The organism is Pseudarthrobacter sp. MDT3-1 (assembly GCF_054510755.1).
Window position 1 is genome coordinate 114,364 of the sequence record NZ_JBTNDX010000003.1, and the last position, 56,693, is coordinate 171,056.

At 65.6% G+C, this 56,693-nt stretch carries 55 protein-coding genes and 1 pseudogene (1 of these 56 running past the window's edge); 33 read left to right on the forward strand and 23 right to left on the reverse strand.

What is annotated here, in order from left to right; translation table 11 throughout:
• From uvrC to ACX80X_RS03205, 10 genes are all read left to right on the forward strand, one after another.
• Positions 1 to 1,034, forward strand: the 3' portion of a protein-coding gene (gene uvrC, locus ACX80X_RS03160; RefSeq protein WP_459311183.1) for an excinuclease ABC subunit UvrC. Its footprint begins 970 nt before the window's first position; only the last 1,034 of its 2,004 coding nucleotides appear in the window; its start codon lies off the left edge, out of view; its stop codon occupies positions 1,032 to 1,034.
• A gap of 72 nt (positions 1,035 to 1,106) precedes the next feature.
• A complete protein-coding gene (rapZ, locus tag ACX80X_RS03165) occupies positions 1,107 to 2,030 on the forward strand; it encodes an RNase adapter RapZ (protein ID WP_058932525.1) in 924 nt (307 codons plus the stop codon).
• A complete protein-coding gene (locus ACX80X_RS03170; protein WP_252613752.1) occupies positions 2,030 to 3,049 on the forward strand; it encodes a gluconeogenesis factor YvcK family protein in 1,020 nt (339 codons plus the stop codon). The genes rapZ and ACX80X_RS03170 overlap by 1 nt, the downstream gene beginning before the upstream one ends.
• A 9-nt stretch (positions 3,050 to 3,058) precedes the next feature.
• Positions 3,059 to 4,039, forward strand: a complete 981-nt coding sequence (whiA, locus tag ACX80X_RS03175; RefSeq protein ID WP_056339766.1) for a DNA-binding protein WhiA — start codon at positions 3,059 to 3,061, stop codon at positions 4,037 to 4,039.
• Positions 4,040 to 4,150: 111 nt separating this feature from the next.
• On the forward strand, positions 4,151 to 4,777 hold the full coding sequence (locus tag ACX80X_RS03180; protein WP_252598776.1) for a superoxide dismutase: 627 nt from the start codon (positions 4,151 to 4,153) through the stop codon (positions 4,775 to 4,777).
• A gap of 264 nt (positions 4,778 to 5,041) precedes the next feature.
• Positions 5,042 to 6,052: a type I glyceraldehyde-3-phosphate dehydrogenase gene (gene gap / locus ACX80X_RS03185; RefSeq protein WP_058932523.1), complete on the forward strand. Its 1,011-nt coding sequence runs from the start codon at positions 5,042 to 5,044 to the stop codon at positions 6,050 to 6,052.
• Between the two features lie 10 nt (positions 6,053 to 6,062).
• Positions 6,063 to 7,289 carry a phosphoglycerate kinase gene (locus ACX80X_RS03190; RefSeq protein ID WP_459311185.1) on the forward strand — a complete coding sequence of 409 codons (1,227 nt, stop codon included), beginning with the start codon at positions 6,063 to 6,065 and terminating at the stop codon, positions 7,287 to 7,289.
• 87 nt (positions 7,290 to 7,376) lie between these two features.
• Positions 7,377 to 8,192, forward strand: a complete 816-nt coding sequence (gene tpiA, locus ACX80X_RS03195) for a triose-phosphate isomerase (RefSeq protein WP_141140574.1) — start codon at positions 7,377 to 7,379, stop codon at positions 8,190 to 8,192.
• A 51-nt stretch (positions 8,193 to 8,243) separates the two neighbouring features.
• Positions 8,244 to 8,501 (forward strand): preprotein translocase subunit SecG, encoded by a 258-nt coding sequence (secG, locus tag ACX80X_RS03200; protein ID WP_252598778.1) that lies wholly within the window; start codon positions 8,244 to 8,246, stop codon positions 8,499 to 8,501.
• A gap of 111 nt (positions 8,502 to 8,612) precedes the next feature.
• Positions 8,613 to 9,008, forward strand: a complete 396-nt coding sequence (locus tag ACX80X_RS03205; RefSeq protein ID WP_252598779.1) for an RNA polymerase-binding protein RbpA — start codon at positions 8,613 to 8,615, stop codon at positions 9,006 to 9,008.
• Here the strand turns inward: ACX80X_RS03205 and pgl are convergent.
• Genes pgl through tkt form a run of 6 tightly spaced genes read right to left on the reverse strand, consistent with a single transcriptional unit; the run spans position 8,961 to position 17,191 of the window.
• Positions 8,961 to 9,779: a 6-phosphogluconolactonase gene (gene pgl, locus ACX80X_RS03210; protein ID WP_308216156.1), complete on the reverse strand. Its 819-nt coding sequence runs from the start codon at positions 9,777 to 9,779 to the stop codon at positions 8,961 to 8,963. The two genes, ACX80X_RS03205 and pgl, sit on opposite strands and share 48 nt — an antisense overlap.
• Positions 9,769 to 10,710 (reverse strand): glucose-6-phosphate dehydrogenase assembly protein OpcA, encoded by a 942-nt coding sequence (locus tag ACX80X_RS03215; protein WP_252598780.1) that lies wholly within the window; start codon positions 10,708 to 10,710, stop codon positions 9,769 to 9,771. The genes pgl and ACX80X_RS03215 overlap by 11 nt, the downstream gene beginning before the upstream one ends.
• Positions 10,707 to 12,278 (reverse strand): glucose-6-phosphate dehydrogenase, encoded by a 1,572-nt coding sequence (gene zwf / locus ACX80X_RS03220; RefSeq protein ID WP_459311188.1) that lies wholly within the window; start codon positions 12,276 to 12,278, stop codon positions 10,707 to 10,709. Before zwf ends, ACX80X_RS03215 begins: the two co-directional genes overlap by 4 nt.
• Positions 12,279 to 12,293: 15 nt before the next feature.
• Positions 12,294 to 13,928, reverse strand: coding sequence for a glucose-6-phosphate isomerase (locus tag ACX80X_RS03225; RefSeq protein WP_252598782.1), 1,635 nt, complete (start codon positions 13,926 to 13,928; stop codon positions 12,294 to 12,296).
• 6 nt (positions 13,929 to 13,934) lie between these two features.
• Positions 13,935 to 15,050, reverse strand: coding sequence for a transaldolase (gene tal / locus ACX80X_RS03230; RefSeq protein ID WP_252598783.1), 1,116 nt, complete (start codon positions 15,048 to 15,050; stop codon positions 13,935 to 13,937).
• A gap of 23 nt (positions 15,051 to 15,073) precedes the next feature.
• A complete protein-coding gene (tkt, locus tag ACX80X_RS03235) occupies positions 15,074 to 17,191 on the reverse strand; it encodes a transketolase (protein ID WP_459311255.1) in 2,118 nt (705 codons plus the stop codon).
• A 510-nt stretch (positions 17,192 to 17,701) separates the two neighbouring features.
• Here tkt and ACX80X_RS03240 point away from each other — a divergent pair.
• Positions 17,702 to 18,661 (forward strand): heme o synthase, encoded by a 960-nt coding sequence (locus tag ACX80X_RS03240; RefSeq protein ID WP_252598784.1) that lies wholly within the window; start codon positions 17,702 to 17,704, stop codon positions 18,659 to 18,661.
• 272 nt (positions 18,662 to 18,933) lie between these two features.
• Here ACX80X_RS03240 and ACX80X_RS03245 read toward each other — a convergent pair whose 3' ends face one another.
• The 3 genes from ACX80X_RS03245 to ACX80X_RS03255 are packed head-to-tail and all read right to left on the reverse strand — an operon-like array spanning position 18,934 to position 21,621.
• Positions 18,934 to 19,878 (reverse strand): COX15/CtaA family protein, encoded by a 945-nt coding sequence (locus ACX80X_RS03245; RefSeq protein WP_252598785.1) that lies wholly within the window; start codon positions 19,876 to 19,878, stop codon positions 18,934 to 18,936.
• A 7-nt stretch (positions 19,879 to 19,885) separates the two neighbouring features.
• The gene (locus ACX80X_RS03250) at positions 19,886 to 20,656 is read right to left on the reverse strand and encodes an ABC transporter permease (protein WP_252598786.1); all 771 of its coding nucleotides are present in this window, start codon (positions 20,654 to 20,656) and stop codon (positions 19,886 to 19,888) included.
• On the reverse strand, positions 20,653 to 21,621 hold the full coding sequence (locus ACX80X_RS03255) for an ABC transporter ATP-binding protein (protein WP_252598787.1): 969 nt from the start codon (positions 21,619 to 21,621) through the stop codon (positions 20,653 to 20,655). The genes ACX80X_RS03250 and ACX80X_RS03255 overlap by 4 nt, the downstream gene beginning before the upstream one ends.
• A 106-nt stretch (positions 21,622 to 21,727) precedes the next feature.
• On the opposite strand from ACX80X_RS03255, the gene ACX80X_RS03260 reads away from it, so the two are divergent.
• The 6 genes from ACX80X_RS03260 to ACX80X_RS03285 all read left to right on the forward strand — a co-directional run bounded on the left by ACX80X_RS03260 (position 21,728) and on the right by ACX80X_RS03285 (position 26,945).
• Entirely contained in the window at positions 21,728 to 22,570 is an 843-nt protein-coding gene (locus ACX80X_RS03260) for a helix-turn-helix transcriptional regulator (RefSeq protein ID WP_252598788.1), read from the forward strand.
• On the forward strand, positions 22,570 to 24,033 hold the full coding sequence (gene sufB, locus ACX80X_RS03265; protein WP_459311192.1) for a Fe-S cluster assembly protein SufB: 1,464 nt from the start codon (positions 22,570 to 22,572) through the stop codon (positions 24,031 to 24,033). The genes ACX80X_RS03260 and sufB overlap by 1 nt, the downstream gene beginning before the upstream one ends.
• Positions 24,034 to 24,035: 2 nt before the next feature.
• Complete coding sequence (gene sufD, locus ACX80X_RS03270) at positions 24,036 to 25,322, forward strand: Fe-S cluster assembly protein SufD (protein WP_252598790.1); 1,287 nt, start codon at positions 24,036 to 24,038, stop codon at positions 25,320 to 25,322.
• A gap of 16 nt (positions 25,323 to 25,338) precedes the next feature.
• Positions 25,339 to 25,698, forward strand: coding sequence for a non-heme iron oxygenase ferredoxin subunit (locus tag ACX80X_RS03275; protein WP_056339825.1), 360 nt, complete (start codon positions 25,339 to 25,341; stop codon positions 25,696 to 25,698).
• Positions 25,699 to 25,811: 113 nt separating this feature from the next.
• On the forward strand, positions 25,812 to 26,600 hold the full coding sequence (gene sufC, locus ACX80X_RS03280; RefSeq protein WP_056339828.1) for a Fe-S cluster assembly ATPase SufC: 789 nt from the start codon (positions 25,812 to 25,814) through the stop codon (positions 26,598 to 26,600).
• Between the two features lie 12 nt (positions 26,601 to 26,612).
• Positions 26,613 to 26,945 (forward strand): metal-sulfur cluster assembly factor, encoded by a 333-nt coding sequence (locus ACX80X_RS03285; RefSeq protein WP_160670844.1) that lies wholly within the window; start codon positions 26,613 to 26,615, stop codon positions 26,943 to 26,945.
• Positions 26,946 to 27,104: 159 nt separating this feature from the next.
• Here the strand turns inward: ACX80X_RS03285 and ypfJ are convergent, their stop codons facing one another.
• Positions 27,105 to 27,986 (reverse strand): KPN_02809 family neutral zinc metallopeptidase, encoded by an 882-nt coding sequence (gene ypfJ, locus ACX80X_RS03290; protein WP_252598791.1) that lies wholly within the window; start codon positions 27,984 to 27,986, stop codon positions 27,105 to 27,107.
• Positions 27,987 to 28,047: 61 nt separating this feature from the next.
• Between ypfJ and ACX80X_RS03295 the strand changes: the two genes are divergently transcribed.
• Positions 28,048 to 29,454 carry a class I adenylate-forming enzyme family protein gene (locus ACX80X_RS03295; RefSeq protein ID WP_252598792.1) on the forward strand — a complete coding sequence of 469 codons (1,407 nt, stop codon included), beginning with the start codon at positions 28,048 to 28,050 and terminating at the stop codon, positions 29,452 to 29,454.
• Between the two features lie 16 nt (positions 29,455 to 29,470).
• Complete coding sequence (locus ACX80X_RS03300) at positions 29,471 to 30,673, forward strand: thiolase family protein (RefSeq protein ID WP_252598922.1); 1,203 nt, start codon at positions 29,471 to 29,473, stop codon at positions 30,671 to 30,673.
• Positions 30,674 to 30,699: 26 nt separating this feature from the next.
• Here ACX80X_RS03300 and ACX80X_RS03305 read toward each other — a convergent pair whose 3' ends face one another.
• Genes ACX80X_RS03305 through ACX80X_RS03315 form a run of 3 tightly spaced genes read right to left on the reverse strand, consistent with a single transcriptional unit; the run spans position 30,700 to position 32,673 of the window.
• A complete protein-coding gene (locus ACX80X_RS03305) occupies positions 30,700 to 31,323 on the reverse strand; it encodes an energy-coupling factor transporter transmembrane component T family protein (RefSeq protein ID WP_252598793.1) in 624 nt (207 codons plus the stop codon).
• Positions 31,320 to 32,036, reverse strand: a complete 717-nt coding sequence (locus tag ACX80X_RS03310; RefSeq protein ID WP_252598794.1) for an energy-coupling factor ABC transporter ATP-binding protein — start codon at positions 32,034 to 32,036, stop codon at positions 31,320 to 31,322. Before ACX80X_RS03310 ends, ACX80X_RS03305 begins: the two co-directional genes overlap by 4 nt.
• A gap of 7 nt (positions 32,037 to 32,043) precedes the next feature.
• Positions 32,044 to 32,673, reverse strand: coding sequence for a biotin transporter BioY (locus ACX80X_RS03315; protein ID WP_252598795.1), 630 nt, complete (start codon positions 32,671 to 32,673; stop codon positions 32,044 to 32,046).
• Between the two features lie 281 nt (positions 32,674 to 32,954).
• Between ACX80X_RS03315 and ACX80X_RS03320 the strand changes: the two genes are divergently transcribed.
• On the forward strand, positions 32,955 to 34,553 hold the full coding sequence (locus ACX80X_RS03320) for an ABC-F family ATP-binding cassette domain-containing protein (RefSeq protein ID WP_459311195.1): 1,599 nt from the start codon (positions 32,955 to 32,957) through the stop codon (positions 34,551 to 34,553).
• A gap of 133 nt (positions 34,554 to 34,686) precedes the next feature.
• On the opposite strand, the pseudogene ACX80X_RS03325 reads toward ACX80X_RS03320, so the two are convergent.
• From ACX80X_RS03325 to ACX80X_RS03340, 4 genes and pseudogenes are all read right to left on the reverse strand, one after another.
• Positions 34,687 to 34,863 (reverse strand): annotated as a pseudogene (locus ACX80X_RS03325) (YbaK/EbsC family protein); the annotation flags it as partial.
• 103 nt (positions 34,864 to 34,966) lie between these two features.
• Positions 34,967 to 35,860 (reverse strand): SURF1 family cytochrome oxidase biogenesis protein, encoded by an 894-nt coding sequence (locus tag ACX80X_RS03330; RefSeq protein ID WP_459311197.1) that lies wholly within the window; start codon positions 35,858 to 35,860, stop codon positions 34,967 to 34,969.
• Positions 35,861 to 36,136 (reverse strand): hypothetical protein, encoded by a 276-nt coding sequence (locus ACX80X_RS03335; RefSeq protein WP_058932504.1) that lies wholly within the window; start codon positions 36,134 to 36,136, stop codon positions 35,861 to 35,863.
• Complete coding sequence (locus tag ACX80X_RS03340; RefSeq protein ID WP_252607953.1) at positions 36,133 to 36,567, reverse strand: DUF3099 domain-containing protein; 435 nt, start codon at positions 36,565 to 36,567, stop codon at positions 36,133 to 36,135. The genes ACX80X_RS03335 and ACX80X_RS03340 overlap by 4 nt, the downstream gene beginning before the upstream one ends.
• Before the next feature lie 144 nt (positions 36,568 to 36,711).
• Between ACX80X_RS03340 and fabG the strand changes: the two genes are divergently transcribed.
• From fabG to ACX80X_RS03360, 4 genes are all read left to right on the forward strand, one after another.
• Positions 36,712 to 37,437, forward strand: a complete 726-nt coding sequence (fabG, locus tag ACX80X_RS03345) for a 3-oxoacyl-ACP reductase FabG (RefSeq protein ID WP_104061453.1) — start codon at positions 36,712 to 36,714, stop codon at positions 37,435 to 37,437.
• 114 nt (positions 37,438 to 37,551) lie between these two features.
• A complete protein-coding gene (locus ACX80X_RS03350) occupies positions 37,552 to 38,304 on the forward strand; it encodes an SDR family oxidoreductase (RefSeq protein WP_252598799.1) in 753 nt (250 codons plus the stop codon).
• A gap of 182 nt (positions 38,305 to 38,486) precedes the next feature.
• Positions 38,487 to 39,032 (forward strand): VOC family protein, encoded by a 546-nt coding sequence (locus ACX80X_RS03355; RefSeq protein WP_459311199.1) that lies wholly within the window; start codon positions 38,487 to 38,489, stop codon positions 39,030 to 39,032.
• A gap of 24 nt (positions 39,033 to 39,056) precedes the next feature.
• On the forward strand, positions 39,057 to 39,332 hold the full coding sequence (locus tag ACX80X_RS03360; protein WP_252607955.1) for a VOC family protein: 276 nt from the start codon (positions 39,057 to 39,059) through the stop codon (positions 39,330 to 39,332).
• A gap of 59 nt (positions 39,333 to 39,391) precedes the next feature.
• Here the strand turns inward: ACX80X_RS03360 and serB are convergent, their stop codons facing one another.
• Entirely contained in the window at positions 39,392 to 40,285 is an 894-nt protein-coding gene (gene serB / locus ACX80X_RS03365) for a phosphoserine phosphatase SerB (RefSeq protein ID WP_104061456.1), read from the reverse strand.
• 167 nt (positions 40,286 to 40,452) lie between these two features.
• Between serB and ACX80X_RS03370 the strand changes: the two genes are divergently transcribed.
• The 5 genes from ACX80X_RS03370 to ACX80X_RS03390 all read left to right on the forward strand — a co-directional run bounded on the left by ACX80X_RS03370 (position 40,453) and on the right by ACX80X_RS03390 (position 44,461).
• Entirely contained in the window at positions 40,453 to 41,238 is a 786-nt protein-coding gene (locus ACX80X_RS03370) for an ABC transporter ATP-binding protein (protein ID WP_058932497.1), read from the forward strand.
• An 18-nt stretch (positions 41,239 to 41,256) separates the two neighbouring features.
• The gene (locus ACX80X_RS03375; RefSeq protein ID WP_459311202.1) at positions 41,257 to 42,042 is read left to right on the forward strand and encodes a sulfite exporter TauE/SafE family protein; all 786 of its coding nucleotides are present in this window, start codon (positions 41,257 to 41,259) and stop codon (positions 42,040 to 42,042) included.
• Between the two features lie 7 nt (positions 42,043 to 42,049).
• On the forward strand, positions 42,050 to 42,874 hold the full coding sequence (locus ACX80X_RS03380; protein WP_252598803.1) for a TrmH family RNA methyltransferase: 825 nt from the start codon (positions 42,050 to 42,052) through the stop codon (positions 42,872 to 42,874).
• Between the two features lie 122 nt (positions 42,875 to 42,996).
• Entirely contained in the window at positions 42,997 to 43,254 is a 258-nt protein-coding gene (locus ACX80X_RS03385) for a type B 50S ribosomal protein L31 (protein WP_056339888.1), read from the forward strand.
• Between the two features lie 115 nt (positions 43,255 to 43,369).
• Positions 43,370 to 44,461 (forward strand): lipoate--protein ligase family protein, encoded by a 1,092-nt coding sequence (locus ACX80X_RS03390; protein WP_459311204.1) that lies wholly within the window; start codon positions 43,370 to 43,372, stop codon positions 44,459 to 44,461.
• A 17-nt stretch (positions 44,462 to 44,478) separates the two neighbouring features.
• On the opposite strand, the gene pepN is transcribed toward ACX80X_RS03390, so the two are convergent.
• Positions 44,479 to 47,094, reverse strand: coding sequence for an aminopeptidase N (pepN, locus tag ACX80X_RS03395; RefSeq protein ID WP_459311206.1), 2,616 nt, complete (start codon positions 47,092 to 47,094; stop codon positions 44,479 to 44,481).
• Between the two features lie 53 nt (positions 47,095 to 47,147).
• Positions 47,148 to 48,215: a YeiH family protein gene (locus ACX80X_RS03400; protein WP_252598806.1), complete on the reverse strand. Its 1,068-nt coding sequence runs from the start codon at positions 48,213 to 48,215 to the stop codon at positions 47,148 to 47,150.
• A 115-nt stretch (positions 48,216 to 48,330) separates the two neighbouring features.
• On the opposite strand from ACX80X_RS03400, the gene ACX80X_RS03405 reads away from it, so the two are divergent.
• The 3 genes from ACX80X_RS03405 to ACX80X_RS03415 all read left to right on the forward strand — a co-directional run bounded on the left by ACX80X_RS03405 (position 48,331) and on the right by ACX80X_RS03415 (position 51,737).
• Entirely contained in the window at positions 48,331 to 49,887 is a 1,557-nt protein-coding gene (locus ACX80X_RS03405) for a circularly permuted type 2 ATP-grasp protein (RefSeq protein WP_252598807.1), read from the forward strand.
• Between the two features lie 75 nt (positions 49,888 to 49,962).
• Positions 49,963 to 50,889 (forward strand): alpha-E domain-containing protein, encoded by a 927-nt coding sequence (locus ACX80X_RS03410; protein WP_056339904.1) that lies wholly within the window; start codon positions 49,963 to 49,965, stop codon positions 50,887 to 50,889.
• Positions 50,886 to 51,737 (forward strand): transglutaminase family protein, encoded by an 852-nt coding sequence (locus ACX80X_RS03415; RefSeq protein ID WP_104061463.1) that lies wholly within the window; start codon positions 50,886 to 50,888, stop codon positions 51,735 to 51,737. Before ACX80X_RS03410 ends, ACX80X_RS03415 begins: the two co-directional genes overlap by 4 nt.
• 33 nt (positions 51,738 to 51,770) lie before the next feature.
• Here ACX80X_RS03415 and ACX80X_RS03420 read toward each other — a convergent pair whose 3' ends face one another.
• The 3 genes from ACX80X_RS03420 to glgC form a co-directional block, all read right to left on the reverse strand.
• Complete coding sequence (locus ACX80X_RS03420; protein WP_252613760.1) at positions 51,771 to 52,268, reverse strand: pyridoxamine 5'-phosphate oxidase family protein; 498 nt, start codon at positions 52,266 to 52,268, stop codon at positions 51,771 to 51,773.
• Between the two features lie 45 nt (positions 52,269 to 52,313).
• A complete protein-coding gene (locus tag ACX80X_RS03425; RefSeq protein ID WP_252607957.1) occupies positions 52,314 to 53,765 on the reverse strand; it encodes an SDR family oxidoreductase in 1,452 nt (483 codons plus the stop codon).
• A gap of 83 nt (positions 53,766 to 53,848) precedes the next feature.
• Entirely contained in the window at positions 53,849 to 55,258 is a 1,410-nt protein-coding gene (gene glgC, locus ACX80X_RS03430; RefSeq protein WP_252598810.1) for a glucose-1-phosphate adenylyltransferase, read from the reverse strand.
• A 99-nt stretch (positions 55,259 to 55,357) separates the two neighbouring features.
• On the opposite strand from glgC, the gene glgA reads away from it, so the two are divergent.
• Positions 55,358 to 56,554: a glycogen synthase gene (glgA, locus tag ACX80X_RS03435; protein ID WP_058932487.1), complete on the forward strand. Its 1,197-nt coding sequence runs from the start codon at positions 55,358 to 55,360 to the stop codon at positions 56,552 to 56,554.
• Positions 56,555 to 56,693: the final 139 nt, after the last annotated feature.

Below are 56,693 nucleotides of genomic sequence, written 5' to 3' on the forward strand. Positions count from 1 at the left end.
TGCCCGTCGAACCCAGCAACGCTGCGGAACTTACGGAATGGCTCGGCGGCCTGCGCGGAGCCAAGGTGGATGTCAGGGTGCCGCAGCGCGGCGACAAGGCCGCGCTCATGTCCACCGTCCGTGAAAATGCCGAGCACGCGCTCAAACTGCATAAGACCCGCCGTGCCGGGGACCTCACCGTGCGCTCCCAGGCACTGCAGGAGCTGCAGGAAGCCCTGGACCTGCCCGTGGCGCTCCTGCGGATCGAATGCTTCGATGTCTCCCACGTCCAGGGCACCAACGTCGTGGCGTCCATGGTGGTGGTCGAGGACGGGCTGCCCAAGAAGTCCGAATACCGGAAATTCTCCGTCACCGGGGCCGCAGCGGCAGACGACACCGCCGCCATGCACGACGTCCTGACCCGGCGCTTCCGGCATTACCTGCAGGACAAGTCGGCGCAGTCCGAGGCGTCCGCCCTGCCCGGGCACCAGGCCGCCTTGGAAGCAGCCGCTGCTGCGGTCCTGGACACCACCACGGCCGCCCCGCGGGCAAAATTCGCGTACCCGCCCAACCTGGTGGTGGTCGACGGCGGCAAGCCCCAGGTGAACGCCGCAGCCCGGGCCCTGGCGGACCTTGGCATTGAGGACGTCTACGTGGTGGGCCTGGCCAAACGCCTTGAGGAAGTCTGGCTGCCGGACAGCGACTTCCCCGTGATCCTGCCCAGGACGTCCCAGGGACTCTATCTGCTGCAGAGGATCCGTGACGAAGCCCACCGCTTCGCCATCACCTTCCACCGGCAGAAGCGCGGCAAGGCCATGACCGTCTCGGCGCTGGACGGAGTGCCGGGCCTTGGCGAGTCCAAACGCAAGGCCCTGGTCACCCACTTCGGATCCGTCAAAGGCGTGAAAGCCGCCACCGCGGCCGAGCTCACGGCGGCCAAGGGCATTGGACCATCCCTTGCCAACGCCATCGTCGCCCACTTCAGCGGCGATGACACGGCCGGCGATGCGCTTCCGGCCGTGAATATGGCCACCGGCGAAATCATTGAAACCTAGGTAGGGTAAGGAACGCAGGTTTCCGCCATTGCGGGTGCCTGCCTTCATCTGAACAGGAACGGGGCGGAACGAATGGCAGACTCTACGGCGGAATCCGGGACGGAGCAGGACGGGCTGACGCCGGTCAAGCCCCTCGAAGCGGAACTGCTGGTGGTCACCGGTATGTCAGGGGCGGGACGCAGCACCGCCGCGGACGCACTTGAGGACCATGGCTGGTATGTCGTGGAAAACCTGCCGCCGCAGATGCTCGGCACCCTGGCCGAGATTGTCTCCCACGCTCCGCAGTCCATTCCGCGGCTGGCCGTGGTGATGGATGTCCGCAGCAAAGGCCTCTTTGTCGACGTCCGTGCGGCCCTGGGGGCCCTCGCCGCCAGTGGTGTCAAGTTCCGCGTCCTTTTCCTCGACGCCAAAGACGACGTCCTGGTCCGCCGGTTCGAGCAGGGCCGCAGGCCCCATCCGCTCCAGGAAGGCGGCCGCATCCTCGACGGCATTGCAGCCGAACGGGAGGTGCTCAAGGAACTGCGCGACAGCTCCGACGTCGTACTGGATACCTCGACCTACAACGTCCACGCCCTGGCTACCGCCATCACGGAACTCTTTAGCGAGACCGGCCCGGTGGCACTGCGGCTCAACGTCATGAGCTTTGGCTTCAAGTACGGACTGCCGGTGGATTCCAACTACGTTGCTGACGTCCGGTTCATCCCGAATCCGCACTGGGTCCCGCAGTTGCGCCCGCATACGGGCCTGGACAAGGACGTCAGCGATTATGTCCTCGAGGCGGAAGGTGTAAAGAACTTCGTGGACCGCTATGTCCTGGCGCTCGAGCCCGTCCTGGACGGTTACCGGCGCGAAAACAAGCACTACGCCACCATCGCCGTCGGCTGTACCGGCGGCAAGCACCGGTCCGTGGCCGTCGCCGTCGAGCTTTCCAAGAAACTGGCACAGTATCCGCGCGTGACCGTGACCACCACGCATCGGGATCTGGGCCGCGAGTAATGGGGATGTTCACCGGGCCCCTCCCGCTCGTACCGGTTTCCAGCGGAACGGCAGCCGGCCAGCAGGACAAGGGCCCCAACGTCGTGGCGCTCGGCGGCGGGCACGGACTGTCCGCTTCGCTCTCGGCGCTGCGGCTGCTCACCTCCGAGCTGACCGCCATTGTCACTGTGGCGGACGACGGCGGGTCTTCAGGGCGTCTGCGCGACGAGTACGGCGTCCTGCCGCCCGGAGACCTGCGCATGGCGCTCTCCGCCTTGTGCGATGACACGGACTGGGGACGCACCTGGCGCGACGTGATGCAGCACCGTTTCAGGCCAGGCCAGGGCAGCGGCGGATCGCTGGACGAGCATGCAATGGGCAACCTGCTCATCGTCACCCTTTGGGAGCTGCTGGACGACACCGTGGCCGGCCTGAAGTGGGCCGGCGCCCTGCTCGGTGCCCGTGGACAGGTCCTGCCCATGTCCACCGTTCCGCTGACCATTGAAGGTGACATCCGCGTCACTGCACCTGACGGCACGTTCGCGCTCCAGACAGTCCGCGGGCAGGCGCGGTGCGCCGTTGCCGGCTCGCTGGAGCACGTCCGCCTCCTGCCCGAACAGGCGCCGGCCTGCGTTGAAGCCCTGACAGCCATCGAACTGGCTGACTGGGTAATCCTGGGGCCGGGGTCCTGGTACACGTCCGTGCTGCCGCACCTGCTGCTCCCGGAAATGCGTGACGCCCTGAGTGCCACAGCCGCAAAACGCTGCCTCACCATGAACCTGGCCACGGACACCAAGGAGACCACGGGCATGTCGGCGGCGGACCACCTGTACGCACTGCGCCGGTATGCGCCGGACTTCAGCGTCGACGTTGTCTTGGCGGATCCCGCGTCGGTGCCGGACCGGCAGGAGTTCGAGAAAGCCGCCGGGATGATCGGCGCCGAGGTTGTCTTGGGTAAAGTGGGGGCGTCGGGCCGCCGACCCGTCCATGACCCCCTGCGTCTGGCAGCGGCGTACCACGACATTTTCGGGAACAGTTAGGAAGGTGCCATGGCACTGACATCATCGGTCAAGGAAGAACTGTCCCGTCTGGACATCAAGAAATCTTCAGTCCGCAAGGCAGAGGTCTCGGCAATGCTGCGCTTCGCCGGCGGCCTGCACATCATCTCGGGCAGGATCGTGATCGAAGCCGAGGTTGACCTCGCATCGACGGCGCGCAGGCTCCGGGCGGCCATTGCTGAGGTTTACGGGCACCAGAGCGAGATCATCGTCGTCTCCGGCGGCGGACTGCGCCGCGGCAGCCGGTACGTGGTGCGGGTAGTCCGCGACGGCGAGTCCCTGGCCCGGCAGACAGGCCTCCTGGACGGCCGCGGCCGGCCGGTGCGGGGGCTTCCCTCGGCCGTCGTTAACGGCTCGGCCGCCGACGCCGAGGCCGTGTGGCGTGGAGCTTTCCTGGCCCACGGGTCCCTCACGGAACCGGGCCGTTCGTCATCGCTTGAGGTCACCTGCCCGGGTCCCGAGTCGGCGCTTGCCCTCGTTGGTGCCGCCCGCCGTCTTGGCATCCAGGCCAAAGCCCGCGAAGTCAGGGGAGTGGACCGTGTGGTGATCCGCGACGGCGACACCATCGCCGCCCTGCTCATCCGCATGGGCGCCCACGACGCCCTGATGGTCTGGGAAGAACGCAGGATGCGCAAGGAAGTCAGGGCCACGGCCAACCGGCTGGCCAACTTTGACGACGCCAACCTGCGGCGCTCCGCCCAGGCGGCCGTGGCCGCCGGAGCCAGGGTTGACCGGGCACTGGAGATCCTGGGTGACGACGTCCCGGACCACCTCAAATACGCCGGCGAACTCCGGGTGGCCCACAAACAGGCGAGCCTGGACGAGCTGGGGCGCCTGGCAGATCCGGTAATGACCAAGGACGCCATCGCCGGCCGCATCCGCCGGCTCCTGGCCATGGCGGATAAGCGGGCCATCGATTTGGGGATCCCTGGCACTGATGCCAATGTGACGCCTGAGATGCTGGACGAGTAGCGGCGCCCCTAGAATCAGAGCGTTCACCCTGATCTTCCGGATGCCAGTCATCCGGATGCACAATCCGAGAGTTACAACCCGGACAGACCGTCCACGACATTGGAGGATTTTGTGACCGAGTACGTACTGCCAGAACTCAGCTACGACTACGCGGCGCTTGAGCCGCACATTTCGGCGCGCATCATGGAGCTGCACCACAGCAAGCACCACGCTGCCTACGTTGCAGGTGCCAACAACGCCCTTGCCCAGCTGGCAGAGGCGCGCGACAAGGGCGATTTCGCCAACATCAACCGCCTTTCGAAGGACCTCGCGTTCCACACCGGCGGCCACATCAACCACTCGGTGTTCTGGAACAACCTGTCACCGGACGGCGGCGACAAGCCTGAGGGCGAGCTGGCGGCTGCCATCGATGACGCCTTCGGTTCCTTCGACGCCTTCCGCGCACAGTTCTCCGCGGCTGCCCTTGGCCTGCAGGGATCGGGCTGGGGTTTCCTGGCCTACGAGCCGATCGGTGGCAACCTGGTCATCGAGCAGCTCTACGACCAGCAGGGCAACGTGGCTCTCGGCACCACGCCGCTGCTGATGCTGGACATGTGGGAGCACGCCTTCTACCTGGACTACGTCAACGTCAAGGCTGACTATGTCAAGGCCTTCTGGAACATTGTCAACTGGGCCGATGTCGCCAAGCGCTTCGCTGCTGCACGCACCAACGCCACGGGCCTCATCACCCTGCCGTAGTGACCCGCAGTACATGAGCGTGTAACAAACTTCACATTTCGGCGTGATTCCGGCCGGAATGTGGAAGGTCCGCCCCCGCACTTGCGGGGGCGGACCTACTTAAACGTAAGATGGATCACGGAAGGCGGTCTGCCTTCAGCAATGTGGCTGGTCGCCCTCCGATCTGTTAATCATCTCTGCCCAATGGCGTGCGGGATCTGTTAGTTGGCTTCAATGCCCGCTCAACTAGTTTGTGCTTAATCAAGCACCAAGGAGACTGAACAAGTGACGACCCGTATTGGTATCAACGGCTTCGGCCGCATCGGCCGCAACTACTTCCGCGCAGCCCTCGCACAGGGCGCGGACCTGGAGATCGTTGCCGTCAACGACCTCACCAGCCCTGAGGCACTGGCCCACCTGCTTAAGTACGACTCCGTCGGCGGCCGCCTGAAGGAAACCGTTGAGGTCAAGGACGGCAACATCGTTGTCGACGGCAACGTCATCAAGGTTCTCGCCGAACGCGATCCCGCCAACTTGCCCTGGGGCGAGCTGGGCGTCGACATCGTCATCGAGTCCACCGGCTTCTTCACCAAGGCCGCTGCCGCGCAGAAGCACATCGACGCAGGCGCCAAGAAGGTCCTGATCTCCGCACCTGCCTCCGACGAGGACATCACCATCGTGATGGGCGTCAACGAGGGCCTGTACGACAACGCGGCGCACAACATCATTTCCAACGCGTCCTGCACCACCAACTGCCTGGGCCCGCTGGCCAAGGTCCTCAACGACACCTTCGGCATCGAGCGTGGCCTGATGACCACCATCCACGCCTACACGGCTGACCAGAACCTGCAGGACGGCCCGCACAACGACCTCCGCCGTGCCCGTGCCGCCGCCATCAACATGGTTCCCACCTCCACGGGTGCGGCCAAGGCGATCGGTCTGGTCCTGCCCGAGCTCAAGGGCAAGCTGGACGGCTTCGCCATCCGCGTGCCCGTCCCCACCGGCTCGGCCACCGACCTCACCGTCACGGTCTCCCGCGAGACTACCGTCGAGGAAGTCAACGCGGCGCTGAAGAAGGCTTCGGAGTCCGACGAGTTCCAGGGCATCCTGACCTACACGGACGCACCGATCGTGTCCTCGGACATCGTCGGGGACCCGGCGTCGTCGATCTTCGACTCCGGCCTGACCAAGGTCATCGGCAACCAGGTCAAGGTTGTTTCCTGGTATGACAACGAATGGGGCTACTCCAACCGCCTCGTGGACCTCACGGAGCTCGTCGCAGCCAAGCTGGGCTAGGGTTAGACACATGACATTCCACACCCTCAACGAACTGATCGCTGAAGGTGTCCGCGGGCGGTACATTCTTGTCAGAAGTGACCTGAATGTGCCGCTCGACGGCTCTACAGTGACTGACGACGGCCGCATCAAGGCCTCTCTGCCAGTACTGGGAAAGCTCACGGACGCCGGTGCCCGCGTGCTGGTAACAGCCCACCTCGGACGCCCCAAGGGCGCTCCGGAGGAAAAGTACTCCCTCCGGCCTGCCGTAGCGCGGCTCGCCGAACTTGCCGCCTTCAAGGTCTCGCTCGCGAAGGACACCGTGGGCAGCTCCGCTAAGGAACTCGCCTCCTTTCTTCAGGACGGCGAGGTCCTCGTCCTGGAGAACGTGCGCTTCGACGCCCGGGAGACCAGCAAGGACGACGCCGAACGCGGCGCCTTCGCGGACGAACTGGTGGCCCTGACCGGGGCCAACGGCGCCTACGTTGACGACGCCTTTGGTGCCGTGCACCGCAAGCACGCCAGTGTCTACGACGTCGCCACCCGGCTCCCGTCCTACCAGGGCGATCTTGTGCACACCGAGGTGGAGGTCCTGCGGAAGCTGACAGCTGACACGCAGCGGCCCTACGTGGTGGTGCTCGGCGGCTCCAAGGTCTCCGACAAGCTGGCGGTCATCGACAACCTCATCGGCAAGGCCGACACCATCCTGGTGGGCGGCGGCATGCTCTTCACGTTCCTGGCAGCAGAGGGCCACAGCGTGGCCGGCAGCCTCCTGGAAGAAGACCAGATCCCGGTTGTCCAGGACTACCTGAAGCGGGCTGCCGGTGCCGGCACCGAATTTATTGTGCCCACCGACGTTGTGGTGGCCGGTAAGTTCGCGTCCGACGCTGACTACGAGACTGTCCCCGCGGACGGCATCGAGGGCAGCAGCTTCGGTGCCCGGGGCATCGGCCTGGACATCGGACCGGACTCTGCAGCCGCTTTTGCGGACCGCATCAAGGGCGCCAAAACGGTGTTCTGGAACGGGCCCATGGGCGTCTTTGAATTCGAAGCATTCTCCGGCGGAACCCGCGCCGTGGCCCAGGCCCTCACCGAGGTCGACGCGTTCACCGTGGTCGGCGGCGGCGACTCCGCTGCCGCCGTGCGGACGCTCGGCTTCGCTGACGACCAGTTCGGTCACATTTCCACCGGCGGCGGCGCCAGCCTGGAATATCTCGAAGGCAAGGAACTCCCGGGACTCAGCGTCCTGGACCGTTAGGCACCTGGACTGCCAAGTCCTCCGGCCGGCAGGGTGCCCGCGGGCACCCTGCCGGCCGCACACATATCAAGTACTTTTGGAGAACACGTGACTACGTCAACGAACGGCGCTTTTGACCGCACGCCTCTCATTGCAGGCAACTGGAAGATGAACATGGACCATGTCCAGGGCATCACCCTCCTGCAAAAACTGGCCTGGACCCTGTCCGACGCCAAGCACGACTACAACCGGGTCGAGGTGGCCGTCTTCCCGCCATTCACCGACCTCCGCGGCGTGCAGACCCTCGTCCAGGGAGATGAACTGGACATAGCCTACGGCGGCCAGGACCTCTCCCAGTTCGACTCGGGCGCCTACACGGGCGACACCTCCGGCCAGTTCCTGAACAAGCTGGGCTGCCGCTACGTCCTGGTGGGGCACAGTGAACGCCGCACCATCCACCAGGAATCCGACGAAGTGCTCAACGCCAAGGTCAAGGCAGCGTTCAAGCACAGTGTCACTCCGGTCCTTTGCGTGGGGGAAGGCCTGGAAATCCGCCAGGCCGGCACGCATGTCGAGCACACGCTGACACAGCTCCGGGCGAACGTCGCCGGTTTGACGGCCGAGCAGGCGGCAGAGCTTGTGGTGGCCTACGAGCCCGTCTGGGCCATCGGCACCGGTGAAGTGGCCGGGCCGGAGGACGCCCAGGAAATGTGCGCCGCCATCCGCGCGGAACTGGCCACGCTCTTCGGCGATGACGTTGCGGCGAAGATCCGTCTGCTCTACGGCGGCTCGGTCAAGGCCAATAATGTCGCCGCGATCCTGAAGGAACGCGACGTTGACGGCGTGTTGGTCGGCGGGGCAAGTCTCGATCCCGCGGAGTTTGCTAATATTGTCAGGTTCGAGAGTCACCTGGTGACGGACTAGTCCGTCACTCAGCTCCAGGCTCCCGCAATTCCAATCTTCTGAAAGGCCGTCGTGGACGTTCTTCATGTCATTCTGCAGATTCTCCTGGGCATCACCAGCCTTCTGCTGACCCTGCTTATCCTCCTCCACAAGGGCCGGGGTGGCGGGCTGTCGGACATGTTCGGCGGCGGTATGAGTTCCGGCCTCAGCTCCTCCGGCGTGGCCGAGCGGAACCTGAACAGGTTCACGGTGATTCTGGGCGTTACCTGGGGCGTCGTGATCATCGCCCTTGGCCTGTTCATGCGCTTCAGCGGCGCAGGGGACTCATAGCTCCTGCAACTGATCGTCGCCCGGCACTGCCGCGATGGGGATCTCCGAACTAAACTGTGGCTGTTGGCTTCCAACAGCCACAGTTTTGTGTTTAAGCAGCCAGGAGTCCCGATGGTACATAGTGCGTCAGCGTTCCGCGGCACCCGGGTGGGTGTCACAGAAGGAGCCGGTCCCAAGAACCAGTCAGAAGCGGCCTCGGGCGAGAGGGTGCCCCGTATCAGGGTTTCCTTTTGGTGCGCCAAGGGGCATGAGACCCAGCTTGTTTTCCTGCGGTTGCCGGAGGAGCAGCTTCCCACGGTCTGGGACTGCCGGCGCTGCGGGGCTCCGGCATCACGGTACGGCAAGGAAGCCGACCTGCCGGACCCGCTGGACGAAGGCTTCAAGAGCCACCTTGAATACGTTAAAGAACGGCGCTCCGACCAGGACGCCCAAGCTGTCCTGGCCGGAGCGCTGGAAAGGCTACGCGCCGGCGGCGTCCTTCCGGACGAGCTGCTGCGGGACGCGTGACGCTGCGTTTTCGTCGATAAGCCACAGCGTGCGGGATGTTCCCCGCGGGCCTGCCGCCGGTACCTGTACCGGGTTGGCGCCCGCCAGGGCCAGGCCCACCGCGCCGGCCTTGTCCTCGCCCGCCACCACCATCCAGACCTCGGCAGCAGTGTTTATGGCGGGAAGCGTGAGCGAGATCCGCTGGGGCGGCGGCTTGGGGGAATTGCGGACGCCAACGACTGTCCGCTCCTTCTCCCGGATTCCGCCCTGCTCCGGGAAGAGCGAGGCAATGTGGGCGTCCGGGCCAACGCCCAGCAGCACAACGTCCAGCCGCGGCAGTACTCCCGGTTCGTCCGGACGGTCGTCGGACATGTCGGCAGCGTGTTCGGCCTGGGCTGCTTCCCGGAGCCTGCGCGCGTAGTCCTCGGCGGCTTCTTCGGGCGTGTCGAAGTCATCCGAGGAGGCAGGCTGGTTGATCCTTGCAGGATCAACCGGAATGCTCGACAGGAGTGCAGCAAACGCCTGCCTGGTGTTCCGGTCGGGATGGTCCGCGGCAACAAAGCGCTCGTCACCCCACCAAAAGTTCACCCTGGACCAGTCGACGGCCGGCGCTGCCGGAGAATCCGCAACAGCCTTCAGCGTTCCGATGCCTACTGTGCCGCCGGTCAGCACCACCGTGGCCTCACCGTGCTTGTCCTGCACATCCACCAGCTTGGTGATCAGGCGGGCCGCAATGGCGGCCATCAGGACGGACGAATCAGGATGGATGCTAACTCTTGGCTCAACGCTCACTGGGTCGGACACTCCTTAGATTGGTACGTGGCAGTCCAATAGTAATCACTTCGCCGAACACTTCGTCGGGGTCGAGGCGGCGGAGCTCTTCGGCGAGGCAGTCTTTGAGGCTGCGGCGTGGGAGGGAGATGCGTTGGGCGGGCTGTCCGGGCTGGGTGAGTTCGGCGACGGAGAGTCCGGGGCGGAAGAGCTGGACGTCGCCGGTGTGGCGCGTGAGCCGGACCCGGCGGATACCGGTGCCGGCGGGGTCCGCGACGATGGTCACAGGCGCGTCCAGGGCCAGGGTAAGCCATGCCGCCAGCAGGATGGTGGACGGGGAGTCGGAGGCGCCTTCGACGGCCACGGCGGTCACGGGGGAGGAGTCCACCTGGTCCAGGACTGCCGCGAGCTGGATCCGCCAGTTGGTCAGCCGGGTCCAGGCGAGGTCGGTGTCCCCGGCCTTGTACGTGGCCCGGATGTTCTCCAGCGCGGCCTGGGGATCGGTTTCGTTCGCGGAGTCGGTGATCCGGCGGTGCGCGATCCGGCCCACGGAGGTTTCGCAGGCGTTCTTCGGTGCCCCGTGCGGCCACCAGGCCACGATCGGCGCGTCCGGCAGGAGCAGGGCCGCGACCAGGGATTCGCTTTCGTGGGCGAGCTCGCCGTAGCCGCGGAGCACGATGACCTCGGACGCGCCGGCGTCACCGCCGACCCGGATCTGCGCGTCGAGCCGGTTCGGGGCGGTCGCCCCGGCGTCGGCGAGGACGATGATCCGGCAGGGGTGTTCGCGGCTGGCCTCGTTCGCGGCCTCGATCGCTTCTTCCTCGAGCCCGGACCGGGTGACGACCACCAGGGTCAGGACCCGGCCCAGGGCGATCACGCCGCCCTGCTCACGCAGGGACATAATCTTCTTGGAGATCTTCGAGGTGGTGGTGTCAGGCAAATCTACAATCATGGCCTTCTCCAGGTTCGTCCGTCACGGGCCAGCAGTTCATCGGCCGAGGCAGGGCCCCAGGACCCCGGGGCGTAGGGCTCCGGCTGCTCTTTGAGTCCGGCCCAGTAGTCTTCAAAGGGGTCCAGGATCTTCCAGGACAGCTCCACCTCCGCGTGCCGCGGGAACAGCGGCGGCTCGCCCAGGAGCACATCGAGGATGAGGCGCTCATAGGCTTCGGGGCTGGACTCGGTAAAGGAATGCCCGTAGCCGAAGTCCATGGTCACGTCCCGGACTTCCATCTGCGTGCCCGGGACCTTGGACCCGAACCGGATCGTCGCACCCTCATCGGGCTGGACCCGGATCACCACGGCATTCTGGCCGAAGTCATCCTCACCATGGTCACGGAACAACAGGTTCGGGGCGCGCTTGAACACCACCGCGATCTCCGTCACCCGCCGGCCCAGGCGCTTGCCCGCACGCAGGTAGAACGGCACGCCGGACCAGCGGCGGGTATGGATGTCCACCCGGATAGCCGCGAACGTCTCCGTCTTTGAATCCGCCGGGATGCCCTCTTCCTCCAGATAGCCCTGGACCTGTTCCCCGCCCTGCCAGCCACCGGCGAACTGCCCGCGCGCCGAATGCGTCGACAAATCGTCCGGGAGCTTGACCGCGGCAAGGACCTTTTCCTTCTCCGCCCGCAGATCATCGGCGTTGAAGGAAATGGGCTCCTCCATCGCCGTCAAAGCCAGCAGCTGGAGCAGGTGGTTCTGGATCACGTCGCGGGCAGCGCCCACACCGTCGTAATACCCGGCGCGGCCGCCCGTGCCGATGTCCTCGGCCATCGTGATCTGGACGTGGTCCACATAATTGGCGTTCCACAACGGCTCGAACAACTGGTTCGCGAAACGCAGCGCCAGGATGTTCTGGACCGTTTCCTTACCCAGGTAATGATCGATCCGGAACACCGCATCCGGCGGGAAGACCGACTCCACAATGTCGTTCAGCTGCCGGGCCGAGTCCAGGTCATGCCCGAACGGCTTCTCGATCACCACCCGCCGCCACTTCTCACTCTCAGCCTGCGCGAGGCCGTGCTTGGACAGCTGGCGGCAGACCTGTTCAAACGCCTTCGGCGGGATCGAGAGGTAAAACGCGTGATTGCCCCGCGTTCCGCGCTGCTCATCCAGCTCAGCGATCGTGTCACCCAACCGCTCAAAGGCGTCATCGTCGTCGAACTCGCCCTGGACAAAACGGATACCCTCAGCGAGCTGGTTCCACACCGCCTCATCAAACGGCGTCCGCGAGTACGACTTCACCGACGCCTTCACCTCAGCAGCGAACTCCGCATCACTCCACGGACGGCGGCCGAAACCCACCAACGCGAAACTCGGCGGCAACAGCCCCCGGTTCGCCAGGTCATACACGGCCGGCATGAGCTTCTTACGGGCAAGATCCCCGGTCACCCCGAAGAGCACCAACGACGACGGACCGGCAATCCGATTCAGACGACGGTCACGGGGATCCCGGAGCGGATTCCGCCCTGATCGCCCGGAACGCGTCGCGGAATTCCTGCCGTTTTCAGTTTCTGGCATGTTTGCTGTTGAGCCTTAGTTTTCGGTGACGGAAGCTGACCGGGCTGCGAGTGCTGCAATGATCTCCTGCAGCTGTGCAACTCCGGCGGCGCGGTCGGTCAGGTGCAGTCGCAGGACAGGGCGGCCATGGCCGGCCAGGACCTGGGCGTCGCCCGCGGCCTGGGCGGAAATCAGTTCCCCGAACGTGAACGGACGGTCCGGGATGGCCAGGTCTTCCGCAGGAGCGGCCGTGACCTGGAGAAAGACTCCAATGGCGGGTCCGCCCTTGTGGAACTGCCCGGTGGAGTGCAGGAACCGCGGGCCCCAGCCAAACGTGACGGGACGGCCGCTTACGCCGGCAAGCGGGTCGCGGATGCCTTCCAGCTCTGCGAAGGCCAGCCGGTCAAAGTAGGCATGGACGCTGAGGTAGCTGTCGTCGTCGAGCGTTCCAAGGAGGGCGCCGACGGCTTCCTCCGCGGTGGCTGCCCCACGGAGCCAGTCACCGCCGCGGACCTCAACGGCGCCGTCCACGAAGGCGGCAGGGGTCGGTTCGGGCTGGGCATCCAGCAGGCCGCGGGCGGCAACCTTGGCTGCCTCCACGTCCGGCTGGTCATACGGGTTGATGCCCAGGAGGCGCCCGGCCACGGCAGTGGCGAACTCCCACACCATCATCTGGGTGGCCAGGCCGCCCGCGATGGCTACCTCGTTGTCACCGAGTTCGACGTCGGCATCCGCGGCTACCAGCCGCACCACCAGGACGTCCGCGGCGCCGGAGGTGACCTCCGGCGACGTCAGTCCGGCAACCACCGGCAGGACGCCGGTACCGAGCTTGCCGGTGGATTCGGCGATGAGCTGTTCGGCCCAGTCCGCGAAGCCCACAATGCCTGAGCCGTCCTCGGCGATGACAATCTTGTTGCGCAGCGGGTTGGTTCCGCCCAGGGCTGTTCCGAGGGCCAGACCGATGTTCTCGGCGGCGTCCTCGTTCAGGATCTCGGCGGCTTCCTCGGCCTCATCCAGGAAGGCCTGGATATCCACACCGGCCAGGCCCGAGGGGACCAGCCCGAATGCGGTGAGGGCCGAGTAGCGGCCGCCCACGTTCGGATCGGCGTTGAAGACGGCGCGGTAGCCGGCCTCACGCGATGCCTTATCCAGCGGGGAACCGGGATCGGTGACGATGATGATCCGGCTCTTCGCTTCGATGCCGGCCTCGGTGAAGGCGTGCTCGAAGATCCGGCGCTGGGAGTCGGTCTCCAGGGTTGAACCGGACTTGGACGAAACCACAATCGCGGTTTCGGCCAGCCGGTCTGCGAGGGCAGCACGGACCTGGTCGGGGTCGGTGCTGTCCAGCACTGTCAGCTCGACGCCAGCGGTGCCGGCGATGACCTCGGGAGCCAGCGAAGATCCGCCCATGCCGCAAAGCACGATGCGGGTCACGCCGTCAGCCTTGAGGGCATCACGGAGCTCGAGGATGCCGGCCACGAGGGCCTGTGAGACGGTGGCCGCCTCCACCCAGCCGAGGCGGACAGCGGACTCGGCCTCGGCGTCGGGACCCCACAGGGTGTGGTCCTTGGCGAAGATCCGGGTGGCGATGCGGTCCGCCACGAGGGCGGGCAGGTGCTGCTCGAGTGCCTGCTGCGCGGCACCGGTGGCGTCGTAGCTGAGAGTGCTCATAGTGGGTTAGGAGGCCTTCCGTGCGGCGGCAAGGGCACCTTCGACGTCGCCCAGGAGTTCCTTCCAGCTGGCCACGAACTTGTCCAGGCCTTCGGATTCGAGGAGGGCGACAACCTCGTTGTAGGAGATGCCCAGTGCGTCCAGCGCGTCCAGCGTGGCGTTGGCCTCGGTGTACGTGCCGGAGACGGTGTCGCCGGTGACGACGCCGTGGTCGAACGTGGCATCGAGGGTCTTCTCCGGCATGGTGTTCACGACGCCGGGGGCGGCCAGTTCGGTCACGTACAGGGTGTCCGGGTAAGCCGGGTCCTTGACGCCGGTGGAGGCCCACAGCGGACGCTGGGGGAGGGCGCCGGCTTCAGCCAGCAGTGCCCAGCGTTCGGTGGCGAAGAGCTCCTCGTAGACCTGGTAGGCCAAGCGTGCGTTGGCCACGCCTGCCCTGCCCTTGAGGGCCTTGGCCTCGTCGGTGCCGATGACGTCAAGGCGCTTGTCGATTTCGGAGTCCACGCGGGACACGAAGAACGACGCGACCGAGTGGATCTTGGACAGGTCGTGGCCGTTGTCCTTGGCCTGCTCCAGGCCTGACTGGAAGGCGTTGATGACTGCGCGGTAGCGCTCGAGCGAGAAGATCAGGGTCACGTTGACGCTGATGCCCTCGGCCAGCGTCGCGGTGATCGCTTCGAGGCCTTCGAGCGTGGCCGGGATCTTGATGTGGACGTTGTCCTTGTTGACCTTCTTGTACAGGTGCTTGGCTTCGGCAATGGTGCCGGCAGTGTCCCAGGCAAGGCGCGGGTCAACTTCGATGGACACGCGGCCGTCAACACCGTTGGTGGCTGCTGCCACCGGTGCGAAGAGGTCGCAGGCGTCGGCGACGTCGGTGGTGGTGATTTCGAAGATGGTCTCCTCGACGCTGGCGCCGGCTGCTGCCTGCGCCGCGATGATGGCGTCGTAGTCCGTGCCGGCCGTGATGGCGGCGTGGAAGATGGACGGGTTGGTGGTCACACCAACAACGTTCTTCTCTTCGATCAGCTTCTGCAGCGTGCCGGTCTCAAGGCGGCTGCGGGAAAGGTCATCGAGCCAGATGGATACTCCGGCGTCGGAGAGCTGCTGTGTAGGGGTAGTCATGGTGATATCTCCTAAAATCTGGTTCAGGCCTGCAGGCCAGCGAGGGAGTCTTTGGCAGCGGCGGCGACAGCCACCGCGGTGATGCCGAACTCCTGGAAAAGGCGCTTGTAGTCGGCGGAAGCGCCATAGTGCTCGAGCGAGATGGAACGTCCGGCGTCGCCGACGAATTCCCTCCAGCCCAGGGCCAGCCCGGCCTCGACGGAGACCCGGGCCTTGACGGCAGCGGGGAGCACGGACTCGCGGTAAGCGGCGTCCTGCTTGTTGAACCACTCCACGCACGGCATGGAGACGACTCGGGCAGCGATGCCTTCAGCCTGGAGGGCTTCGCGGGCCTGGACGGCCAGCTGGACCTCGGAGCCGGTGCCGATCAGGATCACGTCGGCGGGCACGGTGGCGCCGTCCTTGGAAGCTTCAGCCAGGACGTAGCCACCCTTGGCCACACCGGAAACGGAACCGAACGTGTCGCCGTCGGCTTCGCCTTCACCGCGGGCATAGGTGGGGATGTTCTGGCGGGTCAGGACAATGCCGGCAGGGTTCTCGTGGTTCTCCAGCATGGTCTTCCATGCCACCGCGACCTCGTTGGCATCGCCGGGGCGGACCACGTCCAGGCCCACGATGGCGCGCAGGGAAGCGAGCTGTTCCACCGGCTGGTGGGTGGGGCCGTCTTCGCCCAGGCCGATGGAGTCGTGCGTCCAGACATACAGGGACGGAACACCCATCAGGGCGCCGAGCCGGATGGCGGGCCGCTGGTAGTCGCTGAAGATCAGGAACGTGCCGGAGAACGCGCGGGTCCGGCCGTGCAGGGCAATGCCGTTCACGATCGATGCCGCGGCGTGCTCACGGATACCGAAGTGCAGGACCCGGCCGTAGGGGTTGCCGGACCAGGTATCGGTCTGCTTGGAGGCGGGCACGAACGACGGCGAGCCTTCGATGGTGGTGTTGTTGGACTCGGCGAGGTCGGCGGAGCCGCCCCAGAGTTCCGGCATGACCGGTCCGAGTGCGTTCAGGACCTTGCCGGAAGCGGCGCGGGTGGAGACGTCCTTGCCGGCCGGGAAGACCGGAAGCGCGGCGTCCAGGCCGTCGGGCAGTTCGCGGGCCTCGATGCGCTGCAGGAGTGCAGAGCCTTCGGGGTTGGCGGCCTGCCAGGCGTTGAAGGACTCTTCCCATTCCTTCTTGGCAGCGGCGCCGCGGTCCACGACGGAGCGGGCGTGGGCCAGGACTTCCTGGTCAACGTCGAAGGACTTGGCGGGGTCGAAGCCCAGGACGGACTTCAGGCCTGCGACTTCCTCTGCGCCCAGGGCTGAACCGTGGATCTTGCCCGTGTTCTGCTTCTTGGGCGCCGGGTAGCCGATGATGGTGCGCAGCGAGATGATGGACGGCTTGGACGTCTCGGCCTTCGCGGCGAGCAGCGCGGAGTAGAGCTCCTGGACGTCTTCGACGTATTCGCCTGTCTCGGACCAGTCGACGCGCTGGGTGTGCCAGCCGTAGGCCTCGTAGCGCTTGAGCACATCCTCGGTGAAGGAGATGTCGGTGTCATCCTCGATGGAGATGTGGTTCTCATCGTAGACAACTACAAGGTTGCCCAGTTCCTGGTGGCCGGCCAGCGAGGACGCCTCGGACGTCACGCCTTCCTGCAGGTCCCCGTCGGAGGCGATAACCCAGATGGTGTGGTCGAAGGGGCTTTCGCCGGCCGCAGCATCGGCGTCGAACAGGCCGCGCATCCGGCGCTGGGAGTACGCGAACCCGACCGACGAGGCCAGGCCCTGGCCCAGCGGCCCGGTGGTGATCTCCACACCGGCAGTGTGCTTGTACTCCGGGTGGCCCGGCGTCAGGGAATCCCAAGTGCGAAGCGCCTCAAGGTCCTTCAGTTCCAGGCCGTAGCCCGACAGGAACAGTTGGATGTAAAGGGTCAGCGACGTGTGGCCGGGAGACAGGATGAAACGGTCGCGTCCCAGCCAGTCCGGGTTGCGCGGGTCGTGGCGCATCAGCTTCTGGAAGAGAAGGTAGGCGGCGGGCGCCAGGCTCATGGCCGTGCCCGGGTGGCCGTTACCGACCTTCTCGACGGCATCCGCAGCCAGAACGCGGATGGTGTCCACCGCGCGCTGGTCCAAGCTGGTCCATGACAGTTCTTGCTCTTCCAAATGTGGCACGAAAACCGGGCCCCTCTCTGTGCTGATGGTGGGCGGTACGCGGGATCCGTTTCGGGGCACGCTATGGTGCCCGCTGCGGTGTGTACCAGCCGTTCACCATCGAAACGTTGATCTATCATTCAGCAGGGCTATGGGAACGCGTTATCCAACGCTTTTCTGCCGCTTGCTGATCTGGTGACAGCTTAGCTCGATTCCACTCTGCGGTCAGTGCAAATCTCACCTTTTGGACGCAATTTCCCCTTATGTGAATCGCCATTTCGTGAGGTTGAGTTAATCTGCTCGAATCACCCTGCGCGCAATCATCAGGGCCTAATCAGGGGGCATCTGTTACAAATGCGCACGGTATGATATTTGGAGGCCGACGCCGGTAGCCGAGCCCTTTAGGGGCGGCTGGGGAGCCGGGGCGTTGCCGGGACCTCTTCTGATGACCATTGGCGGGCTGCCCGGCGAACGGCCGCAAGACACAGCTGCACCGCCAGACAGAACTGCCAACCAGAACGGGTGACTGCCACCGTGAGCACAACAGATACGCCGCTTAATGCTTCCCGCACCAGAGGGGGAGCCGGGTTCGCCCGTAAGGCCAAGGCGTATTTCGCCCTCACCAAGCCGCGTGTCATTGAGTTGCTGCTGGTCAGCACCCTGCCCACCATGATCTACGCCGAGCGCGGCTTCCCGCCGATCGGTCTGATCCTGGCCACGCTGGTCGGCGGCGCGTTTGCTGCCGGCAGTGCCGGTGCCTTCAACTGCTACCTTGACCGCGACATCGACAAACTGATGCACCGGACCGAGAACCGTCCGCTCGTCACTGGCGAGGTGACGCCGCGCGAGGCGCTGGTGTTCTCCTGGCTGCTCGGGGCAGCCGCCATTGTTATTCTCTGGTTCGGCGCCAACCCATTGGCCGCGTGGCTCGGGTTGGCCGCAATTTTCTTCTATGTAGTCATCTACACCATCATCCTCAAGCGCCGCACCGCACAGAACATTGTGTGGGGTGGAGCTGCGGGCTGCTTCCCGGTGCTGATTGCATGGGCCGCCGTGACCAATACCGTCGAATGGCCGGCCGTCATCCTGTTTATGGTCATCTTCCTCTGGACGCCGCCGCACTACTGGCCGCTTTCCATGCGTTACGGCGAGGACTACCGCAACGCGAACGTGCCCATGCTTGGGGCAATTGCAGGCGCCAAGGTGGTTTCCGTCCAGGTGGTCCTCTACGCCTGGGCCATGGTGGCCTGCTCGCTGCTGATGGTCCCCGCCGGTGGCGCGGGCTGGGTCTACACGGCCACGGCAGTGTTGGCGGGTGCCTGGTTCCTGTCCGAGTCGCACTCCCTGTACAACCGGGCGCAGCGCGAGGACATCTCGGACAAGCGCGCCATGAAGGTCTTCCACGGCTCCATCAGTTACCTGACGCTGTTGTTCATCGCATTGGCCGTGGATCCGTTCGTTGGATCAGCGATCATCGGTTAACAGCACCCCCACCCAACGCTCTCTCACTTAACGTGGGTTTTTTACCGATCCTCTATCAGTACCTGCAGCTTTCTTAGCGACCCTCTCTCACCAACGGTGAAGGAGGGTCGCTTTTGTGTCTCCAGGAGGTAAGGGAAGATCCTGCGAACCACCGCAGGGAATGAGAGAGGGTCTGCCGATTCCATGCATTAAATGAGAGAGCGTCCTTACATGCGGGGCGCCACGGTTCGTCGCGAACCGTGGCACTCCGTCGGGGCAAAAAGCGGTGGAGGTTACGTGACCGGGCTCGAACGGGCGAGGTCGGCGGAGTTTGTTGCCGCGCTCATCAGCAGCGCCGCCCCCAGCATGTGGGCGCCCACCAGCAACGCGGGGATGCCGTTGTAGTACTGGGTGAAGCCGATGACGGCCTGCAGCAGGGTCACGGAAAGCAGCAACAGGACGGACGTACGGAACGGGCCCTGGAGCCGGCGGACAATGACCAGCACCAGTACGAACAGTGTGCCGGCAGTGATTACGTACGCCGGAACCGCATGGATGTGGGAGAACAGGTCCCAGTCCAGGCCGTTGCGGGGCGCGTCGGCGTCACCGGCGTGGGGACCGGAGCCGGTCACCACTACGCCGAGCATTACGGCGAGGGCGGAGAAAAGCCCGACGGCGGCAGTCACCGGACGCATGACGCCCGGCAAGGCGGGGAGCTGGACGCCGGCATGGCGGCCCGTCCTGCCGTAGGCCCGGTTGACTAGCAGCGTGGCAATCACCACAAGGGCCATGGAAACGAGGAAGTGCAGGCCCACCACCCACGGATTGAGGTTGGTCAGCACGGTGATGCCACCGATCACCGCCTGTGCCGGGATGCTGGCCAGCAGGCCCAGCGCCAGCAGGAAGAGGTCCCGGCGCTCCTTGCGAAGGTTCCACAAGTACACAAGCATGGCCAGCGCAACCGCCGCCAGGGCAAACGTCAGGAGCCGGTTGCCGAACTCGATGAAGCCGTGGATCCCCATTTCGGCAGTGTTGACCAAAGAGGTCTCGGTGCAGCGCGGCCAGGTGGGGCAGCCGAGGCCGGATGCAGTCAGCCGTACCGCGCCGCCGGTCACCACCAGCAGCGTCTGGCCAACCAGGGACGCCACCGCGAGGCGGCGGACGCTGTCGTCCACGGTTCGGGGCAGCCTCGCGATAAGGCGGCCGGCGATCTGGGGGAGGCGTGAAGCCGTGCTCACGGATATCTCAATTCCACTTGAACCAACGGATGGCTGCTGCTCCGGCAAGAACCGTCCAGAGCAGCAGGATAAGCGCGGCGCCGCCGTTCAACGAGCCGTGCAGGAAAGCTTCGCGCATGGCCTCGCCGAGTGCGCCGGAGGGCAGGTAGTGGACCGCTCCCTGCGCCAATGCGGGCAGCCGTTCCGCGGGAATGACTATCCCTCCTAGGGCGCCCAGCAGGATCCACAGCAGGTTGGTGATGGCGAGTGTTGCCTCGGGCCGGACCGTGCCTGCCACCAGGAGCCCCAGCGCGGTGAACGCCACGGCGCCCAGGGCCAGCAGTGTCAGCCCAGAGAGCCAGCCGGAGGCAGGCGGCTGCCAGCCCAACGGAAGCGCCACCAGCGTCACCACTGCCACCTGCAGGCAGAGCACCGCCAGGACCGCCAGCACCTTACCCGCGATGAGGCCTTCGCGGCCCAGGGGTGTGGTGGACAGGAACCGGAGAACCCCGTACCGCCGGTCGAAGCCGGTGGCGATGCCCTGCCCGGTGAAGGCCGTGGACATGGCGCACAATGCCAGGATGCCGGGGACGGCCACATTGATGCGGCTGGCTCCGAAACCGTCCAGGAAAGGAGTGACGGTGAGCCCCACCAGCGCCAGAAGCGGCAGGACGACTGCAAGGATCAGCTGCTCGCCGTTCCGGAGCATCGTCAGTGATTCGTACTTACCCTGCAGCAGGATACGGCGCAGCAGCGTGGCTGGTGCTCCCTGGGCGGCGGTGGCTGCGGGAGCCGTCATCGGATGTCCTTTCCCGAGATGTCCAGGAAGACATCTTCCAGGCTTCGTGCCGCCAGGCTCATGGAACCGGGCATCACGCCGTGGGCTGCCCACCAGGCGGTCAACGACGCGAGATCGCGGGGTGTCAGTACACCCGAGGCCACGTAGCTTCCGGCCCGTGTTTCAGAGACGGCGATGGCATCGGGCAGCACGCCGGTAAAATCCAGCCCCGGGGGAGCCTCGAACACCAGGGTGCGGACGTGGTCGGTGCCGGCCTCCACAGCCGGGTCCCGCTGCAGCAGCTGGGAAACTGTTCCCTCGGCGACGTTCCTGCCGGCGTCGATGATGTACACGTAGTCCGCCAGCCGCTGGGCGTCGTCCATCAGGTGTGTTGTCAGGATGATGCCCATCCCGGCCGCCCGCAGTTCCGAGATCAGCTCGAAGACCAGTTGCCGGGACTGGGGATCCAGGCCGGCGCTGGGCTCGTCCAGGAAAAGGACTTCCGGATTGCCGATCAGTGCTGCGGCGAGGGCCAGACGCTGCTTCTGCCCACCGGAGAGTCTGCGCACGCTGGTCCTGGCGAAAGTATCAATGCCGAGCCGTTCCACCAGTTCGTCAACTGAGCGGGGCCGCGCGTACATTCCGGCGATGTGCCGCAGGAGCGGGATGGGACGGGCCGACGGCGGGAGGCCGCCGTCCTGAAGCATCACGCCTACGCGGGACCGCAGGTCAGCGCCCGAACGGCCCGGATCCTGGCCGAGCAGCGAGATGCTGCCGCCGCTGCGCCTCTGCAGGCCCTGGGCGCATTCGATTGTGGTGGTCTTTCCGGCTCCATTGGCGCCCAGGAGGGCCGTGACCTGGCCGCGTTCGGCCATAAGGGATACGCCGTTGACCACCCGGAGCATTTTTCCGTCCAGGCTAGCCAGCGGACCAACATCCTTAATTAACCCGCTGATGGACAGAACCGGGGATTTGGGGGATCGCACCCCAGCATTCTACGCGATGTAGTACTGGCGGCCCCGCAGTGGACCCCTGGCGCAGGTCAGCCTGACCTTACTAGTACGGGGGAGTAAATTACGACATGATTGTGTTGTGTATTCCATGACCAATGTTGCTGCTGTGCCGTTTGCCGGGCACCGAGCGCCGCGTACCGCCGCTGACCGCGGCCACGTGGCCGCTGTGCCGGTGGCTGACTCGGACGAGCGTACACGGGACCGGGTCCTTGGTGCCGTGCTTGAGCACGGCCCCATCAGCGCGGCGGAACTCGGCGACATGCTCGGTTTCACACCAGCCGCGGTCCGGAGGCATCTTGATCATCTGGCCCGCAGCGGGGTTATTGAGGTCAAGCGCGTGGCCAAGGCCGGCGCCGGCGCGGGACGTCCCGCCCGCCGCTACGTCCTGAGCTCGCAGGGCCAGTCCACGCTTGGCAATGATTACCTCGACATCGCTACCCTCGCGCTCAAGCAGCTCCAGGCAGTGGCGGGCGACGACGCCGTCCGCGCGTTCGCCGTCGAACGTTTTGCCGACATGGAACGCCGGTACGCGCCGGAGGTCGAACAGGCCGGACCGGACATCACCGCCAGGGCGCAGGCACTGTCCGCGGCGCTGAGCCGGGATGGCTTCGTGGCGTCGGCCGCCTCGATCGAGGCCAAGGCCCCGCTGCCGGCAGCACTGTCCAGCGTCCAGCTGTGCCAGGGGCATTGCCCCATCCAGCAGCTCGCCGCCCAGTTCCCTGTCTTCTGCGATGTGGAGACCGAAGTGTTCTCCCGGCTGGTAGGCGTTGACGTACGCCGCCTCTCCACGCTGGCTCGCGGTGGACACGTCTGCACCACCCATATACCCACAGGCCGGCTGGCTGCAGGGGGACCCCGCGTCCCGCCGGCAGCTCCCGCCAGCCTGGATGAAGTAACCAACCATCAGCAAGAAAGGCCGTGATGACGGACCAACTATCAGAGAAAGCGGTAGCCGAAGACACTGTGATCTCGGAGATTCTGGAAAAGAATCCTGAGCTCCACGGCATCGGCACGTACGAGTACGGCTGGTCCGACAAGAACGACGTCGGCGCCAACGCCCGCCGTGGGATCAATGACGAGGTCGTCCGTGACATTTCGGCCAAGAAGAACGAGCCCGAATGGATGCTCGACCTTCGGCTCAAGGGCCTGAAGTACTTCGACCGCAAGCCCATGCCCACCTGGGGTGCAGACCTCTCCGGCATCGACTTCGACAACATCAAGTACTTTGTGCGGTCCACCGAGAAGCAGGCCACCAGCTGGGAGGACCTGCCCGAGGACATCAAGAACACGTACGACAAGCTCGGCATCCCCGAGGCCGAAAAGCAGCGCCTGGTTTCCGGCGTCGCCGCCCAGTACGAGTCCGAGGTTGTCTACCACCAGCTGCGTGAGGACCTTGAAAAGCAGGGCGTCATTTTCCTGGACACCGACACCGCACTGCGCGAACATCCTGAGATCTTCCAGGAATACTTCGGCACCATCATTCCCGTGGGCGACAACAAGTTCGCGTCGCTGAACACGGCCGTCTGGTCCGGCGGTTCCTTCGTGTACGTCCCCAAGGGCGTCCACGTGGACATCCCGCTGCAGGCATACTTCCGCATCAACACGGAAAACATGGGCCAGTTCGAGCGGACCCTGATCATCGCCGACGAGGACTCCTACGTCCACTACATCGAAGGCTGCACCGCGCCGATCTACACCTCGGACTCGCTGCACTCCGCCGTCGTGGAGATCATCGTCAAAAAGGGCGCCCGCGTCCGTTACACCACCATCCAGAACTGGTCCACCAACGTGTACAACCTGGTGACCAAGCGTGCCATCTGCGAAGAACGCGCCACCATGGAATGGGTTGATGGCAACATCGGCTCCAAGGTCACCATGAAGTACCCGGCCGTCTATCTGGTAGGCGAGCACGCCAAGGGCGAGACCCTGTCCATCGCGTTCGCCGGCGCCGGCCAGCACCAGGACACCGGCTCGAAGATGGTGCACATCGCGCCGAACACGAAGAGTTCCATCATTTCCAAGTCCGTGGCCCGCGGCGGCGGGCGTGCTGCCTACCGCGGCCTGGTTCAGGTCCGTGAAGGTGCGAAGCACTCGGCGAACACCGTCCGTTGCGACGCGCTGCTGGTGGATACCATCAGCCGTTCGGACACCTACCCGTACATCGACATCCGTGAGGATGACGTGGTGATGGGCCATGAAGCAACTGTTTCCCGGGTCAGCGAAGAGCAGCTCTTCTACCTGATGTCCCGCGGCATGCGCGAAGACGAGGCCATGGCGATGATCGTCCGTGGTTTCATCGAGCCCATTGCCCGCGAACTCCCGATGGAGTACGCACTCGAGCTGAACCGCCTGATTGAACTGCAGATGGAAGGGTCCGTCGGATAACGATGACTGAAATCACTACTGAAAAGGCCCGCATCGGCGCGCCCTCGGCCCAGCCGTTTATCAACGGTTTCACGGAAGAAGGCGAAAGCCTGTCCCCGATCAACTCGGCCACGTCCAAGGCCCCGCTGGCCGGGGAAGCGGTCAAACGCCACTCGCACGGCGGCGGTGTGGGCATTCCGGACAGCTCACGAGCCGGTCGGCTGACCTCGTACAACCTGGCGGACTTCAAGCCGCTCACCGGGCTTGAGGAGGACTGGCGGTTCACCCCGCTCAAGCGCCTGCGCGGCCTGCACAGCGAGGTCCTGTCGGGGGCGGCTCCCACCGTCACCGTCAGCGGCCCGGAGCGGGTGACGGTCGAAACCGTGGCCCGCGGCGATAAGCGCATCGGTTCCGCCGGCATCCCGGAGGACCGCGTGTCCGCCAACGCCTGGGAGAACTTCAGCGAAGCCACCGTACTCACCATCCCGGCGGGGTTTGAAGCCGATGCCGAGATCACCGTCGTGATCGAAGGCACCTCCACGGAGGCAGCTGCCCAGCACGTGGTGATCGTCGCGGAGAAGTTCTCCAAGGCCATTGTGGTCCTGGGCCACCAAGGTACGGCTGTTGTGTCCGAAAACATCGAAATCGTTGTTGAAGACGGCGCCAACCTCACGGTTGTTTCACTCCAGGAATGGAACGACGACGCCGTCCACGCCTCCTCCCAGCAGGCAAAGATCGGCCGCGACGCCAAGCTCAAGCACGTGGTGGTCAGCCTCGGCGGGGACCTGGTTCGCGTCACGCCGTCGGCCCGTTTCACCGCCCCGGGCGGTGAAGTGGAAATGTTCGGCCTGTACTTCGCCGACGCCGGCCAGCACCTTGAGCAGCGGCTTTTCGTTGACCACGCAGTGGCCAACTGCAAGTCCAACGTGCTGTACAAGGGCGCGCTGCAGGGCCGAAACGCCCACGCCGTGTGGGTAGGCGACGTCCTGATCCGCAAGGAAGCCGAAGGCACCGACAGCTACGAGGCCAACCGCAACCTGCTGCTCACGGACGGCGCCCGCGCCGACTCCGTGCCGAACCTCGAGATCGAGACCGGCCTGATCAAGGGTGCCGGCCACGCCAGCGCCACCGGCCGGCTGGACGACGAGCACCTGTTCTACCTCATGGCCCGCGGCATCCCCGAGGATGTTGCCCGCCGCCTGGTGGTCCGTGGCTTCCTGCACGAGATCATCCAGCAGATCAAGGTACCGGCCCTCGAAGAGCGGCTCACCGAGGCTGTTGAGCGCGAACTCGCCGTGACGAACAACTAGACGGCGCGGAAAACAGATGACTGACCAGCCAAAGGGCGAATTTGTCTGCAAGACGGATGAAATCCAGCTCAAGCAGGCGCTCCGGATCCTGATCGATGACTACCCCGTAGCCATCGTGAAGGACTCCATGGGAGACATCCACGCCATCGGGGACACCTGCTCGCACGCGGACATCTCACTGTCCGAGGGCGAAGTGGAGGGCTGCATGATCGAGTGCTGGGGCCACGGCTCCCAGTTCGACCTGCGCAGCGGTGAGCCGCTCCAGCTCCCCGCCTACGATCCCGTCCCGGTGTTCGCCGTCGAGATCGTCGGCGACGAGGTCTACGTGGACTTCACAAACGTGCTCAACGGAGCGGAAGCCCCGAACTTCAGCTAGCAGCATCAACCGGGCAGATCAGCCGCGAGCAGCAATACCAAGCAACAGAACCAAACTTCCAGATACAGACCGCACCACCGCCGGAGGGCGCGGTGCAGAGGAGAACAAGACCTATGTCTACTCTTGAGATCAAGGACCTGCACGTCAGCATTGACACGGAGCAGGGCACCAAGGAGATCCTGAAGGGCGTCAGCCTGACCATCAAGACCGGTCAGACCCACGCCATCATGGGCCCCAACGGTTCGGGCAAGTCCACCCTGGCCTCCACCATTGCCGGGCACCCGCGCTACAAGGTCACCAGCGGAACTATCACGCTCGACGGCGAAGATGTCCTCGCGATGACCGTTGACCAGCGGGCCCGCGCCGGCCTCTTCCTGGCCATGCAGTACCCCGTGGAGGTCCCCGGTGTCAGCATGACCAACTTCCTGCGCACCGCCAAGACCGCCATCGACGGCGAAGCACCCAAGCTGCGTACCTGGACCAAGGACGTCAAGGCGGCCATGGCCCAGCTGCGCATCGACGCAGACTTCGCCGAGCGCAACGTCAACGAAGGCTTCTCGGGCGGCGAGAAGAAGCGCGTCGAGATCCTCCAGCTGGAACTCTTCAAGCCGAAGTTCGCCATCCTTGACGAGACCGACTCGGGCCTGGACGTTGACGCCCTGAAGGTTGTCTCCGAAGGCGTCAACCGTGCACACGAGGCGGGCAACATGGGCACGCTGCTCATCACCCACTACACCCGCATCCTGCGCTACATCAAGCCTGACTTCGTCCACGTCTTCGTCGACGGCCAGGTTGTCGAAGAGGGCGGCCCGGAACTGGCTGACCGCCTCGAAGACGAAGGCTACGACCGGTACGCGACGGGCGCCGGTGCAGCCACCATCGCTGCTGCCGCACAGGCCTAGATAGGACTTGCCATGACCGAAATCAATGTGGCCCGCACGGGCCTCGAAGATGTCGAAGAGGCACTCAAGGACGTCATCGACCCGGAACTCGGTGTGAACATCGTGGACCTCGGGCTGCTGTACGGTCTGAAGTACTCCGACGACGACGGCGCGCTGCTGATCGACATGACGCTCACCACGGCCGCCTGCCCGCTCACCGATGTCATCGAGGAGCAGGTAGGCAAGTCCCTTGACGGCGTCGTTGACGACTGGCGACTGAACTGGGTGTGGATGCCGCCTTGGGGTCCGGAGCGGATCACCGACGACGGCAAGGACCAGATGCGCGCCCTCGGCTTCAACATCTGATCCCCACCGCCTCCCTAGCCTCGCTTCGCTCGGCCAGGGAACCCTGGCGGCGTGGGCCCTGACATGAAAAGTACGACGACGGCCGGTCACCTCCCCAGCGGAGGTGGCCGGCCGTCGTCGTACTTGTCTAATTGGTTCTGCCGCCGGCCGCGGATCCTGTCAGAGGGTGGCCGCCGAGAATGTGTCGCACTGGTTGATGTCGCCGGTCTGGTAGCCGGTGTAGAACCATTTCTGCCGCTGTTCGCTGGATCCGTGCGTCCAGGCCTCGGGCGAGACCTGTCCGGTGGCGGCTTCCTGGATCCGGTCGTCGCCCACCGCTGACGCTGCGGACAGGGCATCGTTCAGGTCCTGCTGGGTGATCGGTTCCAGGAACGGCTGGCCGTCGGGTCCGGGCTGGGTTGAGGCGTGCTTTACCCAGAGGCCGGCATAGCAGTCGGCCTGAAGTTCCACGCGGACGGCACCGGACTCGGGCCCCTGCGGGTCCTGCTGCGCGCGGTCGATGTACCCCAGCACGTTCTGGATGTGGTGGCCGAATTCGTGTGCCACCACGTACTCCTGCGCCAGGGGACCGCCCGAGGATCCGAAGCGGTCCACGAGATCCTGGAAGAACCCGGGATCGAAGTAGGCGGTGCTGTCAGCCGGGCAGTAGAAGGGGCCCACCGCACTGGAAGCCGTCCCGCACGCGCTGTTGACGGCCTGGTCGAAGATCACCGTTTCCGGCTGCGGGTACTGCACGTTGTATTGCTGGAGATACGCCGGCCAGAACGCGTTCAGGCTGTTCACCGTGCCGGTGATCCGGCAGTCCAGCCGCGCGTCGGCGTCGGCCCCCGTGGTGCAGGCCGGCGCCGTGCCCTGGTTCTGATCAGCCGTGCCCGCCCCGCCGGTCAGGCCTTCGAGCAAGGCGGGGTTGACGCCGAGGAGCACAGCTATCAGCAGGACGATTCCGCCACCGATGCCGCCGCCGACCTTGGCCCCACGGCCCATGCCACGCCGGTCCTGGACCTGGGAAGGGTCCAGCTGCACGTTGTCATTGAAGCTCATGAAGTCACAATAGCCCTTAGCGGCACCACCGAAGCGGAGTCCGGCCGGTAAAGTTGGGACGATGCCTTTTCTCGATAGAATCCAGCGCTGGGCCGAAGAACGCCCCCATGACACCGCCGTCGTAGTGGCGGGCAGGCGCCTGCGCTGGGCTGAGCTCCGGGACGCCGCCGCAGCCGCCCTTCCGGAGACAGCTGCCGTCACCGTCCTTGCGGAGGCCAACTCCGTCGACTTCGCCGCAAGGTTCGCCGCAGCCGTTGCCGGCCGGCGGCAATGCGCCGTCCTGGACCCGACCTGGCCGGAGTCCCTGCACCAGGAGATCGTTCAACGGCTGGCAGAGTCGGCCAATCCCGGCATGGTTTCCGCAGCGGATGCCTTGGCGGACGGGCCGCCGGACTCGACGTTCCTGATCGGACTCACCTCCGGCACCACGTCAGTGCCCAAGGCGTTTACCCGGTCCAGGCAGTCCTGGCGGCAGTCCTTTGACGCGTCCGTTGCGTTCTTCGGCCTCGCCCAGGACGACGTCACGCTCGCGCCCGGGCCCTTGGCCGCCAGCCTTAACCTCTATGCCCTGGCTGAGTGCCTCTACGCCGGCTCCGAATTCCAGACGCTGGAGAGTTTCGACGTCGGTGATGTCCACGCCGCCATTACGCACGACGGCGTGACCCGGCTCATCCTCGTGCCCACCATGCTGCGGCTGCTCAGTGAGCGCGGCCTGACCGGCGGCGTGGATGCCTCCGGCATCCGTACCATCATCTGCGCCGGCTCGAAGCTGGACGCACGCACCCTCGAAGCGGCACGGCGCTGGGCGCCGAACGCCACCATCTTCGAGTACTACGGCGCGTCCGAACTGAGCTTTGTCTCCGGTGTGGGGCTGGCGGCGGGGGAGGTCCTGGACGCCGGGGGAACAGGCATCGGACACCCGTTCCCGGGCGTGGACGTCAGAATCCTGGATGATGAGGGTTCCGAACTGCAGGACGGCGAAGCCGGCAATATCTGTGTCCGCAGCGGCATGGTGAGCAACGGCTACCTGTGGGGTGACGACGGCCAGGCGCTGCGCTCCTTCAACGGCTGGTTCACGGTGGGGGACCAAGGCTACCTCGCCGACGGCGAACTGCACATCCTTGGCCGGCGCGCCGACATGATCCTGACCTCGGGAAAGAACGTCTATCCGCACGAAGTGGAACTCGCCCTGGCGGCCGTGCCGGGGGTGGCTGCTGCGGTGGCCGCCGGAATACCCGATGATCTCCGCGGCCAGCGGGTGGTCGCCGGCGTCGTTCCGTCCCATGGCGGAGTCACGGCCATGCAGCTGAAGGCCGGACTCGAAAACATCCTGCCGCGGGACAAGCGGCCCCACCAGTACTTCGCGCTCTCCGAACTTCCCATCACGGACCGTGGCAAGGTCAGCCGGAACATCCTGCTCGACTGGATCGGCTCCCAGGATCCCAGGGCGCGGCACCTTGACCGCTGACCTGCGGCCCCATGGCATGCCGCCCGGCGACGTGCTGCCTGCGGACCGGCAGCCCGTGATCATAGCGGCGCGGCGTACCGCGGTCCGGCGCGCCAACGGTGCACTGAAGGAACTGCGTGCGCACCAGCTTCTCGCACCGGTCCTGGTCAACCTCCTGGCAGACTCCCACGTGCCGGCCGAAGAAGTCACGGATGTGGTGATCGGCAACGCCGTGGGCGGCGGCGGCAACGTGGCCCGCCTGGCCCTGCTCGAGGCGGGCCTGCCGGTCGGTGTGCCGGGACTGACCGTTGACCGCCAGTGCGGGTCAGGCCTGGATGCCATCGTTCTGGCCGCCCGGCTGGTTGCTGCCGGCGGCAAACCCGTGTATCTAGCCGGGGGAGTGGAGAGCATCAGCACGGCTCCGCTGCGGGCCCACCGGAACGACGACGGCGAGCCTGACTTTTTTGCCCGGGCCCAGTTTGTGCCGCACAGCTTCGGCGACCCGGATATGGGGGTCGCCGCCGAGAATATAGCGGCCCGGTTCACGGTCAGCCGGGAGCGGCAGGATGCCTCCGCGCTGCGCAGCCACCAGCGGGCGCTGGCCGCGGCTAAAGCAGGCTTCTTTGCCGGCGAGATCACCACCCTGGAGACGTCCGCTGGACCCATCAGTGCCGACGACGGCCCCCGCCCTGGCCTGTCCGCCGCGGTTCTCAAGCGGTTCCCGCCCGCCTTTGTGCCGGGGGGCACTGTCACCGCCGGGAACTCATGCTTCGACGCGGACGCCGCTTCCGCCGTCGTCGTTACTTCATTGCAGCGGGCACGGGAACTGGGAGCCACAGACGGGCTCCTGGTGCTGGCCACGGACACTGCCGGTGTGGACCCGGAGCTGCTGGGGATCGGCGCAGCAGTTGCCGCGGAGCGGCTCCTGCAGGCGAGGGGGCTGTCAGCTGCCAGCGTGGACCTGGTGGAATTCAACGAAGCCTTCGCGTCCCAGACCCTGGCCTGCCTGGACCAGTTGGGCATTGATCCGGACCGGGTCAACGTCGACGGCGGGGCGCTGGCATTGGGCCACGCCTACGGGGCGTCCGGTGCGGTGCTGGTGACCCGGCTTCTCGCCCAGGCACGGCGGGCCGGGAACCATGGCTCCCTGGCGCTGGCCCTGATCAGTATTGCCGGCGGCATGGGCACGGCGGCGCTGCTGCGGTATGAGTTGCTGGCCGGAGACCACCTAGACTCCTAAGCCGCACACGACGGACCAAAGACCCGTCAGTCTTCCGCGTCGCCCAGCCCGCGGGCAGCCAGCGCTTCGCCGGTCTGGCGGGCGAAGGCCACGGTGGTGATGAAGACAGGCAGCACGAGGGCACGCGGGTTGCGCTCAAGCCCGCGGGCCCGGGCGGAATCCCTGACGTCTGCAAAGGCGCCGGCGATATACGGGATGCTGCGGAGCATGATGGCGATGGTCAGCGCAAAACGTTCAGGGTCCGCGCCGAAGCGGCGGAATGGCGTGGCCAGCGACACCACGCCGTCCAGGATCCGCTGCATGGGCGTGGTGGCCATCAGCAGGGATGCCGCCACCACGCAGACCAGGATGTTCAGGACAATCCGGGCGGCTGTGGGTCCGCCGAGCTGCCACCACTGGAACAGGCCGATGACCACCAGCACCAGCGCAACAGGACGGACAGCACTCACGAGGCGCCGGGCTCCGGCGCCGGTCAGGAGAAAAAGTGCGCCGAGCGCGGCCAGGACCGCGGCGGAGACCAGCCAGTCGACCACCAGGAAAGACACCAGGCCGCAGCCCACCACCAGCAGGAATTTCAGTGCCAGCGGCGTCCGGTGGATGATCGAATTCCCCGGGACGTAGTTGGCCAGCAGGAAGCCGTGCCCTCTCACGACGCAGCCACTCCGTTGGTGACCAGCGCCCGGTACGCCTCGACTGCCGCCGCCGCGCCGCCGTCGAACACCACGCGCCCTGCCTCCACCACCAGCACGCGGTCCATCTCCAGGGCGAGGTCGAGGTCGTGTGTGGACATCACGATCTGCTGGTCGAGGACGGACAGCGTGCGGCGCAGGAGTTCTCGGTTCCGGAGGTCCAGGAGGGTGGACGGTTCATCCAGCACCAGGACAGCGGGGTTTACGGCCAGCACAGCGGCGAGGGCCATCAGCTGGCGTTCGCCGCCGGAGAGTTCGTAGATGCTTTGGTCCGCGAGCGGCAGCAGGCCGAGGCGCTCCAGGGCCGCTTCAGCCAGCTGGCGGCGCTCCGCCCCGTTGCGGACCGGGCGGCGCAGCGAAAGCTCCACGTCCTCGCGCCCAGTGGGCATCACCAGCTGCGTCAAAGGATCGGTGAAGACGAACCCCACTTGCCTGCGGACCGCACGCACAGCACGGACGGTGTCGGCGCCGTCCACCGACACTGCGCCGGAACTTGGCTGGACCAGGCCGTTAATCATTCGCAGCAGCGTGGACTTACCGGACCCGTTGGCCCCGATCACGCCGATGCGCTGTTCGGTCAGCTCAAGCGTGACGTCCTGGAGCAGGGACTTGGGTTCCGGGCGGTTGTCAACGGCAACGGCCACGGATACCTGCCGGAATGAAATGGTTGCCATGGCGGGACTAGTTGTTAATCCGCTTCACCCGGCGGACCAGGACGTCGGGAAATGCCCGGTGCAGTGCCACGGCGATCACTGCGGCGAGGATGTTCTTAATCACGTCACCGGGGTAGAAGATCAGGTCTGCGAGGAAGGCTTCACCCAGTGACGCTTTGGTGTTCAGGGCGATCCCGGCAACTCCGAGCGTGTGCACGACGGCGATGCTGGTGACCATCGCCGACGCGAAGAACCACAGCGCCCGGGCACGTGTTGTCCGCCGGATCACCACGGTGGCGAGCCAGCCTACAACGGCTGCTGCGATGGGGAAAGCAATGATGTAGCCGGCCGACGGCCCGGCCAGGATGCCCAGGCCGCTGCGGCCCTGGCTGAAGATCGGCAGGCCGGCCAGGCCCAGGAGGGTGTACAGGCCGACGGCGGCGAAACCCCGGCCCGGGCCCAGCATCAGTCCGGTGAGCATCACCGCAAGGGTCTGGAAAGTGATGGGGATGCCGAACACGTTCGCCGCGATGCCGGGCACCATGGCGGAGCCGGCAACGAGTGCCGCAAAGACGGCGATCAGGCCGAGGTCGGTGGCGTTCCAGCGGTTCCGGAGGCGGGAAGCGGTGCCGTTGACGGCAGTGTCAGTCTGGCTCATGGGTGTTCCTGTCGTGGTTGTACAAGCGAAGCATGGGGGTGATCCTGACGTTACCGGCCGCCGTCGGACGCCATTTTGTAGGGGACCTACTAAGCGGGACGCCCGGGACTGACGGCAGGGCACAAACGCTGAGTCAACGCACGACGGCGGTGCAGCGGTTATGGGGTCAAGCTGTGGCCGGTAGACTTGGAAAGGCCGTTCTGTCGGCCATTCTGCCGGCTGCTTCCAGACATCACCCGTTGAGCTGCGGCGTTTCCCTGTTGTGAAAGGCCTTACCTGCTGTGATTACTGTCCAGGATCTTGAACTGCGCGCCGGCGCCCGGCTCCTCATGGACCAGGTGAGCTTCCGCATCGACAAGGGCGACAAGATCGGCCTCGTCGGCCGTAACGGCGCAGGCAAGACTACCCTGACCCGCGTGCTCGCGGGCGAAGGGCAGCCCGCCGGCGGCAAGGTGACCCGCAGCGGCGAGATCGGCTACCTGCCGCAGGATCCTCGGACCCCGGACATGGAACAGCTGGCCCGCGACCGCATCCTCTCCGCCCGCGGCCTGGACATCGCCGTCAACAAGCTCAAGCAGACGCATGAGGACATGGCCAGCGAGGACACCGAGATCCAGCGCAACGCGATGAACCGCTATGACCGGCTGGAATCCGAGTTCCTGGCCGCCGGCGGATACGCGGCCGAGGCCGAGGCCGCCGCGATCTGCTCCAACCTGGCCCTCCCGGACCGGTTGCTGAACCAGGCGCTCAAGACCCTGTCCGGCGGCCAGCGCCGTCGTGTGGAACTCGCCAGGATCCTGTATTCGGACGCCGAAACGATGCTCCTCGATGAGCCCACCAACCACCTCGACGCGGATTCCATCACCTGGCTCCGCGAGTTCCTGAAGAACCACCAGGGCGGCCTGATCGTGATCAGCCACGACACCGAGCTGCTCGAAGCCACCGTCAATAAAGTGTTCCTGCTGGATCCCAACCGCGCCAAGGTCGACTTCTACAACATGAACTGGAAGCGCTACCTGCTCCAGCGCGAAACGGATGAGCGCGCCCGTAAGCGTGAGCGAGCCAACGCCGAAAAGAAGGCCCAGGTCCTCATCGACCAGGCCAACAAAATGCGAGCGAAGGCCACCAAGGCCGTCGCAGCGCAGAACATGGCCAAGCGTGCCGAACGTCTGCTGGGCGGCCTCGAAGCCGTCCGCGCGACCGACCGCGTGGCAGCCCTGCGCTTCCCGGATCCGTCACCCTGCGGCAAGACCCCGCTAACCGCGGACGGACTCAGCAAGTCCTACGGCTCACTGGAGATCTTCACCGATGTGGACCTGGCCATTGACCGCGGCTCCAAGGTGGTTATCCTGGGCCTCAACGGCGCCGGCAAGACCACGCTCCTGCGGATGCTTGCCGGCGTCGACAAGCCGGACACCGGCGAGGTCGTGGCGGGCCACGGCCTGAAGGTGGGCTACTACGCCCAGGAGCACGAGACGCTCGACGTGGACCGCACCGTCCTGCAGAACATGCGCTCCTCCGCCCCGGACATGAACGACGCGGAGGTCCGCAACATCCTGGGCTCGTTCCTGTTCTCCGGAGACGACGTCGACAAGCCCGCCGGTGTGCTCTCCGGCGGCGAGAAGACCCGGCTGGCCCTGGCCACTATCGTGGCCTCAAGCGCGAACGTGCTGCTCCTCGACGAGCCCACCAACAACCTTGACCCGGCCAGCCGCGCGGAAATCCTCGGGGCCCTGAGCAACTACACCGGCGCCGTCGTCCTCGTGAGCCACGATGAAGGTGCCGTCGAAGCGCTGAACCCCGAGCGCGTCGTCCTGCTGCCCGACGGCATCGAGGACCACTGGAACGAAGACTACCTGGACCTGATTACGCTGGCTTAGCCTTCTCGGCGTCCGGTCGGCTTCCGCTTAGCACCGCGCTGGATTTGCCGCGTGCTCGCTCGTTCCTCGCTTAGACGCACGCTACACAAATCCACCGCGTCGCTGCGCTGACAGTCCACTCACCTTGGCGGAGCTAGCGGACTGCCATTTCCGTTGCCTCCGTGATCCGCAGCAGGTCTTCGTAGGTGATGCTGAACATTGAGTTGTGGTCTCCTGCTCCCGCCCAGAGGACTTTGTGGGCTTTGAGGGAGTTGTCCAGGAGTGTCCTGATCTTTTCCGGGTGGCCTACCGGGGCTACTCCGCCTACTTTTGGCTGTTGTTGCAGACGAACGAGCCAGCACGCGGGAAATCACCCGCGTTGCACAGCGAACGCAACCGACGAGGCGAGCGCAACTGAACGGACAGAACGTGCGTCAGTAACCCTGCGCGTCCAGGAGGGCGTCTTCCTCTTCTTCGGCGGTCGCCTTCTTACGCTTGCGGGCAACAGGCGGACGACGGCGGGCTGCCGCAGCGGCGGAGTGCACCGGGCTGCCTGAATCGCGCGACCCATCCTCATCCTCAAGCTCGTCCGCGGCGTCAATCGCGGCATTCCTGGCCTGCTGCCGTGCGGCGTACCCAAAGCCCACGAACATCAGCACCCCAAACGCGAACCACTGCAACGAATAGGACAGGTGCGTGCCTTCTTCGGTGGCCGGCTTCGGGAACGGGAACGGCATGTCAGCGGGGGCGGGAGATTCAGACGCCAACTGCCCGTAAGCGCCGGTGAGTACGGGATAGCCCAATTGGTCCGAGTAAGTGGGGAGATCGATGGATGCAAGCTGACCGTCGGGGGCGCCGCGGTCCAACTGCGGCTCGCCGTGCTTGAGGCGGACGACGGCGGTCACGGGTCCGGCGGGAGGCGCCGGGATGGAATCGGGACTGCCCGGGTTCTTGTTGCCGATGGGCAGCCAGCCGCGGTCGATCACGACGCTTTCACCGGTCTCCAGCTTGAACGGGACAACCACCTCATACCCAGGCTGCCCGTTCAGTGGACGGTTGCGGACAATCCGCTGGCCGTCGGGATCATACGTGCCCTCGAGTTCCACCTGGGTCCATTCCTTCGACGGGTCCAAGGCGGAGAACTCGTCCCTCGCCTCGTCGAAGGAGATGGGTGTGGCGGAATAGTTGGTGACCACGCGGTTGATCTCCGCGAGGGTCTCTGCGCGGCGGTCCATCTGCCAGCGGCCGAGGAAGACGCAGGCAGCGGCAAAGATGGCGGCAAGCAGGAGGTATCCCAGCCACTTGCTGGAAAAGAGGAAGCGGTACATTCAGCCGTCCTGCCCTACCGGCGCCCGGCCTGTGTCCTGCCCCGAATCCAGGACCAGGGTTTCCTTCCAGAGCCCGCGGGTCTGAAGGTAATCTTCCAGCCAGTCACGGTGGTCATCGCAGGCAAGCCAGGTCTTGCGGCGTTCCGGCGTATGGATTTTGGGGTTGTTCCAGAGCAATTGCCAGGAAGCTTCCGAGCGGCAGGCCTTGCGGGAGCACATGGCCGCCATGGCCGGCGGGGGACCAGCGGTCCCTGCAGCCAGGTCAAAAATGTTCATGAGGCGCGCCGTTCCTGTCCTTGCGTGGGTTCGTCGTCGTCATCAATGAGCTCGCCCTGGATGACCGCTGACGTGGATCCGTCCTGTTCCGGCGACCCGGACGGGCTATCCAGCTCGGCAAGCGGGGCCGCGTCCAGCAGCGAGTCGCTGTGGACCTCCGCCTGGTCGCTGCCATTCGCGATCACCACCGCGATCCACGGGAGGAAGACGGCACCGGCGACCATTACGAGTTTGAACCAGCCGTCCACCACAAAAATGAGGATGAGGCAGACCATGCGGATTCCCATGGCCAGCGCGTACTTGATCATGCGCTGGCGCATGTCCTCCGAGTGGGCGGCCGCCGCGTCCGTAATGCTGTGGACCCCGGAATCCCCAGAGAACCTTTCGGGATCTCCGGGCACGGACTGTCCAGCATGGTTTTCAAGGGTCACGGCTGATTGATCACGCTCCAAAGGCTTGCCTCAATTCTCTCACCATCGTCAGTGGTGCCCAAACGCGGGCTAAGATCGGAGGCAGTAAAATCACACCCCGTCCTACCCGCGGCTGCACATGCCGCAGAATCCCGGAGCGTTTTTATGTCTGAAGCAGCTACAGCGGCCCGCAGCGTCCTGATCACCGGTGGAAACCGCGGCATCGGCCTGGCCATCGCGCAGGCTTTTGTGGCCAACGGCGACAAGGTGGCCGTGACTTACCGGAGCGCGTCGGAGCTGCCGGCCGGGATTCTGGGCGTGAAGGCCGATGTGACCGACGAGGCCTCTGTGGATGCTGCCTTCGCCGAGGTGGAAGCTGCCCACGGCCCCGTTGAAGTCCTGGTGGCAAACGCGGGAATCACCAAGGACACACTCCTGATGCGCATGAGTGAAGATGACTTCACGTCCGTGATCGACACCAACCTCACCGGCGCTTTCCGCGTCATCAAACGCGCCTCGAAGGGCATGATTCGGATGCGCAAGGGCCGCGTGGTCCTCATTTCCTCGGTCTCCGGCCTCTATGGCGCGCCGGGTCAGATCAACTACTCGGCCTCCAAGGCCGGTCTGGTGGGCATTGCCCGGTCCCTGACCCGAGAGCTCGGTTCACGCGGGATCACAGCAAACGTTGTGGCTCCCGGATTCATCAACACGGACATGACGGCAGAACTGCCCGAAGCCACGCAGAAGGGTTACCTTTCCAGCATTCCTGCCGGCCGGTTTGCCGAGGCAACGGAAGTGGCGAACGTGGTCCGTTGGATCTCCAGCGACGAGGCGGCCTACATTTCAGGCGCCGTCATTCCCGTTGACGGCGGCCTTGGCATGGGCCACTGAAACTAGCGTGACCGGGCTTGTTTGTGGGGGTCATACAAGCGATTGTGGCGCGAGCGCTGGCATGATGGACTTCAGACCTCAAGCGATTTAGACGCTTCAAACAAAGGAGCCCATATGGGACTGCTGGACAACAAAACCGCCATTGTGACCGGATCCTCACGGGGAATCGGCGCTGAAGTGGCCAAGAACCTCGCTGCCGAGGGCGCCGCCGTCGTAGTTAATTACCGCCAGAAGGCGCCGCGCGCCAACAGGGTGGTCGCAGGAATTGAAGCTGCCGGCGGCCGCGCCACCGCAGTGGGCGCGGACCTCACCACCCAGGAAGGCGTGCAGGCCCTGGCCAGCGCTGCCATGGAGAACTTCGGTTCGCTGGACGTCCTGGTGCTCAACGCTTCCGGCGGCATGGAGTCCGGCATGGCAGACGACTACGCCCTGAAGCTGAACCGCGACGCCCAGGTCAACATGCTCAACGCCGCCGTGCCCCTGATGAAGGAAGGCTCACGCGTGGTCTTCGTGACCAGCCACCAGGCCCACTTCATCAACTCCGTGCCCACCATGCCCGAATACGAGCCCGTGGCCCGCAGCAAGCGTGCCGGCGAGGACGCCCTGCGTGAGCTCCTTCCGAGCCTGGCTGAGAAGGGCATCTCGCTGGTGGTGGTGTCCGGCGACATGATCGAAGGCACCGTCACGGCGACGCTGCTGGACCGCTCGAACCCGGGCGCCATCGAGGCCCGCCGTGCCGAGGCCGGAAAGCTCTATTCCGTGGAGGAGTTCGCTGAGGTTGTGGCCAGCATGGCGACCGCGGACGTCGAATCCGGCCACACGGAATACGCCGGCGGCTCCGACTACTTCGGCAAGGGCGCCGAGTAGCCGTTCCGGGCATCCCGCAAGGGCCGTAGTTGCCCACGCCAAAACCCCATCACCACGACGAGCTCCGGGCAGTACTCCTGCCCGGAGCTTTTGTCTGTCGCGAAGCCCAGTCTGTCTGTCTGTCTGTCTGGGGCATTGTCGAGGGCGTTGTCTATGAGGGCAACGCCGCCTAGGGTTTATGAATGGCACAGCAACCAGAGGTGACAGGCCGTAGCTATCCGGCAGGTGTTCCGTGCTGGGTGGACACCGAGCAGCCCGACGTGGAGGCCGCCATGCTCTTCTATGGCGGAATCTTTGGGTGGGAATTCGAGGACACCGCCCCGTCCGGCGGCACCGGCAGGTACGTCATAGCCACCCTTGACGGCCAGGATGCCGGCGCCATCACGGGCGCCGGAACCGATGCCGCCACGTGGAACACCTACGTCTCCGTCGACGAAGCAGATGCGGCCGCGCGCCACCTGCTCTCCGTCGGCGCAACACTGAAATCGGCCCCTGCCGATGCGGGCTCAGGAGGCGTGCAGGCAGTACTGGCAGATCCCGAAGGCGCCGAGCTCCGCATCTGGCGGGCCCGCGAGCGGCTCGGTGCCCAAGCCGTCAACCTTCCCGGCGGATGGAACTTCAGTGATCTCTACACGACAGACAACGAGGCAGCAGTCGCTTTCTACACGACGGCCTTCGGCTGGCAGTTCGACAACCTGGACTTCGGAATCATGATCCGCCGCCCCTGATACGGTGATCACCTTGAGGCCACCGTGGACCCCAACATCAGGGCTCGCCAGTCGGGCGACCTCGTGCCCCGCGGCTTCGAGGATGCTGTTGCCTGGCTTGCCTCCGCGGCGCCGGGTGAGCGTCCGCAGTGGCACGTGACGTTTACCGTCGCAGACCGGGACCGTACGGCCGAGGATGCGGAGCGCCTCGGCGCCGACATCCTGGGGCAGGACGATACCGAGTGGACGCGCACCGTCCTGATCCGGGATCCCGGCGGAGCCGTATTCACCGCGAGCCAGTACACGCCGCCCACGGGCTGAGCGGACCAGGCTGATCGTCCGGGCTGATTCGACCCGGCCGGCGGGACGGAGCCTGCGGCTCAGACGCCGGCGATGTGGCGCACGGCGTCGAGGTACGGCATGTTGATCGCAGAGTCCGCAACTGCCCGGACCGCAGGTTTGGCATTGAACGCCACTCCCATCCCGGCGGCCCCGAGCATGTCCAGGTCGTTGGCGCCGTCGCCTACGGCAATGGTGTGTTCCATCGCGATTCCTTCTGCAGCCGCCCACTCGCGCAGGTACTTTTCCTTCGCCGCACGGTCGATGACGGCACCGAGCACCTTGCCGGTCAGGGCGCCGTCCACAATCTCAAGTTCGTTCGCCAGCCAGTAGTCCAGGCCCAGATCCTCAGCGATGGGACCCAGGATCTGGTTGAACCCGCCGGACACCACGGCCACCACGTGGCCTGCAGCCTTGAATGCCGCAACCAGCTCAGCGGCACCTTCGCTCAGCTTCACTTCCGCCCGGACAGAATCGACGACGGCGGCCGGCAGCCCTGCGAGCACGGCCACCCGCGCGTGGAGGCTCTGCGCGAAGTCCAGTTCACCGCGCATCGCCGCTTCGGTGACTGCCGCCACTTCCTCCCGCTTGCCCGCATAGGCTGCCAGGAGCTCGATGACTTCCTGCTGGATCAGCGTCGAATCAACGTCCATGATCAACAGCTTCCGCGGAGCCGCACGAAGGCCAGCGGGAACGATGGCGGTGTCCAGGCCATCCTGCGCCGCCTCGGCCACCGCCCGGCGGAGCGCCGAAATGCCGGCGTCCGTGCCATCCGCGACGGCGACCTCGGCAGTGTGGACCTCAAACCGGCTGTCCCCGCCCCTTGATTCGGATTGGAGCGTGGCGCCACTGCCCGTCAGGGCGGAGCGCAGCTTGTCGAGCCCGGAGGCAGTCAATTTTGGGCCATAGCTGACCGCAGTCACGTTCGAAGTCATGGCTGCAATCTTAGCCAGCGGGGGAGAGCCGCCCGAATTGATTGCGCCACGTTGATGGCGAACCCGTGGGCCAGCCAGCAGACGGGCCGTGCCCGGGACTGTGACGGGCGTCGCTGTCCACGTTTCAGTTATCAGTCCGTCCCTGTTTTGTCCTAGTGTCTACTCCTATGAGTGATGTTCTTGAATTGGCCGCCGTCAGCGTTGTCCGTGGGTCTAAGACGCTCCTGAACAAGGTGGACTGGCAGGTCAAGGAGGGCGAGCGCTGGGTCATCCTGGGACCCAACGGCGCAGGCAAGACCACTCTCCTGCAGATTGCTGCAGCCCGTCTCCACCCCACCAGCGGCATAGCCGGCGTCCTGGAGGAAATCCTCGGCTCCGTGGACGTGTTTGAACTCCGGCCCCGCATCGGACTGTCCTCCGCCGCACTGGCCAACCAGATTCCCGGGCACGAAACGGTCCTCAATGTAGTCGTCACGGCGGCGTACGGCGTGACGGGGCGGTGGCGTGAGGGCTATGAGAGGGCTGACGAACGCCGGGCTTTCAGGCTGCTGAATGACTGGGGCATGGGGCCGTTCCTGAACAGGGCTTTCGCGTCCCTTTCCGAGGGTGAGCGCAAGCGCGTCCAGATTGCCCGTGCCCTGATGACTGACCCGGAACTCCTCCTGCTCGACGAACCTGCCGCCGGCCTGGACCTGGGTGGGCGCGAGGACCTGGTGCACCGCCTCACCGAACTGGCCCGTGATGACGCCGCTCCGGCCATTGTCCTGGTCACCCACCACCTCGAAGAAGTGCCGCCTGGCTTCACCCACGCGATGTTGCTCCGTGAATCCAACGTGGTGGCGGCCGGACCCCTCGAGGGTGTGCTCACGGCGGAGCACCTCAGCAAGACCTTCGGCGTGGAACTCGACGTCACAGTCAACGCCGGCCGCTACACCGCCACCGCCCGCCGCTAGGCCACGGCGCCGCCAACCGTGGATCTTCTCAGCAGCATCTTTGTGTTTTTTGCCGGCCTGTGGGCGGGCACCATCAACGCCGTTGTAGGCTCCGGCACCCTGGTCACCTTCCCGGTCCTGATCGCCCTCGGCGTCACTCCGGTGGTCGCTTCCATGAGCAACGCGATGGGCCTTGTGGCCGGCACCGCAGCGGGCGCGTGGGGCTACCGCCGCGAGCTCAAGGGCCGCGGCCTGCAGCTGCTGAAGCTCCTCCCGGCGTCGCTGCTGGGCGGCATCACCGGAGCCTGGCTGCTGCTGCACCTGCCGGAGAAGGTCTTCCACTACGTCGCACCGGTCCTCCTGGTCCTTGCCCTGCTGATGGTGGTGTTCCAGCCGCGGCTGCAGGCCTGGGTCCGCAACCGCGAGGAAAACGCCGAGCACGCCATCAAGGACAAACACCATGGCATCCTCCTGATCGTGCTGGTGTACCTGGCCGGCGTCTATGGGGGCTACTTCGTGGCCGCCCAAGGCATCCTCCTGGTGGGCATTCTGGGCGTGTTCCTTACCGGCACCATCCAGAACGCCAATGCCATGAAGAACATCCTGGTCCTCGGCGTGAACCTTGTGGCCGCAGTGTCCTACCTGCTCTTCGCGTTTGACCGGATCAACTGGCTGGTGGTGCTCCTGATTGCCGTGAGCTCCACGATCGGCGGCCTCCTGGGATCCAAGGTGGGACGGAGGCTGTCCCCGGCTGTGCTGCGGACTGTCATCTTTGCCCTCGGCCTGATGGCGCTGGGCTTTATGATCGCCAACCTGATGAAATAATCAGCCGGTGACAATCCACTACCTTCAATCTGCCGGGGATCCCCGTGTCTCCGACTACACGCAGCTGACGGACGTTCACCTGCGGAAGCTCCGTGAACCGGCTGAAGGAATGTACATCGCCGAATCCTCACGGGTCCTGCGCCGGGCGTTGGCGGCCGGCCACCGGCCAAGGTCGTTCTTCCTGGCGGAGAAATGGCTGGCTGACCTGCAGGATGTCCTCAGTGCCTACCCCGACGTTCCCGCCTTTATTGGCAGCGCTGCCCTGCTCGAAGAGATCACCGGGTTCCACCTCCACCGCGGCGCCATGGCAGCCATGCAACGGCCGGAACCGGTGCCTCTCCACGACTTGCTGGCAGGCGCGCGCCGGGTCGCGATCCTGGAGGACATCGTGGACCACACCAACGTGGGCGCCATCTTCCGGTCGGCCGCGGCCCTGGACATCGATGCCGTCCTGATTTCGCCGCGCTGCGGCGATCCGCTCTACCGCCGCAGCGTCCGGGTCAGCATGGGAACGGTCTTCCAGGTGCCTTGGGCGCGGCTGGAGTCCTGGCCGCAGGACCTGTCGCTGCTTAAGGAAGCCGGCTTCACCGTGGCCGCGTTGGAACTCACCGGGGACGCCGTGGACGTGGACGCGCTTGCCGCACGCAATCCGGACCGGCTGGCCCTGGTGCTCGGTACCGAAGGTGCCGGCATGAGCGCCGAGACGCTTGCCGCCGTCGACCTCGCCGTGAAGATCCCCATGCGCGCCGGCGTGGACTCCCTCAACGTGGCGGCGGCCTCCGCCGTGGCGTTCTGGGAACTCCGGCCCCGCGGTTCGCAGGGTCCGCGCTGATCAGCTATTATTAACAGCTGGCTGTCCTGCGCTTTCTGTCTTGCGGCAGTGAAGCAGACACCAGCCATCCCATTCATACCTGGCAGCTGGCAAAATCCAGTTGTGCGAACAAAGGCCCCATTATGAAGTCTGATATCCACCCGAAGTACGAAGCTGTTGTTTTCAACGACCTGGCTTCCGGCGTCAAGTTCCTGACCAAGTCCACCGTGTCTTCCAAGAAGACCATCGAGTGGGAAGACGGAAACACCTACCCGGTCATTGACGTCGAAATCTCCTCCGAGTCCCACCCGTTCTACACGGGCAAGCAGCGCATCATGGACTCTGCAGGCCGCGTCGAGCGCTTCAACGCTCGCTTCAAGGGCTTCGGCGGCGCGAAGTAATTCACTTCACCCCCCAAGGTTCTTTGGAAAGCCCGCACCGGCAACGGTGCGGGCTTTTTGCGTCCGGGGGTTTTGTCGTTTCGGGGAGCCCTGATCGTGGGGCAGGATGGGTGGCATGACTGCCTCGCCGTTTGCCGCTGAAGACCGCCCCCTCAGCCACCACGGTGAGTACAAAGTCCCCGGCGGCAAACTTGTGGTGGTGGATTTCGACGTTGTGGACGGTGTCCTCGCCGACGTCTCCCTCAGCGGCGACTTTTTCCTCGAACCCGACGAGACGCTGCCTGCCATCAACCGGGCGCTGACAGGACTTCCGGAAAGCACGACCGTGGCGGAGCTGTCCGCGGCCGTCACCGCTTCGCTGCCGCCCGGCGCTGTCCTGTTCGGCTTTTCGGCCGACGCCGTGGCCGTCACGGTCCGCCGCGCGCTGGCGAAGGCCACGGCCTGGACCGACCACCGCTGGAACATCATCGCCCCCACGGTACTGCCCACGCATATCAACGTCGCGCTGGATGAGGTGCTGACCGAAGAGGTGGGCGGCGGCCGTCGCAACCCCACCCTGCGGTTCTGGGACTGGGAGGAACCGTCCGTGGTGATCGGCAGTTTCCAGTCCTTCCGCAACGAGCTGGATCCCGACGGCGTCGCCCGGCACGGCATCACCGTGGTCCGCCGGATCAGCGGTGGCGGAGCCATGTTCATGGAGGCCGGCAACTGCATCACCTACTCCCTGTACCTGCCGCAGACGCTCGTGGACGGGATCAGCTTCGCGGACTCCTACGCATTCCTCGACGCCTGGGTGATGGCCGCCCTCGAGAAAATCGGGGTGACCGCGTTTTACGTGCCCCTGAACGACATCGCCACGGACCAGGGCAAGATCGGCGGCGCCGCCCAGAAACGCCTGGCCAACGGCGGCATGCTGCACCACGTCACCATGAGCTACGACATCGACGCCGACAAGATGGTCGAGGTGCTGCGCATCGGTAAGGAGAAGCTCTCGGACAAGGGGACGCGCAGCGCCAAGAAGCGGGTTGATCCGCTGCGCCGGCAGACCGGGCTGACCCGCACGGAGATCATCGCGGCCATGATGGAAGTGTTCACCGAACGCTACGCGGCGACCTCGTCCGAACTCACTGCCGCCGAGCTCACTGCCGCCCGGGACCGGGTGACCACCAAGTTCGGCGCCGAGGATTGGCTGCACCGGGTCCCGTAAGAGCCTTGCCGGGTGATCTACAGAGCCTGTGCGTTGAGCGCCCTCAGAAGGTGGTTCCGCTGCTCCACAATGATCCGGCGCAGCGCCCGCGGCGCGTCAGAGTTAGCCGTCAGCCAGGCATCCGTGCGGAGCACCACGGCGTGCTCCGCAGGCAAGGTCCCCGCCGGCAGATCCTGCGCCAGGGGATAGAGCCCCCGGACGATCCGGCTGGCGATTTCAATGCTCCTGTTGTCCCAGACACCGCGGAGGCACTCGAAGTACGGCTCCACATAGGGTTCCAGCAGGGCAGCAGAGGCGGTGGCAAATCCAACGATGGTGGCGCTGAGCAGCTGGTTCGACAGCTCCGTCCCCTCCACGGCAGAGGGCCAGGCGGCGGCCTTCACACCAGGCTCCGGACGGGCGGCGAGGGCTGTGGCGTGGCCCGCCCGGCCCGAAGCGGTGGTGTCGCGTTCGAGTTCTGCGTCCAGGTCTTCGGGGGTTGCCTGCCCATTGGCCGCCAGGGCGTGCCAGAAGCTCCAGCGCAGCTCGGCGTCCACGGCCAGGCCGTCCACCACCACCGTGCCGTCCAGAAGGCACCTCAGCCGGGGGAGGAGGGTAGCGTCATGACGGCTGACGGCGGCGAGCGTCCGCGCCCAGGCCAGCTGGTGGTCCGAGCCCGGCGCTGCCTTACCCAGCTGGGCGTCGGCCGCCGCCAGGAAGGCGCCGCGCACCGCGTCGCGTTGGGCCAAGGGGGTGTAGCGTTCGACGGCGGTGGCGGCGTTCTCGAGGATGTTCAGCAGCACGCCGACTCCCGTTTCGGACGGGCCGAACGACGTCACGGCCTCCACGTAGCGGGAGGCCGGGCTTTCCCCGTCGCGGGCGGAGTTCCACAGCGCGGTCCAGCAGAGGGCGCGGGCCATCGGAACGGTGATGCGGTCCAGGGATGCCAAAACTGTTTCCTCGGACACCGGGTCCAGTCGGACTTTTGCGTAGGTCAGGTCATCATCGTTGACGAGCAGGAGGGCGGGCCGCGGCTGCCCGGCCAACTCCGGGACCTCTGTCCGCGCTCCGGCAACGTCCGTTTCGAAACTCCAGGTGCGGACCAGGTCGCCGTCGGCATCGAAGTTGTACGAGCCCACGCGCAGCCGGTGCGGCCGCAGTTGCTCCCGTCCGGTAACGGGGTCCACTGCAGCCTGGACGATCGTTACGGCGCCGAGGACGCCGTCGTGCGTTTCCGTCTCCAGCGACACTGTGGAGATGCCGGAGGTCTGCAGCCAGGCGGCAGCCCAGCCGGCAAGGTCGCGACCGGAAGCAGCGCTGAGGGCCTTCAGCAGGTCCGACAGTGAGGTGTTTCCGTAGGCGTGATCGCGGAAGTACTGCCGTGAGCCGGCGATGAAAGCATCGAACCCGACGTACGCCACCAGCTGCTTGAGTACGGACGCGCCCTTGGCGTAGGTGATGCCGTCAAAATTCTGTTTGGCGGCCTCAAGGTCAGGGATGTCGGCAACGATCGGGTGGGTGGTGGGCAGCTGGTCCTGGACGTAGGCCCACGCCTTGCGCTTGTTGGCGAAGTTCACCCAGGCTGTCTCCCAGTCCGTGGCACGGTCCACACCGAGGGTACCCATGTAGTCCGCAAAGGACTCCTTCAGCCACAGGTCGTCCCACCACTGCATCGTGACAAGGTCGCCGAACCACATGTGCGCCATCTCGTGCATCAGCGTGTTCGCCCGGGCCTGGTACTGCGCGTCGGTGGCGCGGGATGTGAACACGTAGCTTTCGGTGAACGTGACCAGCCCCGGGTTTTCCATCGCGCCCAGGTTGTATTCGGGCACAAAGGCCTGATCGTATTTTCCCCAGGGGTAGGGAAAATCGAAAAGCCGGTTGAAGAAGTCCAGCCCGTTTTTGGTCAGCCTGAAGAGCTCCGCGGCATCGAACGATTCCGCCATGGAAGCCCGGCAGTACAGCGCCAGCGGAACCTCCAGCTGCGTGCCGTCGTCGAGCGTGGCGCTCCAGTGGTCCTGGGCTTTAAAGTACGGCCCGGCGAGCACTGTGGTGATGTAGGTGGACATGGGGCGGGTGGTGGCGAAGTCCCAGCGGCTGGTGGCCGGATCGCTGGTCAGCTGCGTCCGGGCCGCTTCCACGCCGTTGGAGGCCACCTCCCAGCCGGACGGTGCCATCACGTGGAATGTGTACTCGGCCTTGAGGTCAGGCTGTTCAAAGTTCGCGAACACTCGCCGGGCGTCGGCGGGCTCATACTGCGTGTAGAGGTAGCACTGGCCGTCAGCCGGATCCACAAAGCGGTGCATGCCCTCACCGGACCGGCTGTATAGGGCGGTGCCGGTGACGGTGACCTGGTTCTCTGCCTGCAGGTTGTCCAGGCGGATCCGGGAACCGTCCACAACGTCGGCCACGGGCAGCGCCTGGCCGTTGAGGAACACACTGTGGACCTCACCGGCGATGAAATCCAGAAATGTAGACGCCACCTGCCCCTGGCCCGGCACGGCGGCGGAGAAGTGGATAACGCTGCGGCTGATGTAGCCCGCCACGTCCGGGTCTGCTGCCTGCCGCACATCCAGGGAGACGTCGTAACTGTGGGTGCTGATCAGGGCTGACCGTTGAGCGGCTTCATCGCGCTGCAGATTCTCATGTGACACTCAGCTATCTAATCACGGGACCCGGGCGTGCCGGTCCCCATCCGGCTGCCGGCCTAGGCCGTCATCAGCAGGGCCGCTGCCAGGCCCAGCAGCGCGATCAGCAGCCAGGCCGCCAGCGCCGCGAGCAGCGCCCTCGCTCCGGTGTGCAGGAGCGTGCGGATCCGCACGGCCGACCCGAGCCCGAAGAGCGCCGCTCCCAGGAGAATGTCCTGCAGCCCCGCACCGGCGTCGAGCCAGCCGTCCGAGAGCCAGTCCGTGGACCGAAGCGCCACCATGGCCACAAACCCCACCACGAACAGGGGCACCAGCGGCGGCAGCGCATGTTGTCCTGACGTGCTCATGCGGTGGTGCACGCCCGCCACGGCCACCACCGGTGCCAGGAGCAGCACTCGGGTGAGCTTAACGACGACGGCGATGCCCAGTGCTGCGGTGCCGGCGGTCTGCGCCGTGGCCACCACCTGGCCGACGTCGTGCACCGACGCACCCGTCCAGGCGCCGAAAGCGAGGGGGCTCAACTGCAGGGGATGCATCAGCAGCGGCAGAATGCCGATCGCCAGCGTGCCGCACAGTGTCACCAGCGCCACCGGCAGGACAGTATCCGCATGCCGGATCCGCCGCACGGCCGCCATGGCACCGATGGCGGACGCCCCGCAGATCGAAAAGCCGGTTGCCACCAGCAGCGCGGTCTCACGCGGCAGCCGGAACAGCCGCACCAGCAGGTAGGTGCCGCCGAAACTCAGCAGCACCACGCCCGTTATCAGGACCATGGCCAGCCAGCCGAGGCCCAGGATGTCCATGATGCTCACCTTGAGGCCCAGCAGGACGATGCCGCCCCGCATCAGGTGCTTGCCCGCGAAGTCCAGGCCCGGACGCGCCCGTCCGGCGATCCACACCGCCGTGCCGGGCAGGTTCGCGGCGAGCAGGCCCAGCGCCACCGCGACGGTCATGGCGGGCAGGGCCGGCACCACAGCATGTACAGCGAAGGCCACGGCCAGCGCGGGGGTGGCCGTCAGGAGGCCGGGCAGGAGCCTGCCGGAACGTATCGTCGCGTCACGCACGCGGGCCCTCAGGCCGCTGTTCCCGCCCTCGCCGGAGCTCCCGGGATTACTTGATTCTGGCACTCACTAACCTTGCCGGATAGGACACGGATTCAACGAACCGCCGTTGCCTCCCTGCAACACGCCACAATGGATGGCGGTAATGATTTCGAAACAAAAAGATGGTTGGCTAAAGGACATGTCAGACCTATTTCAGGATTACTCCGAGGCCGCCGAACGTACCGGCGCCTACGACGAGATGTTCGCCCCCGGCCAGGAAGCACGCGAGTCGTACGGCCAGGTGGCCGATGCCCTTAGCAAGCTCTCCCTCGCTGACGTCAGCGCCCGGGCGGACTCCATGGCACGGACCTTCCTGGACCGCGGTGTGACGTTTGACTTCGCGGGGGAGGAGCGGCCTTTTCCGCTCGACATCGTCCCCCGCGTTATCCCCGCCGATGAGTGGACCGTGCTGGAAAAGGGCGTGGCGCAGCGCGTCCGGGCCTTGGAAGCCTTCCTCAACGATGTCTACGACAAAATGAATGTGGTGGCGGACGGCGTCATCCCGCGCCAGCTCGTCACCACCAGCGCCCACTTCCACCGCCAGGTGCACGGCTTCGAGCCGTCCGGCGGAGTCCGAGTGCACATCTCCGGCATCGATGTGGTGCGCGACGCCGCAGGCACCTTCCGCGTCCTGGAAGACAATGTGCGGGTGCCGTCCGGCGTCAGCTACGTCCTGGAAAACCGGCGGGCCATGGCCAAGGGCCTGCCCGAAGCGTTTGGCCAGCAGCTCATCCGGCCGGTCGAAGAGTACCCCCGCCGGCTGCTGTCCGCGCTGCGCAAAACGGCGCCCGCCGGCGTCGACGATCCCACGGTTGTGGTGCTGACCCCCGGCGTCTTTAACAGCGCCTACTTCGAACACACACTGCTGGCCGGCCTGATGGGCGTGGAGCTCGTCGAAGGCCGCGACCTCATCTGCCGCGGCAACCGCGTCTACATGCGCACCACGGCCGGTGAGCAGCGCGTGGACGTGATCTACAAACGCATCGATGACGAGTTCCTGGACCCCCTGCAGTTCCGCTCGGATTCCATGCTCGGCTGCCCGGGGCTGGTCAACGCCGCCAGGGCCGGCGGCGTGACCATCGCCAACGCCGTGGGCAACGGCGTGGCCGACGACAAACTTGTCTACAGCTACGTTCCGGACCTCATCCGCTACTACCTCAGCGAGGAGCCCGTCATCGCGAACGTGGATACGTTCCGGCTGGAGGAGAAGGACTCCAGGGAATACGTCCTTGACAACCTGGCTGAGCTTGTGGTGAAGCCCGTGGACGGCTCCGGCGGCAAAGGCCTGGTGATCGGGCCGGACGCCTCCAACGATGAACTCGAGGCCCTGCGCAAGCGGGTCGTCGCTGACCCTCGAGGCTGGATCGCCCAGCCGGTCCTGCAGCTTTCCACCGTGCCAACGCTCGGCGGGGACAAGTTCGGCCCGCGGCACGTGGACCTGCGCCCCTTTGCCGTCAACGACGGCGACGATGTCTGGGTACTTCCTGGCGGACTCACCAGGGTGGCGCTCAAGGAAGGCTCCCTCATTGTGAACTCCAGCCAGGGCGGCGGCTCCAAGGACACCTGGGTGCTGGCAGACTCGCCCCAGGTGCCGGTGGAAACTGTTCCGCGGCCCACCATTTCCATCCGCGAGCGGGTATCCGTCTGGCCCGTGGAGAGCAACTGGCGCGACCGCCAGTCGGAGCAGCAGCAGTGAGCCGGGCCATCGAACCGGCACAAATGTTCACGGGGTCATCCCCACAGATTTCGGACGCGCAGGAGGTCACCGCGAATGCTTAGCCGTATTGCTGAGTCCCTATTTTGGATCGGACGCTACGTGGAGCGGGCCGACGGCACCGCCCGCATCCTGGACGTGCACCTGGAACGCCTGAACCACCTCCCCATGGACGAACGCCGCAGGGTGGCCCAGGAACTGCTCGCAGTGATGGGCGCCCGGCCGCAGAGCGAAGACTTCGGCCTGCCCGAACTCCTCCATGCGCTGGCGTACGACAAAACAAGCGCAACCTCCATCGCCGGGTCGCTGGGAGCCGCGCGCGAGAATGCCCGCCGTGCCCGCGAGACCGTGTCCTCGGGCCTGTGGGAAAGCCTCAACACCACCTACTACGGGCTGAGCCAGCACCGCAAGGACGTGGTGGGGACGTACCGCTTCTGCAACTGGACGCTGGAACGGACGGCCATGGTCAGCGGCCTGGCCGACACCACGGTGAGCCATGACGAAAGCTGGCTGTTCCTGGTATTGGGCCGGTCCCTGGAGCGCGCGGACATGACGGCGCGGATGCTTTCCACCCGGGATGTCCTTTCTGCAGGTATGTCCTGGGTCAACATGCTGCGGTGCGCGGGGGCCTATGAGTCGTTCCTGCGGACGCGCCGGGCCGCGTTCGGGGACCAGCACGCCGCCGAGTTCCTCCTGCTTGACCGGCTGTTCCCGCGGTCCATCGTCTACGCCCTGCGCGACGCTGATGAGTGCCTCGCCAAGCTGGACCCTTCGGCGCAGCGCGTGGGCTTCATCAACGACGCCCGCCGGATCGTGGGCCAGGCCCGTACGTTCCTAGAGTTCCACCGGACGGACGATCTGATGTCCGAACTGCCCGAGCACATGGAACGCGTGCAGAAGGCCGTCTCGCAGGCCTCGGACGCCATTTCCCGTAAATACTTCAATCAGGCAGACGAACTCGCCTGGGTGGGAGAAGTTTCATGACCCGGCTGAGCATCATCCACACCACGGCCTACAAGTACAACAAGCGCGTCACGCTCTCGTACAACGAAGCCCGCATGACGCCGCTGACCGACCCCCAGCAGGTGGTCCTTGAATCCGTGCTCAAGGTCTCGCCGACGCAGGCGGCCGTGAGCAACTACCGGGACTACTGGGGCACGCGGGTCACCGCCTTCGACATGCAGATGCCGCACGACCACCTTGAGGTCGTTTCCAACATCACCGTTGAAGTGCACCGGGCGGAAAAAATCCCGGCTGACGCAGACATCGCCGGCTGGGACGTCCTGGCATCGAAGGAATCGTTGAATACGTTCAGCGACTGGCTGCCGCAGTCCCAGCTGAGCGGTCCCGGTGACGAGGTACTGGGCATCATTCCAGGTGTCGTGGAGGGCAAGAACCCGCACGAGGCCGCCATGGCCATCTTCGAATGGATGCGCGGCGAGATGACGTACATGTCCGGTTCCACCGCGGTTACCACCAACGCCGAGGAAGCGTGGGGACAGCGGCAGGGCGTCTGCCAGGACCTCGCGCACCTCGCCATCGGCGCGCTGCGCAGCTGCGGCATTCCCGCCCGGTACGTCTCCGGATACCTGCACCCGCGGTCGACGGCGGCCATCGGCGAGACAGTCGCCGGCCAGTCACATGCGTGGCTGGAGTTCTGGGACGGCGAGTGGCGCAGCTGGGATCCTACGAACCACAAGCCGGCAGGGGACTACCATGTCACCGTCGCCAGGGGCCGGGACTACCGGGACGTACCACCGCTGAAGGGCATCCTGTCCGGCGGCGGCGGATCGGCGCTCAGCGTGAGCGTGGAAATCACCCGCCTCGCTTAGGCAGTCGGGGGCGTTTCCTCGTCCTGCCCAGGACTACTCCGGGGCTGCCTTGGCCGCTCCGCTGAGCTGGGTCCACCAGGTCATGGGTGCGGTGACTTTGAACCGGCGCCCGGTCACTGTTCCCGGGCTCACCCGGACAAAGGTGTCTTTCTTCCCGGCCTGCCATGGGAAGAGGTACAGGGCTGCGGAGTCCAGGATGCCTTCGGTTCCTGTGATGACCTTTGCCGGTCCCTTGACCACCACGCTCCAGGCCAGGCCGCTGACGGCATCCACGCCGTCGGCCTCCAACGCCACAGCGGCACCTCCCGAGGCGGCGGCCAGCTTGGTTCCAGCGCCGGTGCGGAACACTAATGTTCCGCCGTCCACCGTGTAGTTGATGGGGAAGATGTCAGGCTGGCCGTCCACCAGGACGGCCAGCCTGCCTACCGAAACCGTCCGCAACAGGGCCCAGCATTCGTGGTGTTCCAGGTTCTGGACCTGGGACGTTGGTTCGCTGGACGTTGACCCGGTGGACGTTGCTTCGCTGCTCATGCCGCCGAGCCTACGCCCAACGCACCGGAGAGGACAGCGTCCGTCCTACCAGGGGCTGGGCTTGTAGTCCTTGAGGAAGACCCCGTACTGGTCCTCGCCGTTTTCGCCCATCACGATCGGATCGTAGACGCGGGCGGCGCCGTCCACCAGGTCCAGGGGTGCGTGGAAGCCCTCTTCCATAAGCCGGACCTTGGTGAAGTGCGGGCGTTCGTCGGTGATCCAGCCGGTGTCCACCGCTGTCATCAGGATCCCGTCGGCGTCCAGCATTTCCTGGGCGCTGGTCCGGGTCATCATGTTCAGGGCCGCCTTGGCCATGTTGGTGTGCGGATGCCCGGGGCCCTTGTAGGCGCGGGAGAACTGGCCTTCCATGGCGGAGACGTTGACGATGTATTTCCGGTGCGCCGTGGAGCGCTTCATGGCGTCCCGGAGCCTGCTGACCAGCAGGAACGGGGCCGTGACGTTGCAGAGCTGGACTTCCAGCATTTCCAGGGGGTCAACCTCGTCCACCACCTGGGTCCAGCTGTTGATGTCAGCCAGGTCCGGGACGAGCCCGCCGGCGTCGATCGCTGTTCCGGAGGCGATCCGCTCCAGCGAGGCCGAACCGGTGGAGAGCGCCAGCGAAGTGATGGCGTCGCCGGCCAGAACCGGGTGATCCGTGACACTGCTCGCCAGGGCGAGGGGGTGTTTGTCGTGGGCGTGGCCGAAGGTCACCAGTTCCGGTCCGCCGTTGGCCGGCTCCAGCGCTGCCGGCAGCGGCTCGTCCTCGGCGTCCACCAGGGGTTTGTAGGCGTTGCCGGATCGGCGCACCGTTTGGGCGGCGTTGTTGATGATGATGTCCAGGGGGCCCGCGGCGTTGAGCGAATCCGTCAAGGCCATCACCTGTGACGGGTCGCGCAGGTCGATGCCCACGATCCGGAGCCGGGGCAGCCACTCGCTGCTGTCTTCCATTGCCGCAAAACGGCGTGCGGCGTCTTTGGGGAACCTGGTGGTGATGGTGGTGTGCGCGCCATCCCGGAGCAGGCGCAGCGCGATGTACATGCCGATTTTGGCCCGCCCGCCGGTGAGCAGCGCACGCCGGCCTGTCAGGTCGGTGCGGGCATCCCGCTTGCTGTGGCTGAAGGCGGCGCATTCCGGGCACAGCTGATGATAAAAAGCGTCCACCTGCGTGTAGTGCTTCTTGCAGATATAGCAGGGGCGGGAACGGATCAGGTGCCCGGCCACCTTGCCCGTCGCCGAAGTCTCCAGCTTGTTGCCCTGGGTCTCGTCGTCGATCCGGTCCGGTGCTGCCGTTGCCGTCTGGGCGATGACGGCCCGGTCGGCTTCGGAGATCAGGTCCCGCTTGGTGACGCGGCGGTGACGCTTCACGGCCTTGAACATCTTCCCGGTGGCACGGCGCACCGAGACATAGTCGGGGTGTTCCTCGTCGTAGACGTGGATGGTGTTCAAAACCTTGAGGCAGGCCTGGATTTCCTCAGGCGTCAGATCGGGGGAGCTCATTGTACCGATTTTACAGCCTGGCGAAGATCCAGCCTGACCGTGCCGCCGGGTTCGCAGCCCGGCCAGGCCTGCCAGTACTTCGCTTAGCCCTTGCGGCTGCCGGCTGCGGCCTGCGAGGCTGATTGGGCGTGGACCGCAGCGGCCTGCTCGACTGATTCGCGGAGTTCGGGGTAGTTGGCCGTGGCTGCCTTGACGGCATCCGGTACCAGGTGGAGGTTCTTAGCGGCGAGCGCACGTTCCGCGTCCCCGGGCTCAGGCACCTGCTGGCCCTTGGCGAGCACCGTAATACCGGATTCCGTCACCTTGAACCCGCGGGCGCGGTCCAGGTCATGGTCCAGGCCGATCGCGGCGCCGGCCGGAACCTTAACGTTCTTGTCCAGGATGGCCCGGTTGACCACGGCACCTTCGCCGATAATCACTTTGTCCATCAGGACCGAGTCGATAACCCTGCTGCCGTTCCCCACAAAGACGTCGTTGGACAGGACGGAGCCCTCCACGACGCCGCCGGAGACGACCACGCCGCTGGACACGATGGAGTCCAGGGCGGTGCCCACGGTGTCGTTTTGACCGCGGACGAACTTGGCCGGCGGGGAGATGCTCTGGCGCGTGTAAATGGGCCACTCAGAGTTGTAGAGGTTGAACACAGGCAACGGGGAGATGAGGTCAATGTGGGCGTCGTAGAACGAATCAATGGTGCCGACGTCGCGCCAGTAGGTCCGGTCGCGTTCCGTGGAGCCGGGGATGTCGTTGAGGGTGAAGTCGTAGACTCCGGCGTCACCCTGGCTGACGAAGTAGGGGATGATGTCCCCGCCCATGTCGTGCTTGGTGTCGAGCCGTTCGGCGTCCACGTGAAGGGCATCCACCAGCGCGTCGGCGTCGAAAACGTAGTTGCCCATGGAAGCCAGGAACTGGGTGGGATCAGCGGCCAGGCCAGGAGTTGTGGCGGGCTTTTCCACAAATGCAGCGATCTTCTGCGGGTCCTCCTGGTCCACCTCGATCACACCGAACTGGTTGGCCATGCTCAACGGCTGGCGCACGGCGGCCACAGTGGCCTTGGCGCCGCTCTGCACATGCTGCTCCACCATCTGGGCGAAGTCCATGCGGTACACGTGGTCCGCACCAACCACGACGACGATGTCGGGGTTGGCGTCATGGATCAGGTTCAGGGACTGGTAGATGGCGTTGGCGCTGCCGAGGAACCAGCTCTTGCCGACGCGCTGCTGCGCCGGCACGGACGCCACATAATTGCCCAACTGCGTGGACATCCGCCAGGTCTCGGAAATGTGGCGGTCAAGGCTGTGGGACTTGTACTGGGTCAGGACCACGATCTGCAGGTAGCGTGAATTCACCAGGTTGGACAGCGCAAAGTCGATCAGCCGGTAACTGCCGGCAAAAGGCACTGCAGGTTTCGCCCGGTCTGCCGTCAGTGGCATTAGCCTGTTTCCCTCGCCGCCCGCGAGGACAATGGCCAGGACTCTTTTATTCAACGGCATGGTAGTAGCTCCTGTACGCCTTCGTAACCCCAAACAGTCCGGCATGCCCGGACCCCTTCACACTAGAACAGATAGTGCGGAAGGACTACCTTGGGTAACGTGCGAATAGACATTGTGACTAAAGAGTTCCCGCCCGAGATCTACGGAGGCGCCGGAGTCCACGTGGCCGAATTGAGCAGGGTGCTTAGTAAGCATGTTGACCTGCAAGTTCGTGCCTTCGGGGCACCCCGCGACGCCGATTACCACGGTGCCGGGGTGACCTCCTATTCCGTTCCCGAAGACCTGGGCTCGGCCAACGCCGCCGTCCAGACGCTCGGGGTGGACCTGCGGATCGTGCCGGACGTGGCAGGTGCCGATCTGGTCCATTCGCACACCTGGTATGCGAACATGGCCGGCCATCTGGCGTCCCTGCTCCACGGCATCCCGCACGTATTAAGTGCCCACAGCCTGGAGCCCCTGAGGCCGTGGAAGGCCGAGCAGCTTGGCGGCGGCTACGCATTGTCCTCCTGGGTCGAGAAAACTGCCTACGAGGCGGCAGCAGCGATCATCGCCGTTTCGGAAGGCATGCGCCAGGACATCCTTCGCAGCTACCCGGACGTTGACCCTGCCAAAGTCAGGGTGGTCCACAACGGCATCGACGTCGAATTGTGGCAGCGCGACGAAAACCAGGACGCCGTCCGCGCCCTGGGCATTGATCCGGATAAGCCGAGCGTGGTGTTTGTCGGCCGCAACACGCGCCAGAAGGGCGTGCCTTACCTCCTGCGTGCAGCCGCGAAGCTTCCGGCCGATGTGCAGCTCGTGCTGTGCCTTGGGGCGGCGGATACTCCCGAGCTCGCCGCAGAAACTGCACGCCTGATCGAGGAGCTGCAGAGCCAGCGGACCGGCGTCGTGCTGATCGAACGGATGCTGCCGCGGAACGAACTCATCCAGGTCCTCAGCCACGCCACAGCGTTCGCCTGCCCGTCCATCTATGAACCGCTGGGCATCGTCAACCTCGAGGCGATGGCCTGCGGTGCTGCCGTGGTGGCCAGCGCTACGGGCGGCATTCCCGAGGTGGTCCAGCATGGCGAGACGGGCCTGTTGGTGGACCTGGAGCAGGTCACCGACGGTACAGGCACGCCGCTTGATCCGGAGAAGTTCGTGACGGAATTTGCCGCCGCTCTGACCGAGGTGGTGTCCGATCCCGAACGGGCACGTGCTATGGGCCAGGCCGGCCGCCGCCGTGCGGAGGAGCACTTCTCCTGGGACTCCATCACCGAGACCACCCTCGAGGTCTACCGCTCAGTGCTTTCCTGACGGACGGCAGGAACAGCAGCACTAGTGACCAGACATCGCACGACGGCGCCGCCCCCACCGAGGGGATTGGCGCCGTCGTTCGTACAAAACGCTTGATCCAACGCGGGGTCACAACGTGCCCATTCCGGGGCGTCGGAGG

Coding starts and splice junctions, on each gene's coding strand:
- rapZ (WP_058932525.1), top strand. CDS start 1,107: ATGGCAGACTCTACGGCGGAATCCGGGACGGAGCAGGACGGGCTGACG.
- ACX80X_RS03170 (WP_252613752.1), top strand. CDS start 2,030: ATGGGGATGTTCACCGGGCCCCTCCCGCTCGTACCGGTTTCCAGCGGA.
- whiA (WP_056339766.1), top strand. CDS start 3,059: ATGGCACTGACATCATCGGTCAAGGAAGAACTGTCCCGTCTGGACATC.
- ACX80X_RS03190 (WP_459311185.1), top strand. CDS start 6,063: ATGACATTCCACACCCTCAACGAACTGATCGCTGAAGGTGTCCGCGGG.
- ACX80X_RS03205 (WP_252598779.1), top strand. CDS start 8,613: ATGGTACATAGTGCGTCAGCGTTCCGCGGCACCCGGGTGGGTGTCACA.
- ACX80X_RS03215 (WP_252598780.1), bottom strand. CDS start 10,710: ATGATTGTAGATTTGCCTGACACCACCACCTCGAAGATCTCCAAGAAG.
- zwf (WP_459311188.1), bottom strand. CDS start 12,278: ATGCCAGAAACTGAAAACGGCAGGAATTCCGCGACGCGTTCCGGGCGA.
- ACX80X_RS03225 (WP_252598782.1), bottom strand. CDS start 13,928: ATGAGCACTCTCAGCTACGACGCCACCGGTGCCGCGCAGCAGGCACTC.
- tal (WP_252598783.1), bottom strand. CDS start 15,050: ATGACTACCCCTACACAGCAGCTCTCCGACGCCGGAGTATCCATCTGG.
- ACX80X_RS03250 (WP_252598786.1), bottom strand. CDS start 20,656: ATGACGGCTCCCGCAGCCACCGCCGCCCAGGGAGCACCAGCCACGCTG.
- sufB (WP_459311192.1), top strand. CDS start 22,570: ATGACGGACCAACTATCAGAGAAAGCGGTAGCCGAAGACACTGTGATC.
- sufD (WP_252598790.1), top strand. CDS start 24,036: ATGACTGAAATCACTACTGAAAAGGCCCGCATCGGCGCGCCCTCGGCC.
- ACX80X_RS03275 (WP_056339825.1), top strand. CDS start 25,339: ATGACTGACCAGCCAAAGGGCGAATTTGTCTGCAAGACGGATGAAATC.
- sufC (WP_056339828.1), top strand. CDS start 25,812: ATGTCTACTCTTGAGATCAAGGACCTGCACGTCAGCATTGACACGGAG.
- ACX80X_RS03285 (WP_160670844.1), top strand. CDS start 26,613: ATGACCGAAATCAATGTGGCCCGCACGGGCCTCGAAGATGTCGAAGAG.
- ypfJ (WP_252598791.1), bottom strand. CDS start 27,986: ATGAGCTTCAATGACAACGTGCAGCTGGACCCTTCCCAGGTCCAGGAC.
- ACX80X_RS03295 (WP_252598792.1), top strand. CDS start 28,048: ATGCCTTTTCTCGATAGAATCCAGCGCTGGGCCGAAGAACGCCCCCAT.
- ACX80X_RS03300 (WP_252598922.1), top strand. CDS start 29,471: ATGCCGCCCGGCGACGTGCTGCCTGCGGACCGGCAGCCCGTGATCATA.
- ACX80X_RS03310 (WP_252598794.1), bottom strand. CDS start 32,036: ATGGCAACCATTTCATTCCGGCAGGTATCCGTGGCCGTTGCCGTTGAC.
- ACX80X_RS03315 (WP_252598795.1), bottom strand. CDS start 32,673: ATGAGCCAGACTGACACTGCCGTCAACGGCACCGCTTCCCGCCTCCGG.
- ACX80X_RS03330 (WP_459311197.1), bottom strand. CDS start 35,860: ATGTACCGCTTCCTCTTTTCCAGCAAGTGGCTGGGATACCTCCTGCTT.
- ACX80X_RS03335 (WP_058932504.1), bottom strand. CDS start 36,136: ATGAACATTTTTGACCTGGCTGCAGGGACCGCTGGTCCCCCGCCGGCC.
- fabG (WP_104061453.1), top strand. CDS start 36,712: ATGTCTGAAGCAGCTACAGCGGCCCGCAGCGTCCTGATCACCGGTGGA.
- ACX80X_RS03350 (WP_252598799.1), top strand. CDS start 37,552: ATGGGACTGCTGGACAACAAAACCGCCATTGTGACCGGATCCTCACGG.
- ACX80X_RS03355 (WP_459311199.1), top strand. CDS start 38,487: ATGGCACAGCAACCAGAGGTGACAGGCCGTAGCTATCCGGCAGGTGTT.
- serB (WP_104061456.1), bottom strand. CDS start 40,285: ATGACTTCGAACGTGACTGCGGTCAGCTATGGCCCAAAATTGACTGCC.
- ACX80X_RS03370 (WP_058932497.1), top strand. CDS start 40,453: ATGAGTGATGTTCTTGAATTGGCCGCCGTCAGCGTTGTCCGTGGGTCT.
- ACX80X_RS03385 (WP_056339888.1), top strand. CDS start 42,997: ATGAAGTCTGATATCCACCCGAAGTACGAAGCTGTTGTTTTCAACGAC.
- ACX80X_RS03390 (WP_459311204.1), top strand. CDS start 43,370: ATGACTGCCTCGCCGTTTGCCGCTGAAGACCGCCCCCTCAGCCACCAC.
- ACX80X_RS03405 (WP_252598807.1), top strand. CDS start 48,331: ATGTCAGACCTATTTCAGGATTACTCCGAGGCCGCCGAACGTACCGGC.
- ACX80X_RS03410 (WP_056339904.1), top strand. CDS start 49,963: ATGCTTAGCCGTATTGCTGAGTCCCTATTTTGGATCGGACGCTACGTG.
- ACX80X_RS03415 (WP_104061463.1), top strand. CDS start 50,886: ATGACCCGGCTGAGCATCATCCACACCACGGCCTACAAGTACAACAAG.
- ACX80X_RS03420 (WP_252613760.1), bottom strand. CDS start 52,268: ATGAGCAGCGAAGCAACGTCCACCGGGTCAACGTCCAGCGAACCAACG.
- ACX80X_RS03425 (WP_252607957.1), bottom strand. CDS start 53,765: ATGAGCTCCCCCGATCTGACGCCTGAGGAAATCCAGGCCTGCCTCAAG.
- glgC (WP_252598810.1), bottom strand. CDS start 55,258: ATGCCGTTGAATAAAAGAGTCCTGGCCATTGTCCTCGCGGGCGGCGAG.